Annotated in this window: 53 protein-coding genes, 1 tRNA gene and 2 riboswitches (2 of these 56 running past the window's edge); of the genes, 46 read left to right on the forward strand and 8 right to left on the reverse strand. The window is 65.3% G+C overall.

All coding sequences use genetic code 11. From position 1 onward, the window contains the following. The 21 genes from mraY to VSX77_RS12930 form a co-directional block, all read left to right on the forward strand. Positions 1–77 carry the 3' end of a phospho-N-acetylmuramoyl-pentapeptide-transferase gene (mraY, locus tag VSX77_RS12830; protein ID WP_338425001.1) on the forward strand. 994 nt of this gene lie to the left of the window's left edge, so 77 of the gene's 1,071 nt are visible here — the last part of the coding sequence; the start codon falls outside the window, past its left edge; it ends in the stop codon at positions 75–77. Next, positions 74–1,378 carry a UDP-N-acetylmuramoyl-L-alanine--D-glutamate ligase gene (gene murD / locus VSX77_RS12835; RefSeq protein ID WP_338425002.1) on the forward strand — a complete coding sequence of 435 codons (1,305 nt, stop codon included), beginning with the start codon at positions 74–76 and terminating at the stop codon, positions 1,376–1,378. Before mraY ends, murD begins: the two co-directional genes overlap by 4 nt. A gap of 133 nt (positions 1,379–1,511) precedes the next feature. Beyond that, the gene (locus tag VSX77_RS12840; protein ID WP_338425003.1) at positions 1,512–2,744 is read left to right on the forward strand and encodes an FtsW/RodA/SpoVE family cell cycle protein; all 1,233 of its coding nucleotides are present in this window, start codon (positions 1,512–1,514) and stop codon (positions 2,742–2,744) included. A gap of 10 nt (positions 2,745–2,754) precedes the next feature. Then, positions 2,755–3,936 carry an undecaprenyldiphospho-muramoylpentapeptide beta-N-acetylglucosaminyltransferase gene (murG, locus tag VSX77_RS12845; protein ID WP_338425004.1) on the forward strand — a complete coding sequence of 394 codons (1,182 nt, stop codon included), beginning with the start codon at positions 2,755–2,757 and terminating at the stop codon, positions 3,934–3,936. Next, complete coding sequence (gene murC, locus VSX77_RS12850; protein ID WP_338425005.1) at positions 3,936–5,369, forward strand: UDP-N-acetylmuramate--L-alanine ligase; 1,434 nt, start codon at positions 3,936–3,938, stop codon at positions 5,367–5,369. The genes murG and murC overlap by 1 nt, the downstream gene beginning before the upstream one ends. 121 nt (positions 5,370–5,490) lie before the next feature. Next, on the forward strand, positions 5,491–6,387 hold the full coding sequence (murB, locus tag VSX77_RS12855; RefSeq protein WP_338425006.1) for a UDP-N-acetylmuramate dehydrogenase: 897 nt from the start codon (positions 5,491–5,493) through the stop codon (positions 6,385–6,387). Beyond that, entirely contained in the window at positions 6,384–7,310 is a 927-nt protein-coding gene (locus VSX77_RS12860) for a D-alanine--D-alanine ligase (RefSeq protein WP_338425007.1), read from the forward strand. Before murB ends, VSX77_RS12860 begins: the two co-directional genes overlap by 4 nt. After that, positions 7,307–8,245: a cell division protein FtsQ/DivIB gene (locus tag VSX77_RS12865; protein WP_338425008.1), complete on the forward strand. Its 939-nt coding sequence runs from the start codon at positions 7,307–7,309 to the stop codon at positions 8,243–8,245. Before VSX77_RS12860 ends, VSX77_RS12865 begins: the two co-directional genes overlap by 4 nt. Positions 8,246–8,248: 3 nt before the next feature. Then, complete coding sequence (ftsA, locus tag VSX77_RS12870) at positions 8,249–9,505, forward strand: cell division protein FtsA (protein WP_338425009.1); 1,257 nt, start codon at positions 8,249–8,251, stop codon at positions 9,503–9,505. A gap of 152 nt (positions 9,506–9,657) precedes the next feature. After that, positions 9,658–11,097, forward strand: a complete 1,440-nt coding sequence (ftsZ, locus tag VSX77_RS12875) for a cell division protein FtsZ (RefSeq protein WP_338425010.1) — start codon at positions 9,658–9,660, stop codon at positions 11,095–11,097. Between the two features lie 59 nt (positions 11,098–11,156). Beyond that, positions 11,157–12,758, forward strand: a complete 1,602-nt coding sequence (locus VSX77_RS12880; RefSeq protein WP_338425011.1) for a tetratricopeptide repeat protein — start codon at positions 11,157–11,159, stop codon at positions 12,756–12,758. Further along, positions 12,755–13,927, forward strand: coding sequence for a deoxyguanosinetriphosphate triphosphohydrolase (locus VSX77_RS12885; RefSeq protein ID WP_338425012.1), 1,173 nt, complete (start codon positions 12,755–12,757; stop codon positions 13,925–13,927). Before VSX77_RS12880 ends, VSX77_RS12885 begins: the two co-directional genes overlap by 4 nt. After that, entirely contained in the window at positions 13,920–14,567 is a 648-nt protein-coding gene (locus VSX77_RS12890) for an NAD-dependent dehydratase (RefSeq protein WP_338425013.1), read from the forward strand. Before VSX77_RS12885 ends, VSX77_RS12890 begins: the two co-directional genes overlap by 8 nt. Positions 14,568–14,625: 58 nt before the next feature. After that, positions 14,626–14,727, forward strand: a riboswitch (glycine riboswitch). Continuing rightward, positions 14,728–14,834: riboswitch (glycine riboswitch) on the forward strand. Between the two features lie 53 nt (positions 14,835–14,887). Then, a complete protein-coding gene (gene gcvT, locus VSX77_RS12895; protein WP_338425014.1) occupies positions 14,888–16,012 on the forward strand; it encodes a glycine cleavage system aminomethyltransferase GcvT in 1,125 nt (374 codons plus the stop codon). A gap of 3 nt (positions 16,013–16,015) precedes the next feature. Further along, positions 16,016–16,387: a glycine cleavage system protein GcvH gene (gene gcvH / locus VSX77_RS12900; protein WP_338425015.1), complete on the forward strand. Its 372-nt coding sequence runs from the start codon at positions 16,016–16,018 to the stop codon at positions 16,385–16,387. Between the two features lie 41 nt (positions 16,388–16,428). Continuing rightward, positions 16,429–17,250: a hypothetical protein gene (locus VSX77_RS12905; protein ID WP_338425016.1), complete on the forward strand. Its 822-nt coding sequence runs from the start codon at positions 16,429–16,431 to the stop codon at positions 17,248–17,250. A gap of 3 nt (positions 17,251–17,253) precedes the next feature. Then, the gene (gcvPA, locus tag VSX77_RS12910) at positions 17,254–18,612 is read left to right on the forward strand and encodes an aminomethyl-transferring glycine dehydrogenase subunit GcvPA (protein WP_338425017.1); all 1,359 of its coding nucleotides are present in this window, start codon (positions 17,254–17,256) and stop codon (positions 18,610–18,612) included. A 32-nt stretch (positions 18,613–18,644) separates the two neighbouring features. After that, positions 18,645–20,168 (forward strand): aminomethyl-transferring glycine dehydrogenase subunit GcvPB, encoded by a 1,524-nt coding sequence (gcvPB, locus tag VSX77_RS12915; protein ID WP_338427269.1) that lies wholly within the window; start codon positions 18,645–18,647, stop codon positions 20,166–20,168. A gap of 99 nt (positions 20,169–20,267) precedes the next feature. Continuing rightward, positions 20,268–20,717: an ABA4-like family protein gene (locus VSX77_RS12920; protein ID WP_338425018.1), complete on the forward strand. Its 450-nt coding sequence runs from the start codon at positions 20,268–20,270 to the stop codon at positions 20,715–20,717. Between the two features lie 14 nt (positions 20,718–20,731). Then, on the forward strand, positions 20,732–21,376 hold the full coding sequence (locus tag VSX77_RS12925) for a DUF938 domain-containing protein (RefSeq protein WP_338427270.1): 645 nt from the start codon (positions 20,732–20,734) through the stop codon (positions 21,374–21,376). A 64-nt stretch (positions 21,377–21,440) separates the two neighbouring features. Next, positions 21,441–23,000 (forward strand): fatty acid--CoA ligase, encoded by a 1,560-nt coding sequence (locus VSX77_RS12930; RefSeq protein WP_338425019.1) that lies wholly within the window; start codon positions 21,441–21,443, stop codon positions 22,998–23,000. A 47-nt stretch (positions 23,001–23,047) separates the two neighbouring features. Here the strand turns inward: VSX77_RS12930 and VSX77_RS12935 are convergent, their stop codons facing one another. Then, positions 23,048–24,823 carry an ABC-F family ATP-binding cassette domain-containing protein gene (locus VSX77_RS12935; protein WP_338425021.1) on the reverse strand — a complete coding sequence of 592 codons (1,776 nt, stop codon included), beginning with the start codon at positions 24,821–24,823 and terminating at the stop codon, positions 23,048–23,050. 134 nt (positions 24,824–24,957) lie between these two features. On the opposite strand from VSX77_RS12935, the gene VSX77_RS12940 reads away from it, so the two are divergent. Beyond that, positions 24,958–25,704: an SIMPL domain-containing protein gene (locus VSX77_RS12940; RefSeq protein ID WP_338425022.1), complete on the forward strand. Its 747-nt coding sequence runs from the start codon at positions 24,958–24,960 to the stop codon at positions 25,702–25,704. A 130-nt stretch (positions 25,705–25,834) separates the two neighbouring features. On the opposite strand, the gene VSX77_RS12945 is transcribed toward VSX77_RS12940, so the two are convergent. Further along, entirely contained in the window at positions 25,835–26,515 is a 681-nt protein-coding gene (locus VSX77_RS12945; protein WP_338425024.1) for a prolyl hydroxylase family protein, read from the reverse strand. A gap of 102 nt (positions 26,516–26,617) precedes the next feature. On the opposite strand from VSX77_RS12945, the gene VSX77_RS12950 reads away from it, so the two are divergent. The 3 genes from VSX77_RS12950 (at position 26,618) to VSX77_RS12960 (ending at position 28,245) form a co-directional block, all read left to right on the forward strand. Continuing rightward, a tRNA-His gene (locus tag VSX77_RS12950) sits at positions 26,618–26,694 on the forward strand. Between the two features lie 98 nt (positions 26,695–26,792). After that, complete coding sequence (locus VSX77_RS12955) at positions 26,793–27,842, forward strand: Glu/Leu/Phe/Val family dehydrogenase (protein WP_338425025.1); 1,050 nt, start codon at positions 26,793–26,795, stop codon at positions 27,840–27,842. 49 nt (positions 27,843–27,891) lie between these two features. Next, complete coding sequence (locus VSX77_RS12960) at positions 27,892–28,245, forward strand: YbaN family protein (RefSeq protein ID WP_338425026.1); 354 nt, start codon at positions 27,892–27,894, stop codon at positions 28,243–28,245. Positions 28,246–28,278: 33 nt separating this feature from the next. On the opposite strand, the gene VSX77_RS12965 is transcribed toward VSX77_RS12960, so the two are convergent. Further along, positions 28,279–30,891 carry a TonB-dependent receptor plug domain-containing protein gene (locus VSX77_RS12965; RefSeq protein WP_338425027.1) on the reverse strand — a complete coding sequence of 871 codons (2,613 nt, stop codon included), beginning with the start codon at positions 30,889–30,891 and terminating at the stop codon, positions 28,279–28,281. Positions 30,892–31,153: 262 nt separating this feature from the next. On the opposite strand from VSX77_RS12965, the gene ccmC reads away from it, so the two are divergent. The 10 genes from ccmC (at position 31,154) to VSX77_RS13015 (ending at position 39,599) form a co-directional block, all read left to right on the forward strand. Next, positions 31,154–31,885, forward strand: a complete 732-nt coding sequence (gene ccmC, locus VSX77_RS12970; protein WP_338425028.1) for a heme ABC transporter permease CcmC — start codon at positions 31,154–31,156, stop codon at positions 31,883–31,885. A gap of 3 nt (positions 31,886–31,888) precedes the next feature. After that, entirely contained in the window at positions 31,889–32,044 is a 156-nt protein-coding gene (locus VSX77_RS12975) for a hypothetical protein (RefSeq protein ID WP_338425029.1), read from the forward strand. Then, a complete protein-coding gene (gene ccmE / locus VSX77_RS12980) occupies positions 32,041–32,478 on the forward strand; it encodes a cytochrome c maturation protein CcmE (protein WP_338425030.1) in 438 nt (145 codons plus the stop codon). Before VSX77_RS12975 ends, ccmE begins: the two co-directional genes overlap by 4 nt. 112 nt (positions 32,479–32,590) lie before the next feature. Then, positions 32,591–34,561, forward strand: a complete 1,971-nt coding sequence (locus VSX77_RS12985) for a heme lyase CcmF/NrfE family subunit (protein ID WP_338425031.1) — start codon at positions 32,591–32,593, stop codon at positions 34,559–34,561. After that, on the forward strand, positions 34,558–35,088 hold the full coding sequence (locus VSX77_RS12990) for a DsbE family thiol:disulfide interchange protein (protein ID WP_338425032.1): 531 nt from the start codon (positions 34,558–34,560) through the stop codon (positions 35,086–35,088). Before VSX77_RS12985 ends, VSX77_RS12990 begins: the two co-directional genes overlap by 4 nt. Continuing rightward, positions 35,085–35,516, forward strand: coding sequence for a cytochrome c-type biogenesis protein (locus tag VSX77_RS12995; protein WP_338425033.1), 432 nt, complete (start codon positions 35,085–35,087; stop codon positions 35,514–35,516). Before VSX77_RS12990 ends, VSX77_RS12995 begins: the two co-directional genes overlap by 4 nt. Then, positions 35,513–36,187 carry a tetratricopeptide repeat protein gene (locus VSX77_RS13000; RefSeq protein ID WP_338425034.1) on the forward strand — a complete coding sequence of 225 codons (675 nt, stop codon included), beginning with the start codon at positions 35,513–35,515 and terminating at the stop codon, positions 36,185–36,187. Before VSX77_RS12995 ends, VSX77_RS13000 begins: the two co-directional genes overlap by 4 nt. Positions 36,188–36,226: 39 nt before the next feature. Then, complete coding sequence (locus tag VSX77_RS13005) at positions 36,227–38,188, forward strand: potassium transporter Kup (protein WP_338425035.1); 1,962 nt, start codon at positions 36,227–36,229, stop codon at positions 38,186–38,188. Between the two features lie 98 nt (positions 38,189–38,286). Further along, positions 38,287–39,120, forward strand: a complete 834-nt coding sequence (locus VSX77_RS13010; protein ID WP_338425036.1) for a hypothetical protein — start codon at positions 38,287–38,289, stop codon at positions 39,118–39,120. Continuing rightward, a complete protein-coding gene (locus VSX77_RS13015; protein WP_338427271.1) occupies positions 39,120–39,599 on the forward strand; it encodes an AHH domain-containing protein in 480 nt (159 codons plus the stop codon). Before VSX77_RS13010 ends, VSX77_RS13015 begins: the two co-directional genes overlap by 1 nt. A gap of 189 nt (positions 39,600–39,788) precedes the next feature. On the opposite strand, the gene VSX77_RS13020 is transcribed toward VSX77_RS13015, so the two are convergent. Beyond that, a complete protein-coding gene (locus VSX77_RS13020; protein ID WP_338425037.1) occupies positions 39,789–40,760 on the reverse strand; it encodes an NAD(P)H-dependent flavin oxidoreductase in 972 nt (323 codons plus the stop codon). Between the two features lie 94 nt (positions 40,761–40,854). Then, on the reverse strand, positions 40,855–41,457 hold the full coding sequence (gene leuD / locus VSX77_RS13025; RefSeq protein ID WP_338425038.1) for a 3-isopropylmalate dehydratase small subunit: 603 nt from the start codon (positions 41,455–41,457) through the stop codon (positions 40,855–40,857). A 191-nt stretch (positions 41,458–41,648) separates the two neighbouring features. On the opposite strand from leuD, the gene VSX77_RS13030 reads away from it, so the two are divergent. Both VSX77_RS13030 and VSX77_RS13035 read left to right on the forward strand, forming a co-directional pair. Next, complete coding sequence (locus VSX77_RS13030; RefSeq protein WP_338425039.1) at positions 41,649–42,155, forward strand: MarR family winged helix-turn-helix transcriptional regulator; 507 nt, start codon at positions 41,649–41,651, stop codon at positions 42,153–42,155. A 67-nt stretch (positions 42,156–42,222) separates the two neighbouring features. Further along, positions 42,223–42,804: an NADPH-dependent FMN reductase gene (locus VSX77_RS13035; protein WP_338425040.1), complete on the forward strand. Its 582-nt coding sequence runs from the start codon at positions 42,223–42,225 to the stop codon at positions 42,802–42,804. 120 nt (positions 42,805–42,924) lie between these two features. On the opposite strand, the gene VSX77_RS13040 is transcribed toward VSX77_RS13035, so the two are convergent. Continuing rightward, positions 42,925–43,350, reverse strand: a complete 426-nt coding sequence (locus VSX77_RS13040) for a MarR family winged helix-turn-helix transcriptional regulator (RefSeq protein WP_338425041.1) — start codon at positions 43,348–43,350, stop codon at positions 42,925–42,927. Positions 43,351–43,510: 160 nt separating this feature from the next. On the opposite strand from VSX77_RS13040, the gene VSX77_RS13045 reads away from it, so the two are divergent. The 6 genes from VSX77_RS13045 (at position 43,511) to VSX77_RS13070 (ending at position 50,409) form a co-directional block, all read left to right on the forward strand. Beyond that, complete coding sequence (locus VSX77_RS13045) at positions 43,511–45,145, forward strand: long-chain-fatty-acid--CoA ligase (RefSeq protein WP_338425042.1); 1,635 nt, start codon at positions 43,511–43,513, stop codon at positions 45,143–45,145. Between the two features lie 117 nt (positions 45,146–45,262). Further along, complete coding sequence (locus tag VSX77_RS13050; RefSeq protein WP_338425043.1) at positions 45,263–46,396, forward strand: alpha/beta hydrolase; 1,134 nt, start codon at positions 45,263–45,265, stop codon at positions 46,394–46,396. A 1-nt stretch (position 46,397) separates the two neighbouring features. Further along, entirely contained in the window at positions 46,398–47,375 is a 978-nt protein-coding gene (locus tag VSX77_RS13055; protein ID WP_338425044.1) for a phosphotransferase family protein, read from the forward strand. Further along, entirely contained in the window at positions 47,372–48,670 is a 1,299-nt protein-coding gene (eno, locus tag VSX77_RS13060) for a phosphopyruvate hydratase (RefSeq protein ID WP_338425045.1), read from the forward strand. Before VSX77_RS13055 ends, eno begins: the two co-directional genes overlap by 4 nt. After that, positions 48,667–49,587 carry an NAD(P)-dependent oxidoreductase gene (locus VSX77_RS13065; protein ID WP_338425046.1) on the forward strand — a complete coding sequence of 307 codons (921 nt, stop codon included), beginning with the start codon at positions 48,667–48,669 and terminating at the stop codon, positions 49,585–49,587. The genes eno and VSX77_RS13065 overlap by 4 nt, the downstream gene beginning before the upstream one ends. 129 nt (positions 49,588–49,716) lie before the next feature. Continuing rightward, a complete protein-coding gene (locus tag VSX77_RS13070; protein ID WP_338425047.1) occupies positions 49,717–50,409 on the forward strand; it encodes an alpha/beta fold hydrolase in 693 nt (230 codons plus the stop codon). 107 nt (positions 50,410–50,516) lie between these two features. On the opposite strand, the gene VSX77_RS13075 is transcribed toward VSX77_RS13070, so the two are convergent. Further along, positions 50,517–51,674 carry a uroporphyrinogen decarboxylase family protein gene (locus tag VSX77_RS13075; protein ID WP_422397228.1) on the reverse strand — a complete coding sequence of 386 codons (1,158 nt, stop codon included), beginning with the start codon at positions 51,672–51,674 and terminating at the stop codon, positions 50,517–50,519. Here VSX77_RS13075 and VSX77_RS13080 point away from each other — a divergent pair. Beyond that, positions 51,655–53,220, forward strand: a complete 1,566-nt coding sequence (locus VSX77_RS13080) for a long-chain-fatty-acid--CoA ligase (protein ID WP_338425049.1) — start codon at positions 51,655–51,657, stop codon at positions 53,218–53,220. The two genes, VSX77_RS13075 and VSX77_RS13080, sit on opposite strands and share 20 nt — an antisense overlap. Positions 53,221–53,239: 19 nt before the next feature. Here VSX77_RS13080 and VSX77_RS13085 read toward each other — a convergent pair whose 3' ends face one another. Further along, positions 53,240–55,543 (reverse strand): LPS-assembly protein LptD, encoded by a 2,304-nt coding sequence (locus VSX77_RS13085; RefSeq protein ID WP_338425050.1) that lies wholly within the window; start codon positions 55,541–55,543, stop codon positions 53,240–53,242. A 132-nt stretch (positions 55,544–55,675) separates the two neighbouring features. On the opposite strand from VSX77_RS13085, the gene VSX77_RS13090 reads away from it, so the two are divergent. Next, positions 55,676–57,121 carry a leucyl aminopeptidase gene (locus VSX77_RS13090; protein WP_338425051.1) on the forward strand — a complete coding sequence of 482 codons (1,446 nt, stop codon included), beginning with the start codon at positions 55,676–55,678 and terminating at the stop codon, positions 57,119–57,121. Positions 57,122–57,253: 132 nt separating this feature from the next. Beyond that, positions 57,254–57,671: the 5' portion of a DNA polymerase III subunit chi gene (locus VSX77_RS13095; protein ID WP_338425052.1), read on the forward strand. It continues 32 nt past the right edge of the window; only the first 418 of its 450 coding nucleotides appear in the window; it begins with the start codon at positions 57,254–57,256; its stop codon lies off the right edge, out of view.

Below are 57,671 nucleotides of genomic sequence, written 5' to 3' on the forward strand. Positions count from 1 at the left end.
CCACCGTAGTCATTCGCTTCTGGATCGTCTCGATCGTCCTGGCACTTGCGGGACTCGCGACCTTGAAGCTGCGGTGATTATCTCGCGCGCCTTTGCCGGTCGCCGCTATGCGGTGCTGGGACTGGCGCGCTCGGGGCTTGCGGCCGTCGAGGCGCTGATCGCCAGCGGCGCGGGGGTCACCGCGTGGGACGACCGCGAGGATGCGCGCGATGCGGCGATGGCGCTGGGCGCCGACATCGGCAACCCGCTCGACATCGACCTGATCGGCTTTGCGGGGGTCGTCGTTTCGCCGGGGGTGCCGCTCAACCGCCACCCGATTGCGGCGCACGCGCGCGATGCCCACGTCCCCGTTATCGGCGACATCGAGCTGTTCGCGGAAGCGCGCAGCGAGTTGCCTTCGCACAAGGTCGTCGGCATCACCGGCACCAACGGCAAATCGACCGTCACCGCGCTGATCGCGCATATGCTCGAAAGCGCGGAGGTGCCCGCGCTGATGGGCGGCAATATCGGCCTGCCGATCCTGACGCGTGCGCCGCTTCCTTCAGGCGGGGTCTATGTGCTCGAATTGTCGAGCTACCAGATCGATCTCGCGCACAGCCTGGCGTGCGACGTGGCGGTGCTGACCAACATCAGCCCCGACCATCTCGATCGTTATGACGGCTTCGAGGGCTACGCCGCGTCGAAGGCGCGGTTGTTCAGCCTCCAGCACCGCGATCAGGTGGCGATCATCGCCACCGACGATGATCCGTCGAAGATGATCGCCAGCCGGGTGAACCATCGCCTCCACCGCGTCTCGGCAAAGGACATCGATCCCGCCGATCAGGCGCGCTGGCCCGCGCTGCAAGGTCCGCACAATGCGCAGAACGCCGTGTGCGCGATCGCGGTGTGCCGCGTGCTGGGGCTGGGCGACGAAGCAATCGAGCGCGGCCTCGCGACCTTTCGGTCGCTGCCGCACCGCATGGAATTGGTCGGCGAAGCCCGCGGCGCCCGCTGGTATAATGACAGCAAGGCGACCAACGCGGCTTCCGCTGCACCGGCGCTGGCGGCGTTTCCGCCGGCGCCGGACCAGCGTTTGCACTGGATCGCAGGCGGACAGGCGAAGGGCGACGGGCTGGCGGCGTGTCGGCCGTGGTTCAGCCATGTCAAACGCGCCTATCTGATCGGCGAGGCGATGGCGCCGTTCGCCGCCGAAATCGGCGATGCGATTGCAGTCGAACGGTCAGGGGATTTGGCAACGGCGGTGGAACAGGCGGCGGCGGCGGTGAAGCCCGGCGATGTGGTGCTGCTGTCGCCCGCCTGCGCGTCGTTCGACCAGTTCAAGGATTATGAGGCGCGCGGCGATGCATTCCGCGCCGCGGTCGAGGCGCTCGGGGAATGACGGTCGCCTCTTTCCGTTCGCGTCGAGCGAAGTCGAGACGCTCATCGGTCTCATATGCCCTCGGGGCATCTCGACTTCGCTCGATGCGAGCGGAGAAAAAAATGGTCGTGGCGATACGGTCAGGGCGGGGCTTATGAGCGGGGGGGACAATATGGAGACGGCCGAACGCCCGGTGATCGCCGCTGCTCGCACGACGAAACGCCGCGGACCGCGGTTCAGCCGCGCTGACCGCACGCCGCTCGGCCTGTGGTTCTGGGAAATCGACAGGGTGCTGTTACTGCTGGTATCGATGCTGATTGCGATCGGGCTGGTTGCGGTCGCGGCTGCATCGCCGGTCGCGGCGCAAAAACTGTCGACAAGCACCGCCTCGCTCGACCCGCTCTATTATTTCTATCGCCAGCTGATGTGGGTGATCGTCGGCGTTCCGGTGATGCTGGCCGTATCGATGCTCCCCAAGCCGCAAGCGCGGCGCTTTGCCATTTACGGCACTCTCCTGTTCCTTGTGCTGCTCTTTCTCGTGCCGCTGGTCGGCACGTCGGTGAACGGCGCGCAGCGCTGGATCGGCAGCGGGGTTTTCCGGTTGCAGCCGTCGGAGTTCCTGAAACCCTTTTTTGCGGTATCGCTCGCATGGATATTGTCGCTGCGCCTGCACGACCAGAGCCTGCCCGTCGTCCCGCTCGCCGCGGCGCTGACCGGCGTCATCGCGCTCTTGCTGATGGGACAGCCCGACCTTGGCCAGACGGTGATCTTTGCCGCGACCTGGTTCGTGCTCGTGCTCGTCGCCGGGCTCTCGATGCGGATCATGGGAATGCTCGCGGGCGCGGGCGTCGCCGGGCTGATCCTCGCCTATTTCTTCTATCCGGTGGCGCAGCAGCGCATCAATATCTGGCTGTTCGCCGAGGGCGACAGTTTCCAGGTCGACAAGGCGCATGCGACGCTGACCGCCGGCGGGCTGATCGGCACCGGTCCCGGCGCGGGGCTTGCCAAGTTCCAGCTGCCCGAAGCGCACACCGATTATATCTTCTCGGTGATCGGCGAAGAGTTCGGGATGATCGCCTGCATCGCGATTGCGATCCTCTATATGGCAATCATCGTCCGCGTGCTCGTCCGCCTGCTCGACGAGGAGGACAGCTTCCTGATCCTTGCCGTCGCCGGGCTGATCGCGCAATTCGGGGGACAGGCGGTGATCAACATGGCGGTGAATACGCAGATTTTCCCGTCGAAGGGGATGACCTTGCCCTTCATCAGCTATGGCGGCTCTTCGTTCATCGCCTTGTCGATCGGCATGGGTTTGCTCTTGTCGCTGACCCGCCGAAACCCCTATGCGGCGCGGGTGTCGATGACCCGCAACTGGAACAAGAAATGACGGCCCCCGCATGACCGCAACGCGCCACTTTCTCCTCGCCGCCGGCGGCACCGGCGGACATATGCTTCCTGCCTATGCGCTGGCGGCCGAACTCATCGCGCGCGGGCACCGCGTCGCGCTGGTCAGCGACGATCGCGGGCTCAAGATACCGGGCGCGCCCGCCGAGTTGGAAACGCACGTCCTGCCCGCCGGGCGCGCGTCGGGCGGGCCGCTTGGTTGGCTGAAAGGGGCGCTGGCGATCCGCAAGGGGCGCGCACAAGCGATCGAACTGATCAACGAATTCGACCCGGCGGTCGTCGTCGGTTTTGGCGGCTACCCTTCGCTGCCCAGCCTGCTCGCGGCAGGGGCGACGAAGCGGCCGCGCGTGCTGCACGAGCAGAATGCCGTGCTGGGCCGCGTCAACCGGCTGATGGCGCCGCGCGTCGATGCAGTGGCGGTCGCCTATCGTAACATCCAGCGCTACCCGGCGGGACACGAACTGAAGAAACATATCACCGGCAACCCGGTGCGCGACGAGATTGTGGCGATCCGCGACGATGGCTTTCCGCCTCTGCCCGAGGACGGCATCGTCCGCCTGCTCGTGGTCGGGGGCAGCCTGGGCGCGACCGTGCTCAGCGAGGTTGTCCCCGCGGCAATCGCCATGCTGCCGCGCGCGCTGCTCGACCGGTTGCAGGTCGTTCAGCAGTGCCGCGAGGCCGATCTGGAAACGGTGCGCGCCAAATATGCCGAACTTGGCGTTGCCGCCGAATGCGCTCCGTACATCAAGGATTTCCCCGAACGGCTGCGCTGGGCGCATATGGTGATCGCGCGCGCAGGCGCTTCGACCGTCGCCGAGCTGGCGTGCGCCGGGCGACCCGCAATCTTCGTGCCCTATCCAAGCGCGATGGACGATCACCAGACCTATAATGTCGTCGATCTGGTCGAGGCGGGCGGGGCGATTTCGTTCGCGCAGCCCGATTTTACCCCCGCCGAGGTTGCCAAGCATATTCAGCGCATGGCGCTGGAGCCCGGCGCGCTCGAAGAGGCCGCCGAACGCGCCGCGAGCTGCGGACTTCCCGACGCGACGCGCGACCTGGCCGATCTGGTCGAATCCTTTGCGGCGCCGCCGATGATGGACGTGATCCGCGTCGGCGCGTCGGCGCAGCGTGCGTCGGCGCGCGGCACCGCGGCCGCGCGGCGGGAGGCGAACTGATGCGCGGCGTTGCAACCGACATCGGCACCATCCACTTCATCGGCATCGGCGGCATCGGCATGTCGGGGATCGCCGAGGTGATGCACAACCTTGGCTATCAGGTGCAGGGCAGCGACATCGCCGACGGCTATGTCATCGAAGGTCTGCGCAAGCGCGGAATCAAGGTCGCAATCGGTCATGACGCCGCGAACGTCGACGGCGTCGCGGTGGTCGTCACCTCGACCGCGGTCAAGCGCGGCAATCCTGAGGTCGAGGCCGCGCTCGCACAGCGCATCCCGCTCGTCCGCCGCGCCGAAATGCTCGCCGAGCTGATGCGGCTCAAGTCGACCGTCGCCATCGCAGGGACGCATGGCAAGACGACCACGACCAGCCTGGTCGCGGCGCTGCTCGACGCGGGCGGGATCGACCCGACGGTGATCAACGGCGGCATCATCAACAATTACGGTTCGAACGCGCGCCTCGGCGCGTCGGACTGGATGGTGGTCGAGGCCGACGAGAGCGACGGCAGCTTCCTGCGGCTCGACGGGACGATCGCGGTCGTCACCAACATCGATCCCGAACATCTCGACCATTATGGCAGCTTCGATGCGATCAAGGACGCCTTCGTCGAGTTTATCGAGAACGTCCCCTTTTACGGCGCGGCGATGCTGTGCCTCGACCATCCCGAGGTGCAGGCGATCATCCCGCGCATTCGCGACCGCCGCATCGTCACCTATGGCTTTTCAGCCCAAGCGGACGTGCGCGGCACCAATGTGACGCCCGGCCCCGACGGCAACCGCTTCGACGTTGTGGTGCGCGACCGCGACGGGAACAGCCGGACTATCGAGGGCATCCATTTGCCGATGTCGGGGCGCCACAATGTCCAGAATGCGCTCGCTGCCGTCGCGGTCGCGCTGCATATGGGCGTCAGCGACGAAAAGATTGCGTCGGGGTTCAACGGTTTTGCCGGCGTCAAACGCCGCTTCACCAAGGTTGGCGAAATCGCGACGGGCGCGGGCGTCGTCACCGTGATCGACGATTATGCTCACCATCCGGTTGAAATCCGTGCCGTCCTGTCGGCAGCCCGCGAGGGCGCCGGCGCCGGGCGTGTGGTCGCGGTCGTCCAGCCGCACCGCTTCACGCGCCTTCGCGATCATATGGACGATTTCCAGCAGGCGTTTAACGACGCCGACATGGTGCTCGCGCTGCCCGTCTATGCGGCGGGTGAGGCGCCGATCGAGGGCGTGTCGTCCGACGCGCTCGTCGCGGGGTTGCGCGATCGCGGGCATCGGCAAGCGAATGTTGTGGCGGACGCCAAAGCGCTTGCTGCGAGCATCGCGGATGGCATCAAGACAGGCGATCTGGGCGCGGGCGATATGATCATCTGCCTTGGCGCGGGCGACATCACCAAGATGGCGGCTGGGCTGGCGAGCGCGGTGGAGGCGGCGAAGTGATCCTGCTTTCGCCCCGCATTATGCTCATCCTTCCGTTTGTGTCGAGCGAAGTCGAGACACGCCAGCACAGCGCCAGACGCTTCTCGACTTCGCTCGATGCAAACGGGAAGGGGAATATGGCGTGAGCGTTGCCACCCTCCCCATCGTTCGCGGCAAACTTACGCCCAACGCCCCGCTTGCCCCGCTCGTCTGGTTCAAGTCGGGCGGCGCCGCCGACTGGCTGTTCGAGCCCCAGGATGCTGGTGATCTCGCCGATTTCCTGCGCGATCTGGGCCCCGCCGTGCCGGTGATTGCGCTCGGCCTCGGGTCGAACCTGATCGTCCGCGACGGCGGCTTTCCGGGCGTCGTCGTCCGGCTTGGCAAGGCTTTCGCGAAAGTCGAAGCGATCGATGAAACCACCTTGCGCTGCGGCGGCGGCGCATCGGGCATTCTCGTGTCCTCGACCGCGCGCGACGCGGGCATCGCAGGGATGGAGTTCCTGCGCTCGATCCCCGGCACCGTCGGCGGTTTCGTGCGCATGAACGGCGGGGCCTATGGCGGCGAGGTCAAGGATATATTGGTCGATTGCGAGGTCGTTCTGCGCTCGGGCGAGCGCCGCACGCTCACGCTCGCCGACCTTGGCTACACCTATCGCCACAGCGAACTGCCCGAGGGCGCAGTCGTCGTCGCCGCAACTTTCCGCGGGCGCCCCGGCGAACCCACGGCGATTCAGGCCGAAATGGACCGCATCTCGGCCAGCCGCGAGGCCTCGCAGCCGCTGCGTTCGAAGACCGGCGGGTCGACCTTCAAGAACCCCGACGGGTACAAGGCCTGGCAGCTCGTCGACGAGGCCGGGTGCCGCGGACTCGCGGTCGGCGGCGCCCAGGTCAGCGAAAAGCACACCAATTTCCTGATCAACACCGGCGACGCGACGAGCGCAGACATTGAGGCACTCGGCGAGGAAGTTCGCCGCCGCGTCAAAGCGAAGAGCGGTATCGAATTGCAATGGGAAATACAGCGCGTGGGAGTGATGAAGTGACCCGCGGCCCCTGGCATGTCGCCGTCCTGATGGGCGGCTGGTCCGCCGAGCGCGAGGTGTCGCTGATGAGCGGCAATGGGGTCGCCGACGCGCTGGAAAGCCGCGGGCACAAGGTCACGCGCATCGATATGGGCCGCGACGTCGCGCTGCGGCTGGCGGAGGCCAAGCCCGATGTCGTTTTCAACGCCCTCCACGGCGTTCCCGGCGAGGACGGAACGGTGCAGGGGATGCTCGACCTGATGGGGCTGAAATACACCCACAGCGGGCTCGTCACCTCGGTGATCGCGATCGACAAGGAGTTGACGAAACAAGCATTGGTGCCGCATGGAATCCCTATGCCGACGGGGACGATGGTCGACAGCGAAAGCCTGTTCACAGTCGATCCTCTGCCGCGTCCCTATGTGCTGAAGCCCGTCAACGAAGGATCGTCGGTCGGCGTCGCGATCGTCAAGGACGACAGCAATTACGGCAATCCCATTTCGCGCGAAGCGGTTGGCCCCTGGCAGGAGTTCGATCGCCTGCTCGCCGAACCGTTCATCAAGGGGCGCGAGCTGACCGTCGCAGTGCTCGGCGACACGGCGCTGGCCGTCACCGAACTCCGCGTCAAGTCGGGCTTCTATGACTATGACGCCAAATATACCGACGGGCTGACCGAGCATGTTTGCCCCGCCGATGTGCCGGGCGACGTGGCGCAGCGGATGAAGGATCTGGCGCTTCAGGCGCACCGCCTGCTCGGCTGCAAAGGCGCTTCGCGCTCCGATTTCCGCTGGGACGACGAGCATGGCCTCGCAGGCATCTTCCTGCTCGAAGTCAATACGCAGCCGGGCATGACGCCGCTCAGCCTGGTGCCCGAACAGGGGCGCGCGGTCGGCATGGATTATGCCGAGCTTGTCGAACGCATCGTGGGGGAGGCGCTGGCATGAGCAGTACCAAGATCAAGCGCGCCAAGGCGCCGCCGCGGCGGCCCGCGCGCGGGCCGAAGAAACGGCGCAAGGTGCAAACCTCGCGCCTCAACGCGATCATCAACGCGCTGCCGATCAGTCCGCAGCGACTGCAAAAGATTGCCAACTGGACGGTCGCCATCAGCCTGTTCGCGGTGGCGGGTCTGGCGGCGCACGCAACGGGCGTGACTGCGAAGATCCACGAGGAATATGCGCAGGCGGTCGGTCGCGCGGGGTTTCAGGTCAAAAAGGTCGAGGTTGTCGGCGCCGACCGGATCGACCGGCTGAAAGTCTATGACATCGCGCTCGCGCAGAAGGACCGCTCGATGGCGGCGGTCGATCTGGAAGATGTGCGCGGCGACCTGATGCAATATGGCTGGATCAAGGATGCGCGCGTGTCGCGGCGCCTGCCCGACACGCTGGTGGTCGATATCGTAGAACGCACCCCCGCCGCGATCTGGCAGCACAATAATCGCCTGTCGTTGATCGACGAAAAGGGCGTGGTGCTCGAACCCGTCACTGTCGCGACGATGCCCGACTTGCCGCTGGTGATCGGGCCCAAGGCGAACCAGCGCTCGCAGGATTTGGCGCGTCTCTTATCCGAAGCAAGCAGCCTCAAGGAATTGCTCGCGGGCGCGACGTGGGTGGGCAACCGCCGCTGGGATTTGCGCTTCCGCAGCGGCGAGACGCTGTCGCTGCCCGAAGGCGAGGAGGCGGCGAAGGCGGCACTCGCCAAATTCGCGCATATGGACGGCGCCAACCGCCTGCTCGGCCGCGGCATCCTTCGCTTCGACATGCGCGATCCCGCGCGTTTCGTGCTGCGCCTGCCGCACGAGGGGCAGGTCGCGCCCGCGAAGCTCGACGACGCGCGCGCGGCGGTGGACGCGGTCGCCGTCAGCCAGTCGAACGAGGGATAAAAGATGGCGCCGCCGCGGATCGAAAAGATCATCACCGCACTCGATGTCGGGTCGTGGAAGGTCTGCGCGCTGATCGCGGGGCAGACCGCCGACGGCCAGCTGCATGTGCTTGGTACCGGCCAGCGCGAGAGCCGCGGCGTCCAGCGCGGCTATGTCGCCGACATGGAGCAGACCGAGCATGTCGTGCGCGAGGCGATCGAGCAGGCCGAACGCATCGCGGGCCTCAACATCGATGACGTCTGGGTCGCTTTTTCGGCGGGCAGCCTTTTGAGCGACGTCGCGCCGATCGAAAGCGAGCTGGGCGGGCATCGCATCGAACAGGAGGACATTGACGACCTGCTCGCTGCGGGCCGCGCGGGGATCGATCCCGAAGGCCGCATGATCCTCCATGCGCAGCCCGCGCTCTACACGCTCGACGGGCTGACCGGGGTCAAGAACCCGATCGGCCTCCACGCCGACCGGCTGGGCGTCGATATTCACATCATCATGGCCGACGGCGCGCCCGTGCGTAATCTTGAGTCGGCGGTGCGGCAGGCGCATCTCGACGTCAACGCGGTCGTTGCCTCACCGATCGCGGCGGGGCTCGCCTGCCTTTCGGACGAGGAGCGCGACCTGGGTGTTGCGCTCGTCGAGCTCGGCGCCGCGGTGACGACCGTCTCGCTCTATGCCGGCGGGATGCTCGTCGAAATGGCGTCGCTGCCCTTCGGCGCCAGCGACATTACCGACGACATCGCCTCGGCCTTTGGCATCCGGCGCAGCCAGGCGCAGCGGCTCCAGAGCTTTTATGGCTCAGCCTCCGCCAGTCCGCGCGACAATAACGAGATTATTGAGCTGGAACCCGGCGCCCCCGCGGGCGGCGATTCACCGCGGATCACGCGCGCGCAGCTTGTGTCGGTGATCCGCCAGCGGCTCGACGCGATGATGGGGGAGATCGGCCGGACGCTCAAAGACCTGCATTTCGTAGGTCCGATCGGGCGTCAGGTGGTGCTCGTCGGCGGCGGCGCCGACCTTAAAGGCATCGCCGACTATACGCAGAGCGCGCTGGGCCGCGCTGCGCGCGTCGGGCGGCCGCGCGGCTTGCACGGCCTGCCCGATGCGCACAGCGGCCCCGCTTTCGCGACGCTCGCGGGTCTGGTTCTCTATGCCGCGTCGGACCCTGTCGACCTGCGCGATCTGCCGATGATGGCGCAGGACGTGTACAAGCCGGCGGGCACATCGATCCTGCATCGGTTGATGGCGGCGCTGAAAAGCAGTTTTTGATGTATACGCGACGAAAAGGTTAATTTTTTGGATGATTCCGGCGTCACAATAGTGCAATGCGGTGACAGGAAACCGGGCGGACGGACTACCGCCCGACCGGGTCGCAAGGTTGGGGAAGCGGCACCTGTCCGCCGCTGCAGGGAGACATTTTGATGAGCATCAACATTGGCCCGCCGCAGGTCGACGAGCTGAAGCCGCGGATCGCGGTGATCGGCGTCGGTGGCGCGGGCGGCAATGCCATCGCCAATATGATCGCCGCGCGCGTCGAAGGCGTCGATTTCATCGTCGCCAACACCGACGCGCAGGCGCTGAACGCATCGCCCGCCGAACGGCGCATTCAGCTGGGGACGCAGATCACCCAGGGGCTGGGCGCGGGTTCGCGGCCCGAGGTCGGACGTGCGGCGGCCGAGGAAAGCATCGCGCAGGTCGAAGAGGCGCTGAACGGCGCGCATATGTGCTTCGTCGCGGCCGGCATGGGCGGCGGCACCGGCACCGGCGCGGCGCCCGTGATCGCCAAGGCGGCGCGCGACCGCGGCATCCTGACCGTCGGCGTTGTGACCAAGCCCTTCATGTTCGAAGGCGCGCGGCGGATGCGCTCGGCCGATGCGGGGATCGCGGAGCTTCAGGACCATGTCGACACGCTGATCGTCATTCCGAACCAGAATCTGTTCCTTGTCGCGAACCCGAACACGACTTTCAAAGAAGCCTTCACCATGGCGGATGAAGTGCTCCAGCAGGGCGTGCGCGGCATCACCGACCTGATGGTCATGCCCGGCCTCATCAACCTCGACTTTGCCGACGTGCGCAGCGTGATGCGCGAAATGGGCAAGGCGATGATGGGCACCGGCGAAGCCGAAGGCGACGGCCGCGCGCTGGAAGCGGCGCAGAAAGCGATCGCCAACCCGCTGCTCGACGGCGTGTCGATGGCGGGCGCGAAGGGCGTCATCATTTCGATCACCGGCGGCGAGGACATGCGCCTGATGGAAGTCGACGAGGCCGCGAACCATATCCGCGAGCTGGTCGATCCCGACGCGAACATCATTTGGGGCAGCGCGTTCAACGACAGCCTCGACGGCAAGATCCGCGTCTCGGTCGTCGCGACCGGCATCGACGGGACGGGCGAACAGTCGCAGGCCGCTCCGGCGACGCGCAGCTTCTCCTTCGCCCCGGCCCGCGCCGCGGCGCCCGCACCGGTGGCTGAGGACGTCGTCGAACCCGCGGTACAGGAAGAGCCTGTCGCCGAAGCGCCGCCGGTGGCGCAGGACGTTGACCCGACGCCCGGTTTCTCGCTGGGCGATGCGGCCGAACCTGTGGCGGCTGCTCCCGCCGAGGAAGAGCCGATGGAATTGTCGCAGGTCGCCGCGACCTATGACGACACCGCCGACGAACTTGTGCTCGATGCCCCGGCGGCGCCGACGCCTGCTCCTGGTCCAGTTCCGGCCGAACCGGCCGCGCGTCCGGTTAGCGGCGGTACATTGTTCGAGCGTATGTCGCGCCTGTCGCGCGGTGCGAATACACCGGGCGAGGGCGATGGCGGCACGGACGATGCGGTCGATATTCCGCGTTTCCTGGGGCGGCAGAACAACCAGTAACAGGGCTTTCGGACGGCCGACCGCCGGACATGGCAGGCCGGAAACGGGATGATTTGCCCATGCGGCAAGCGAAATTGACGGCGAAGCCCGCGCGCGCACGGCGTTACGTGGGCGCGTTCGCTGCGCTGTTGCTGGGGACGATCAGCGGTCCCGCGGTGCAGGCGATGCAGGCGGCGGCGCCCGACGCGGCAACGCGCGCGGCCATGGAGAAGCGCACCGCGGCGCGCACGCTCTTATCGTCGTCGCTCGCGCGCCTTGCGTCGAACGCCAACGATACTTCCGCGCTACTCGACGCCGGGCGCGCGTCGATCGAGCTCGAGGATTATCGCGCTGCGCTCAGCTTTCTTACCCGTGCCGAGCAGGCGAGCCCGCGCGACGGTGCGGTCAAGGCGGCGCTCGGTTCGGCGATGGTGCATATGGAGAACCCGACGCGCGCGCTCGATTATTTCGGCGAGGCGCAGTTGCTGGGCGCGCAGGAACGGTTTTTTCTGGCCGATCGGGGTCTCGCGCGCGATCTGCTGGGACAGCAGGATGCGGCACAGCGCGATTATCAGGTTGCGCTGACGATCACTCCCAACGACGAGCTGACGCGTCGGTACGCCCTGTCGCTGGGCATCAGCGGCCAGCCCGATCGGGCCATTCAGCTGCTGACGCCGCAACTGCGTGCACAGGATCGCAGCGCATGGCGCCTTCGCGCAATGATCCTCGCGATGAACGGCCGCGATCAGGAAGCAAGCGATATCGTCAACGCCACGATGCCTGCACCGATGGCCGCGAACATCCTGCCTTATCTGACGCAGATGGACCGGCTCAACCCCGCGCAAAAGGCGGCGGCGGCGCATTTCGGTCGTTTCCCGAGCAGTCAGCCCGCCGCGGCGCAGCGGCTCGTGCAGGTCGCTGCCGCAACACCAAAACCTGCGCCGACGCCTCCCCCGGTTCGGAGTGCGCCAACTCCCGCGCCCGCGGCCGCCAAGCCTGTCCCCAAGCCGACGCCGCCGCCCGCCGCATTGCCGCCCGCTCGCCCCCGCATTGAAACGCCCCCGCCCGCACCGACTCCGCCAGCTGCTGTGGTGAAAGAGCCGATCGGTCCGGGCTTTTCGATCGCCGACGTCAAGCCGGCGCCGACGGCCTCCGCTACGGCCGCAGCGCCCGCGGCTGCCTCGCCGCCGCTCGCTTCGCTTGCCGACATCGTCGGATCGATCGAGATTCCTGCCGAAGAGCTGGCACCTTCTGACGGTGCGATCGGCGCCGACACGCTTGCGAAACTGCTCGAAGACAAGCGCAAGGCCGAAGCCGCCGAAGCGGCGAAGCGTGCCAAGGACGAAGCTGCCGCGAAGGCAAAGGCCGAAGCCGATGCCAAGGCCAAGGAAGAGGCGGCGAAGAAAAAGGCGTATCCCGCGCGCATCTGGGTCCAGATCGCGACCGGCGCTAATATAAAGGCGCTTGCCTTCGATTATAACCGCTTCGCGAAGCGCAACGCCGCGCTGTTCAAGGGCAAGACGGGCGCGACGGCCGAATGGGGCCAGACCCGGCGGCTGCTGGTTGGTCCGTTCGCGAACCGCAAGGCGGCGCAGGACTGGCTTGCCGACTATAAGAAGGCCGAAGGCGACGGATTCCTCTTCAACAGCGAGGTCGGCGAGATCGTCGAACCGATCAAGTGAGCGTCGCGCGCTGCGCCAGCGACCCGGCGCAGAGCCGCGGGCGGCGCCATCTGGAATCGGGCCGCGTCGTACGCGGGCCGCGCGATGCGTTCCAGCGCGACCGCGACCGCATCATTCACTCGATCGCCTTCCGTCGCCTGCGCCACAAGACGCAGGTCTTTATCGCCCCCGACGGCGATCACTATCGCGTCCGCCTGACCCACAGTATCGAGGTGGCGCAGATCGGCCGCGGCATCGCCCGCGCGTTGGGGCTCAACGAGGATCTGACCGAAGCCTTGTGTCTGGCGCACGACATCGGCCATCCGCCGTTCGGCCATGCGGGCGAGGATGCGCTGAAGGCCGCGATGCGGGGGCATGGCGGCTTCGATCATAACGGGCATACGCTGCGCACGCTGGCGTGCCTCGAATGCCCCTATCCGATGTTCGACGGGCTCAATCTGTCGTGGGAAACGCTCGAGGGGCTGGCGAAGCACAATGGTCCGGTAAAGCATCCCGGCTGGGCGCTGGCGGCGATCGACGCCGATTTTACACTCGAACTGCTCAGCCATGCGAGCCTCGAGGCGCAGGTTGCGGCGGTCGCGGACGACATCGCCTATGACAATCACGACATCGACGATGGCCTGCGCGCCGGGCTGCTCGATCTCGACCAGCTGATGGAACAACCTTTCGTCGCCGCCAATTACCGCGCGGTCGAGGCGCGCTTTCCCGGTGCGCCGCGCGAGCGGTTGCTGCGCGAGCTCGTGCGCGATCAGATCGGCGTGATGGTCAACGACGTGATCGCGGCGACGACGGCCAATGTTGCCGACGCGGGCGTCGCCAGCGCCGACGACGTGCGCGCCGCGGGCCGCACGCTTGGCGGCTTTTCGCCGGGACTTGCCGCCGCCGAGCGCGATCTCAAGCGTTTTATGTACAAAAACCTCTATCACCATCCCGAACAGCTTGCCGCCGCCGAAGCCGCGAACAAGGTGGTGGGCGATCTTTTCGCCGCCTACGCCGCCGACCCGCGGCTGATGGGCGAGGATTGGGCTGCGCGCCTGCCCGGCGAAGAATGCGCGACACACCGGCACATCGGCGACTATATTGCCGGGATGACCGATCGCTTTGCCATCGACCGTTACGCCGAAATCTTTGGCCGCGACGCTGTCCCCGCGGCGCTCGCCCATGCCTGACGCGCTGATCGTCGGTGCGACCGGGATGGTGGGACGCGCAGTGATCGAACGCTTCGGCGCAGCGCCGCTGACGATCGTCGCGCGTCGGGCGGTCGACGGTCTGGCACCGCATCACAAGCAAGTGGTCGCGCCGTCCGAACGCTGGGCCGACCTTATCGCTGCCGAAAGACCCGCTGTCCTGATCTGCTGCCTTGGCACGACGATTCGCCAGGCGGGATCGCAGGCCGCCTTTCGCGCGGTCGACCATGACCTTGTGCTCGCCGCCGCTGAGGGGGCGAAGGCGGGCGCGGCGCGGCATATGATCGCGATCAGCTCGGTCGGCGCGTCGGCAAAGAGCGGCAATTTCTATCTGCGCACCAAGGGAGAGACCGAGCGCGACCTAATCGCGCTTGGGTTCGACCGGCTCGACCTCCTCCGCCCCGGACTGCTTCGCGGCGACCGGCCCGGCCCGCCGCGGCTGGGCGAGGGATTGGCGACGATCGCCGCGCCGCTCACCGACGCGCTGCTTCATGGGTCTTTCCGCCGCTATCGCTCGATTACAGGCGAACGCGTCGCTGCGGCGATGGTGGCGCTCGCCGCCGAAAACGGGTCGGGCGTGCATATCCACGAAAACGACGCGATCCGCGCGCTCACCGATTGACTCCGCACGGGGGCAGCGCCAAGGCTCGGGTGTCTGTCGGGTTCCGCCAAGGGATTCGACCGGCCGCGCGGGAGAGCGTGAGGGCAGGGCAACCGGCGCCTCACCACCGAAGGAGCAACCGCCCCGGAAACTCTCAGGTCAGCAGGACCGCGCAGGCTGGAACGGACACTCTGGAAAGCGTTCCGGCGGGTTGTCGGAACCACCGAAGGGGTAACTCCGTCGCTCGATGGAGGAAAACTCTCAGGTTCCCGTGACAGAGGGGGCATGGCGACTGCGCGGCACCGGGCTGCGCCGCGCCGTGTCAACGACGGGAGTGCGATATGCACGAGGACGACGAAATTCCGATCGAAACAGCGACGCTGCCGCTCGACGGCTGGCATCGTGCGCGCGGCGGGCGGATGGTTGAATTTGCAGGTTACTGGATGCCGATCCAGTATGAAGGCATCATGGCCGAACATCTGTGGACGCGCGAGAATGCCGGCCTGTTCGACGTCAGCCATATGGGGCAGCTCGCGCTGAGCGGCGAAGGCGCCGCCGCGGCGCTCGAAACGCTCGTCCCTGGCGACATTTCGGCGCTGAAACCCGGGCGTATGCGTTACTCGCTGCTGCTGAACGACGACGGCGGCATCCGCGATGATCTTATGGTCACCAATGAGGGCGACCAGATCGGCATCGTCGTCAATGGCGCGGTCAAGTGGGACGATATTGCCCATCTGCGCGAAAATCTGCCCGATCATATCACGCTCAATCACAAGGACGATCACGGCTTGCTGGCGTTGCAGGGGCCCAAGGCTGTGACGGCGCTTTCGCGCCTGGTGCCCGAGGCGGCAGGCCTCGTCTTCATGCAGGCGGCGACGGCGGTCTGGGGCGGCCATGCGATCGGCGTCAGCCGGTCGGGCTATACCGGCGAGGACGGGTTCGAGATTTCGCTGCCCAACGCGGCGCTGGAAAGCTTCGCCGACGCGCTGTGCGCAATGGAGGAGGTGAAGCCGATCGGCCTCGGTGCGCGCGACTCGCTGCGGCTCGAAGCGGGGCTGCCGCTTTACGGCCACGATCTCGACGAAACTATTGACCCGGTCGAGGGCGACCTCGGCTTTGCGATCAGCAAGCGCCGCCGCGAGGAAGGCGGCTTTCCCGGTGCGGCGCGTATCCTCGGTCATCTCGCCGATGGCAGCCCGCGCAAGCGCGTCGGGCTGCTCGTCGATGGCAAAATGCCGGTGCGTGAGGGCGCCAAATTGTTCGACGGCAATACCGAAATCGGCGTCGTGACGTCGGGCGGCTTCGCTCCCAGCGTCGGCGCGCCGATCGCCATGGGTTACGTCCCGACGGGGCTGTCCGAGCCGGGCACAGCGGTCGCCGCCGAGGTGCGCGGCAAGCGCGTCGCCTGCACCGTCACCGCCATGCCATTCATTCCGCACCGCTATGTGCGCAAACAGGGAGCCTGATCGATGCCGCGTTATTACACCGAAGAACATGAATGGATTGACGTCGACGGCGACGTCGCGACGGTGGGCATCACCGACTTTGCGCAGGGCCAGCTCGGCGACATCGTGTTCGTCGAAGTTCCCGACACCGGCGCCGAACTCAGCCAGGGCGGCGACGCCGCAGTGGTCGAATCGGTGAAGGCGGCAAGCGACGTCTATGCCCCCGTCGACGGGACGGTGACCGAAGGCAATGCGCAGCTCGAGGAAGACCCCGCGCTCGTCAATTCAGACCCCGAAGGCGAAGGTTGGTTCTTCCGAATGACGCTCGCCGACAAAGGACAACTCGACGCGCTGATGGACGCAAAGGCCTATAAGGCCTTCTGCGACGCGCTGTAAGCGGCCGCCCCTCTCGCGCACGGGAGGGGAAAGGGGACATGATGACCGCAGCCGATCCCGCGCTGGCCGATTGCCGCCTGATGGTGGCGACGCCCATTTATGAGGGCGCGCAGGGCACCTATGTCCGCGCGGCGCTCGACCTCGCGCTGCGTGCGCAGGCGATGGGGGTACCGGTGCGGTTCGAGTTCATCCTTTATCAGCCGTCGATCACGCGCGCGCGCAACATATTGGCGGCGATGTTCCTGGCGAGCGACTGCACGCACCTGCTGTTCGTCGATGCCGACATCGATTTTTCGCCCGACGATGTGTTTTCGCTCATCCGCGCGATGGATGCGCACGCCGAAGCCGGAGTGCTCGGCGGGGCCTATCCGCGCCGCATGATCAACTGGCGCAATGTCGCGCGCGCGGTCGAACAGGGGCTGGCCAAGGATAATCCGGCCGACCTAGCGCGCTATGCCGGCGACTATGCGCTGCATTTCCTGAACCCGCAGCAAAGCTTCAAGATGACCGATCTCGTCGAGCTGTCGCGGCTCGGCACCGCGATGATGCTGATCCGCCGTGACGTGCTTGAAGGGCTGCGCACCGCTTTGCCCGAGCTAGTCTTTCGGCCCGATCCCGCCGAGCAGCAGGCGCATGGCGTCGGCAAGGTCGAACCCGCCTTGTTCTGTCCGATGATCGAGCCTGAAAGCCAGGCACTGCTGTCCGACGACTATGCCTTTTGCCGCCGCGTGCGCGACGCAGGCTTTCGTATCTGGCTCGCCCCCTGGGTGCGCACGACCCACGCGGGATCGATGGTCTTCGCCGGCGCGCTTGCCGACACGGCGCAGCTTTATTCCGTTAATCCAGCCTCTTCCGTGGAGTAGTTCATGCGTTATCTCCCGCTTACCCCCGACGACCGCGCGGCGATGCTTGGCGTCATCGGCGCGTCGTCGATCGACAATCTGTTCGCCGATGTTCCGGCCGAAGCCCGGCTCGACGGTCCGATCGCCGGATTGCCGATGCACGCGAGCGAGCTCGCCGTCGAACGCCATATGGGGGCGCTTGCACGCCGCAACCGCGCCGCGGGCGATGGGCCTTTCTTCCTTGGCGCGGGCGCCTATCGTCATCATGTGCCCGCCAGCGTCGATCACCTGATCCAGCGCGGCGAGTTCCTGACCGCCTATACCCCCTATCAGCCCGAAATCGCGCAGGGCACGCTGCAGATGTTGTTCGAGTTCCAGTCGCAGGTCGCGCGGCTGTTCGGCACGGACGTCGCCAATGCGTCGATGTACGACGGCTCGACCGCCTGCTGGGAAGCGATCGTCATGGCGCGGCGGATCAGCCGGCGCGGCAAGGCGCTACTGTCGACGGGCCTCCATCCCCATTACCGCAGCGTTGCGCGCACGATGGCCAAATATACCGGTGACGTGCTCGTCGATGGCGACCCCAGCCTCCAACCCGGCACCGATTGGGCCGCGCTGGCAGAGAGCATCGACAAGGAAACGAGCTGCGTCGTCGTTCAGTATCCCGACATTCTGGGTCGGATCGACGACATGACGGCGCTGGCCGAAGCCTGTCAGAGCGCAGGCGCGTTGCTGATCGCCGTCGTCACCGAACCGGTCGCGCTGGGCCTCATCAAATCGCCCGGCGAGATGGGCGCTGACATTGTGGTGGGCGAGGGGCAGGCGATCGGCGTCGGGCTGCAATTCGGCGGGCCCTATGTCGGCCTGTTCGCTTGCAAGAGTAAATATGTCCGCCAGATGCCGGGCCGACTGTGCGGCGAGACGGTCGACGCCAATGGCAAGCGTGGCTTCGTGCTGACGCTGTCGACGCGCGAACAGCATATCCGCCGCGAGAAGGCGACGAGTAATATCTGCACTAACTCAGGACTTTGTGCGCTGGCCTTCAGCATCCATATGACCTTGCTGGGCGAGGCGGGGCTGCGTCAGCTTGCCGCGATCAACCATGGCCGGGCGAGGGCGGCCGCGGCCGAACTTGCAAAGGTTCCAGGCGTGTTGGTGCTGAACGACGCGTTTTTCAACGAGTTTACACTGCTGCTGCCGACAGCGGCGCGGCCGGTCGTTCACAAGCTTGCGGAGATGGACATTCTCGGTGGCGTGTCGCTCGGCCGTCTCTATCCCGACAATGCCGGTCTCGAAAACGGGCTTGTCGTCGCTGTGACCGAAACCGTGACCGAAGCGGACGTATCCGCCTTTGCCGCCGCCCTGAAGGAGGTGCTCGTATGACCGCGCTCAACCGCGCCGGCTGGCGTCCCGAAATGAACGCCGCGGGCGGCGCCGACGACAATGTCACCTTTACCGGCAATCGCGCGCTGATGCTCGAGGAGCCGCTGATCTTTGAGATTGGTTCGACCGAAACCACCGGCGTCGATTTCGATGAGCAGGCATCTGCGGCCGACCTTGGTTCGCTGATGCGCAGCGATCCCATCGGCCTGCCGGGGCTCAGCGAATCCGAAACCGTGCGGCACTATACGCGCCTGTCGCGCCAGAATTATGCGATCGACCTCGGCCTGTTCCCGCTTGGCAGCTGCACGATGAAGCACAACCCGCGGCTCAACGAGAAAGTCGCGCGGATGCCGGGCTTTGCCGACGTTCACCCGCTGCAACCGCAGGAAACGGTGCAGGGCGCCTATGCGGTGATCCACGAACTCGCCGAATGGCTGATCACGCTTACCGGCATGCACAGCGTCGCGATGTCGCCCAAGGCGGGCGCGCATGGCGAGCTTTGCGGGATACTCTGCATCAAGGCAGCGCTCGAAGCGCGCGGCGAGGATCGCCGTGTCATCCTCGTCCCCGAAAGCGCGCACGGTACGAATCCGGCGACCGCGGCCTTTGCGGGCTTCACGGTCGAGGATATTCCGGCGACCAAGGAAGGCCGCGTGGACCTCGAGGCGCTGAAAGCGCGGCTTGGCCCCGACGTCGCGGGGGTGATGATCACCAACCCCAACACCTGCGGCCTGTTCGAGCGCGACATGAAGGCGATTTCGGACGCGGTCCATGCCGTGGGCGGCTACGTCTATTGCGACGGCGCGAACTTCAACGCGATCGTCGGCCGCGTGCGCCCCGGCGACCTTGGCGTCGACGCGATGCACATCAACCTTCACAAGACCTTCTCGACCCCGCACGGCGGCGGCGGGCCGGGCTCGGGCCCGGTCGTGCTGTCGGAGGCACTTGCGCCCTATGCGCCGCTGCCTTTCGTGACGAAGGATGGCGACCGTTTCGGGCTGATCGAAGAGGAAAGCGCGGGCAAGGATCATCCCGCGACCTTCGGCCGCATGACCGCCTTCCACGGCCAGATGGGCATGTTCACCCGCGCGCTGACCTATATCCTGAGCCACGGTGCTGACGGGCTGAAGCAGGTCGCCGAGGATGCGGTGCTCAACGCCAATTATATCCTGCGCAGTCTGGAAGATGTGCTCGACGCGCCGTTTGCGGTGTCGGGTCCGTGCATGCACGAGGCTTTGTTCAGCGACAAGGGGCTGGCCGAGGGCTTTTCGACGCTCGACATCGCCAAGGGGCTGATCGACGAGGGCTATCACCCGATGACGGTATATTTCCCGCTCGTCGTCCACGGCGCCATGCTGATCGAGCCGACCGAGACCGAAAGCAAGGCGGCGCTCGACCAGTTCATTGGCGCGCTGCGCAGCATCGCGATGCGCGCGAAGAATGGCGATCCTGCGCTTAAATCGGCGCCGCATTTCGCCCCGCGCGCGCGGCTAGATGAGACAGCGGCGGCGCGGAAACCCGTGTTGAGCTGGAGCGAGGATGATGGCGCGAATTGACCGTCGCCCCCGCGCAGGCGGGGACCGCTATTGGCGTGGCGCAAGGCTGCCAGCGGCCCCCGCCTGCGCGGGGGCGACGGGCAGAGGAGATGAACGGGTATGAGCTGGGACAGCCTGTTTCTGCTGGCAAATTATTGGGCCTTCGCGGCGTGGATCGCGCTTGCCTTCCTGCCGCGCGGACCAAAGACGCTCGCGCTCATCCTCTATCTCGGCGTGACGCTGCTCTGCCTTGCCTATACCGTGCTGATCGTGGGCTTCCTGACGGGAGGCATCGATCCCGGCGGACCGGGTGGCGGCGATTTCACGACGCTGAAAGGCGTGATGATGCTGTTCGACAGCCCTGGCGGCGCGACGCTCGGCTGGATCCACTATCTCGCGTTCGACCTGTTCACCGGCATGTGGATCGCGCGCGACGCCGATCAAAAGGGGTTCAGCCGCATCGCACAATTCCCATTCCTGCTGCTGACCTTGCTCGTCGGGCCGGTGGGGCTTTTCGCGTGGCTGATCGTCCGCGAACGCCGCGCGCGCGCGCTGGCGAAGGCGAAGTGACGCCGCAGCCGTGGATGCCGGGCGACGAGGGCGCGGCGGACAAGCGCCACGCCCCGGCGACCCTGCGCAACCGCGACGCCATCGCCGCGGTGCTGGCCGACTGGTTGCCCGCGTCGGGCATGGTGCTGGAGGTCGCGAGCGGATCGGGCGAACATGCGGTCCATTTCGCCGCGGCGTTTCCGCGCCTCGACTGGCAGCCGAGCGACCCCGACGCCGCGGGGCTGACCTCGATCGCCGCGTGGCGCGCCGAGGCTGAACTTGCCAACCTCGCGCCGCCGCTGATGCTCGATGCGTCGGCACCCGACTGGCCGATCGACCGGGCCGATGCGATCCTGTGCATCAACATGGTGCATATCAGCCCTTGGGAGGCGACACTGGGCCTGTTCGCGGGAGCTGCGCTGCTTCTGGCGCCAAGCGCGCCGCTGATCCTTTACGGCCCGTACATCGAGCCCGATGTGCCGACGGCGGACAGCAACCTCGACTTCGACGCCAATCTGCGTGCGCGCGATCCGGCGTGGGGACTGCGCGACATCGATGCGGTCAAGGCGGTTGCGTCCGACGCCGGGCTGACCTTCGCCGAACGCCGCGCGATGCCCGCCAACAATCTGATGCTGCTGTTCCGCCGGACTGACGACCGGCGCGCAGATCGCTTTACCTGACGGGTAATGCCGCTAGCCTCCTAATCGAAAGCGCGCAAACGACGCGATTCGAGGGAGAGAGGCGATGGCCCGCGACGTTTCGGACCTGTTTACATTCGACGAGTTCCTGACCCATTGGGCTGCCGAGCGGCCCGACCGGGTGGCGCTGCGCGAGGAGGATCGCGTCTATAGCTACGCCGAGCTCGATGATCTGACTGCGCGCGCCGCCTCGGCGCTGCTGGCCGCGGGGCTGATGAAGGGGGACCGCATCGCGTGGATCGGCAAGAACAGCGACCTTTATTTTATCCTCTTTTACGGCGCCGCGCGCGCAGGGGTCGTGATGGCGCCGGTCGGCTGGCGGCTGTCGCCCGCCGAATGGGCGTTCATCGTCAACGACACGCGGGCAAAAATGGTGTTCGCGGGGCCGGGCTTCGAAGGACTGGCCGAGCAACTGGGGGGCAGGCTGGAGCATAGTCCCGCCGTCGTCGATGCCGCAAAAGCATGGGCGATGATCGAAGGGGCCCAGCGCACCGCCTTCGAGCGTTCGGGCGCCAACGACGCGGTGCTGCAACTCTACACCTCGGGTACCACGGGCAATCCCAAGGGCGCGGTGCTATCGAACCGCAACCTCTTCGCGCTGCGCAAACATTCGAGCACGCTCGACCTTCCCTACACCAAATGGGACGATGACGAGGCGGTGCTGGTCGCGATGCCCTGCGCGCATATCGGCGGCACCGGGCTCGGCATCATGGCGCTCGCGGCGGGCTTGCCCGGCATCGTGCTGGCCGAGTTCAACCCCGACGGTGTGTTCGACGCGGTCGAGCAGCATGGCGTCACGCGCTTCTTCATGGTCCCCGCGGCGCTCCAGATGCTGTTGATGCACCCGCGCTGCGCCAGCGTCGATTACAGCCGCCTCAAATATATCCTTTACGGCGCCGCGCCGATCCCGCTCGAGCTGCTGCGCCAGTGCATTCAGGTCTTCGGCGCGCAGTTCATCCAGGCTTATGGCATGACCGAAACGACGGGCACCATTTCGATGCTGCCGCCCGAGGATCATGATCCGGCGGGCAACAAAAGGATGCGCTCGGCGGGCAAGGCGCTTCCCGGCGTCGAAATTCGCGTCGTCGATGCCGAGGGCAATCCACTGCCGACGGGCGAGGCGGGAGAGGTCGTGACGCGCTCGTCGAACAATATGCTGGGATATTGGAACCTGCCCGATGCCACGGCGAATACGATGACCGACGATGGCTGGATCCGCACGGGCGACGCCGGCTATCTCGACGAGGACGGCTATCTGTTCATTCACGACCGGATGAAGGACATGATCATCACCGGCGGCGAAAATGTCTATCCGGCCGAGGTCGAAAGCGCGATTTTCGGCCATCCGGCGGTGCAGGAGGTCGCGGTGATCGGCATTCCCGACGCGAAATGGGGCGAGAGCGTGAAGGCGGTCGTCGTTGCCAAGCCGGGCACGAACGTCGATGAAGCCGACATCATCGCCTGGGCGCGCGAACGCATCGCGCCGTTCAAATGCCCACGCAGCATCGACGTGATCGATGCGCTGCCCCGCAACGCCAGCGGCAAGATTTTGCGCAAGGATCTGCGCGCGCCCTATTGGGAAGGTTATGAGCGGATGGTGAATTGAGGGGAGCGGCGGACCGCGCCCGGACGTGAACTTTTGCCGCTTCGTGCTTATCGAAGCGCCTCGACCTCTTCGGCAAGCGTCAGCCAACGGTCCTCGGCGGCCGCTTTTTCGGTGCGGAGCGCGTCGAGCTTGGCGGTCAGGGCGTTGAATCGGGCGTTGTCGCGCGTGAACAGCGCACCGTCGGACAATTCGGTCTCGATCTCCGTTATCTCGGCCTCAATCGCTTCGATCCGAACGGGGAGGAGGTCGTAGTCGCGCTGGTCTTTGTAACTCAGCTTTTTACGCACCGTCGGTTGGGGCGGGGCTGCGGCGGTTGCGGCTTTGGTTTTGATGCTGCCCGGCTTGACCCGCTTCGCTTCCCAATCGGCATAGCCACCCGCAACGATGTCGACCTTGCCCGATCCGTCGAGGCCGAGCGTGACGGTGACGGTACGGTCGAGAAAGTCGCGGTCGTGGCTGACGAGCAGCACGGTGCCGGCATAGTCGGCGATGACTTCCTGAAGCAGGTCGAGCGTTTCAAGGTCGAGGTCGTTGGTCGGCTCGTCGAGCACGAGCAGGTTCGATTCGCGGGCGAATTCGCGCGCGAGGAGCAGCCGCGAGCGCTCGCCGCCCGACAGCGCACCGACGCTGGCCTCGACGACGCCGGGGTCGAAGAGAAACTCTTTCAGATAGCCCTGAATATGCTTTTTCACGCCGCGCACTTCGACCCAGTCGCCGCCGTCGGCGAGCACGTCGCGCACCCGCTTTTCGGGCGACATCAGGCTGCGCTGCTGGTCGATGATGATGCCGTCGAGCGTCGGGGCGAGAGTGATCGTGCCTTCGTCGGGCTGGATTTCGCCGGTCAGAAGCTTCAGCAGCGTCGATTTCCCCGCGCCATTGGCGCCGACGATACCGATACGGTCGCCGCGTTGGACACGGAAATCGAAATTCTTGATGATCGTGCGGTCGCCGAAGCATTTGGTCACGCCCTCGGCGGCAATCACCGATTTCGAACGCACATCGTCGTTGGCAAGGCCGAGCTTTGCAACGCCGGGGCCGCCGATCATCGCGGCGCGGGTCACGCGCATTTCCTTAAGCTTTTCAAGCCGGCCCTGATTGCGCTTGCGGCGCGCGGTAACCCCGCGTTCAAGCCAGTGCGCCTCAAGCCGGAGTTTCGAATCGAGCTTCTGCGCCGCACGCGCTTCCTCGGCGGCGACCGAATCGCTCCATTCCTCGAAACCGCCAAAACCGATTTCCTTGCGCCGGATACTCCCGCGGTCGAGCCACAGCGTCTGGCGGGTCAGGCGCGTCAGGAAAGTTCGATCGTGGCTGATGACGACAAAGGCGCCCGTGTAGCGCGCGAGCCAGGATTCGAGCCAGTCGATCGCCGCGAGATCGAGATGGTTGGTCGGCTCGTCGAGCAGCAGCACGTCGGGATTCTGCGCGAGCGCGCGGGCGAGCGCGGCGCGGCGGCGCTCGCCGCCCGACGCGCTGGCGGCAGTGCGGCGCATGTCGATGCCCAGCTGGTCGGCGATCGCGGCGACCTCATGTTCGGGCGGGCCGTCGCTTCCGGCGACGGCGAAGTCCATCAAGGTGGCGAACGGACGAAAATCGGGTTCCTGTTCGAGCATAACCACATGCGTGCCGGGAACAATCGTCCGCTGGCCCTTGTCGGGATCGATGCGCCCGGCGAGCAGTTTGAGCAGCGTCGTCTTGCCCGCACCGTTGCGGCCGATCAGCGCCAGCCGGTCGCGCGGCCCGACATAGATGTCGAGATCCTGGAACAGCCAGCCGCTGCCCTGCACGAGGCCGAGGCCTTCATAGGAGAGAATGGGGGGAGCCATGATGAACGGCTCGCTACTGGCGCGTTCAGCATCATGCAAGCGCCGTCCGCACAAAGGCGGGAACGCGTCCATTCCGTCGGCGTTACGGGATAGGAATCGCAAATGACCGCAAGCCCGGTTCGCAGGAGAATGAAATGACGAAGCAAATGCTCGCCGCTATGGCATCCGGACTGGCCTTGATCGCGGCGGTGCCGGCCGTCGCGCAGCAAGGAGGTTCGATGGTGACGGCAACAACGACGCAGGGACCGATCCTGAGCTTCAGCGTCAATGAAGAAGTGCGCTCGCGTCCCGACCGGGCGACTGTCGGCGCCGGGGTCACGACCACGGCCCCAACCGCGGTCGAAGCGATGCGCGCCAATGCCGCGGCGATGGACAAGCTGATCGCCGCCGCGAAGGCGCGCGGAATCAAGGCCGAGGACATCCAGACGAGCGGCATCAACCTGTCGCCGCAATATGATTACAGCAATCAGACACCGGGCCAGCCGCCGCGCTTCCTGGGCTATCAGGTGACAAACACGGTGCGCGCGGCGACGGGTCAGATCGCCGACGTGGGCCCGTTGCTCGACGCGCTTGTCGCCGCGGGCGGCACCAATATCGAGGGACCGTGGTTCGGCATGAAGGATGCCGATGCGCAGCTCGTCGGCGCGCGCGGCGCAGCGATCAAGGCAGCCGAAGCCAAGGCAGCAGACTATGCGCGGCTCGCCGGCTATCGCGGCGCTGAGCTGGTGTCGATCAGCGAGGGCGGCTTTGCAGGGCCGCAGCCGCCGATGCCCTATGCGCGCGACATGGCTGTCGCGCAGGAAGCCAAATCGACGCCGGTCGAGCCGGGGCGGGTGTCGAACACGCTGACGCTGAATTTCCAGTATCGGCTGGTGCGGTAATTCCAACGGGGGGTCGGTGCAAACCGACCCCTATTTCCGTTCGTGTCGAGCGAAGTCGAGACACCGGGAGGGCACGCGCTCCTGACGGGTGTCTCGACTTCGCTCGACACGAACGGTTTTTAGGCGGCTCCTACCCCAACTCCCCCTCCGCCCACGGCCAGGGCCGTTCGCGGAACCATTTGGTGATGATATATTTGCGCCCCTTTCGCACCTTCATCCCATGGTGGAGCGTGTCGGGGTTGGTGGAGCCGTCGGGGCGGACGTTGTTCCACGCGAGCAGCTTGCCGACTTCGGGCTGGTGCACCTTGCCGGTGGCAAGGAAGCGCGTCGCGCCTCCCGCGGCGGGCTCGTTGAGGTAGATCATCAAGGTCCAGCTTCGCTGGCCGGGCACCGCACAATAGATGTCCCAGTCGGCGCCGTGCGGGTCGAAATAGTCGGTGTGCGCCTTGAACTCCTCGCCGACATCATAGCGCTGGCCCTGAAGCGGCTCGCCATATTCGAGCGGGATACCGGTCAGTTCGTGCAGCCGGTTGTTTATGGCGACCACGAGGGGCAGGCGGTGGTCGAGATCGCAGGTCGAACTGGTGCGAAACGCCTCGTCGCCATTGGGATCAGCGATCGTCGACGGGCGCGCATCGCCGTCGATCAAGTCGACGATCGCGGCGCAGGTCTCGGCGTCGAGAAAGCGCGGGAGCATGAACTGTTCCAGCTTCGACGTCGGCGCGCGGCGGATGCCGGGAACCGCGGCAAGCCGCGCGGCGGTGCGGTCGGCGCCCGATGACGCCATATCGACATGATCCTTCCCAGCCATGGCGCGCTTTTACTGTCGTCTGCCGACGCGAACAATGCTTGACGAAAGGGGAGGTCGCGCCTATCGCCGCGCGCTGTCGCAGGCGGTTTCGCGCGGCATGTGGCGATCATAGCTCAGTTGGTTAGAGCGCCGGTTTGTGGTACCGGAGGTCGCGGGTTCGAGCCCCGTTGATCGCCCCATTTTTCGCTTTCGCTGCTGACGGACGCTTTTGAGGTGACTCGTCGCTCCTGTTTCATTATTACATCTTCACGTAATTTTTTAACGTGAGGAACCTGCCATGTCCGCTGTCTGGGATTTCGCCGATTTCGACGATCACGAACATGTTCACATGTTCCGCGATCGCGCCAGCGGGCTGACGGCGGTCATCGCCGTCCATTCGACGCACCTCGGCCCCGGCGCGGGCGGCGTGCGATATTGGCATTATCCGCAGCGCGCTGCGGCGATCACCGACGCGCTGCGCCTGTCGCGTGGCATGAGCTATAAAAATGCCATGGCCGGCCTGCCGATGGGCGGCGGCAAGGGCGTGATCCTGGCCGACGAAGGGCAGGCGAAAACGCCTGAATTGCTTGCGGCGTTCGGCCGCGCGGTCGAATCGCTGGGCGGCGCCTATGTCACGGCCGAAGATGTCGGGATCACCGACGCCGACATGGTCGAGATTTCGCGGCAGACGAAGCATGTCAGCGGCTTGCCCGTCGCGAGCGGCGAAGCCGGCGGCGATCCGGGGCCGTTCACTGCGCTTGGCGTTTATTTCGGAATCAAGGCAGCGATTCGCGAAGGGCTCGGCACCGACAGCGCGAAGGATGTACGTGTCGCGATTCAGGGCGTCGGCAGCGTCGGCGGCGGGGTCGCGCGGCTGCTGGCGGCGGAGGGGGCGAAGCTCACCCTGGCCGACGTCAATCTGGCGCGTGCGAAGGCGCTGGCCGAAGAACTGGGCGCCGAGCTCGCCGATTCGGCAGCAATCATGGAAGTCGAGGCCGATGTGCTCAGCCCCAATGCGCTGGGCGCGATCCTGACCGAGCAGAGCATCGCCAAGTTGCGCGTGCCGATCGTCGCGGGCGGCGCGAACAACCAGCTTGCGACCGCGCTCGACGGCCAGCGCATCCACGATCGCGGCATTGTCTATGCCCCCGATTATGTCATCAACGCGGGTGGGATCATCAACGTCGCGCTCGAATATCTGGGGCAGGGCAGCCAGGACGAGGTCGAAAGCCGCATCCACCTGATTCCCGGCCGCCTCGCCGAAATCTGGGCCGAGAGCAAGGCGAGCGGCACGCCCGCGTCGGTCGTCGCGGACCGGATGGCGCAGAAGCTGATCGGACGCGGGTGAGCGGTTCGAGGGCTGGCGCGGGTTTCGATTTCCGCTAAGCCAACCCTTGATGAAACGGCATTTCTATCTGGTCGCGGGCTGGTTGTCGCTCGGCCTGGGTGCGATCGGCGCGGTGCTGCCGTTGCTGCCCACGGTGCCGTTCGTCATCCTCGCCGCCTTCTGCTTTGCGCGCTCGTCGCCGCGGCTCGAAGCGTGGCTGGTCGGGCATCCGACCTTTGGCCCGCATATCGTCGCGTGGCGCGACCGCGGCGCAATCAGCCGCAAGGGCAAGATGGCGGCGACGCTGGCTTTTGCGGTAAGTATCGCGCTCGCGCTCGCCTTTGCTCCCTGGCCATGGATGATGGCGCCGATCGTTGCTGCGGCGGTTGGCGGCAGCTGGATATGGACAAGGCCGGAAGCATAGCCTCCGGCCTTGACGTCAATCGGCGATAGCGGGTCAGAAATCGACTGCGATGCGCCCATAGACAAAGCGGCCGCTGAAGCCGAAGGGCGACTGCGACGAATAGGGCAGGAAGCTGTTGTTGATCCCGTAATTGACGCCATCGACGACGCCGAACGGCAGGCGGTCGGGATATTCGTCGAGCAGATTGTTCGCCCCGACGGCGAATTCGAGGCGATCGAGCGCCTTGAAGCGTAGTTCGAGGTCGACGACCCATTTCGGCGACAGCGTGATGTCGCCCGGCGCGTCGCCCTTTGCCACGCGAATATCGTCGCGGATCGCCGGGTTGGCTGCGGACACCGCTTGGCCGTTCGCGGCGACCGTGGTCACGCTGTCGGGCAGGAAAACGCTGCCGTAGCGGTTCGCATTCAAGGTCAGGCCGAAGGCGCCGATATCCCAGTTGAGCCCGGCGTTGAACTTGTTCGACGGTTGACCATCGGTCAGGCGAAAGCTCTCTTGCCGCGCAAACAGCCGCTGCGCGGTAAAGGCGGTGAAGGCGCGGCGATCGGTGATTTTCGTGTCGTTAATGTTGTATCCCACGTTGATCCGCAGCGTGCCCAAGCCGAAATCAGGGACGCGGTAGCTGCCGACGATGTCGAGCCCCTGCGTAAGCGTATCGATACCGTTGATGAAGAAGCGCGCCGAAGTGCCCGGAACGCCTGCCGCCTGCAGGATGGCGACAACGTCTGCGCCCTGAAGATTCTCAGTGAGCGTGATGCGGTCCTTGATCTTGATGCGGTAATAATCGACCGTCAGGCTGAGACCGTCGACCATGTTGAAGGCGATGCCGCCGCCCAGATTGAGCGATTTTTCAGGCTCGAGCGGTTGGGCGCCGAGCGCGACTGCAATCGGTGATCCGACGGGGAAAGTGCCGATCTCGATCAGCGTGCCGCCGACATTGTTGGTCGAGGTCGTCGAGAAGAATTGCTGCGCCATTCCAGGCGCCCGGAAACCGGTCGAGGCCGAACCGCGCAACGCGAGACCCTCGACCGGTTCGAAACGCGCGGCAATCTTGCCGTTGATCGTATCGCCGAAGTCGGAGAAATGCTCGTAACGCCCGGCGACCTGAACGTTGAAAATGTCGCTGATGTCGGCATCGAGTTCGAGATAGCCCGCGAAGCTGTCTCGCGACTCGTCGACCGCGGTGGTGGGCGAGAAGCCTGGGAAGACCTGCGACCCTGGCGCGGCGCCGTTCGAGAACGTGTAGGGACCGGCAATATAGCTTGCGACCTCCCCCGGAACGATCTTGTAATTTTCATTTCGCCACTCGCCGCCGAGCGCGAGCGTCGTGTCGCCAAGGCCAAAGTCGATATCCCGCGCGGCATCGAAATTGACCGAGGTCTGGCCGGATCGCAGCCCGCCGGCGTCGAACTTGCGCGGGCTGTTGAGCCCGCCGAGCGACGTGTTGAAGCTGTCTTCGACGCCATAGTTCAGGCGGTTGGTGCCGTAATTGACCGACAGGTCGAGATTCCAGCCCGCGGTTTCGCCCCGGATACCACCCGCGACGGCGATGTCGTAAATCTCGCTGGTGATGATCGGCAGAAAGCCGTCGGGATAAAAGGGCTGTCCGCCGTTGGCGAAATCGGCGTTGCGGGCGTCGTTCGACCGGCGATAAAAGCCTGCGCCATTCGCGTCGCGAACACCGTAACTGCCGAAGCTGTAAAGTTCCCAGGCGGTGCCCAGATCGATTCCGGCGTTGTAGAAAAAGTTCATATCTTTCGACTCGCCGTCGCCGAAGCGATGCCAGAAGCGGTTGATCGTAACCTCGCGCGGATCGCCGGTACCGGCATAATTGCGGCGCGGATCGGGCCCCGAACGGTTGGTCGGCGAGCGGTCCTTATATTCGGCGGTCAGGTTCAGATAGCCGGTGTCGCCGAACGGCAGGCCCACATTGGTTGCGAAGGTGTAGGTGTCGCCGTCGCGGCGCTTGCGCTCGGCGGACGAATAGGTGATGGCGGGATCGCCGGTCGGGCCGGTAGTCGGCGACACGCTTTCGACGTTGAACACGTCCTCCATCGTCGTGATATATTTGCCGTAGCTGATCTGCGCGCGGCCGCCTTCGCGCTTTTTGAGCTGAATATTGATGACCCCGGCAATGGCGTCGGAGCCATATTGCGACGAAGCGCCGTCGCGCAGTACCTCGATACGATCGATCGCCAGCGGCGGGATGGTGTTCATGTCGACGCCCGCCGAGCCGCGGCCGACCGAGCCATTGAGGTTGAGCAGCGACGAAAGATGGCGGCGCTTTCCGTTGACGAGCACGAGCACCTGATCGGGCGCGAGGCCGCGGAGGGTTGCCGGGCGCAGCGAGTCGGTCCCGTCGGTCAGCGACGGCTGCGGAAAGTTGAACGAAGGCACAAGGTTGTTGAGCAGCCGATTGGTTTCGGTCGTGCCGCTGTTCTGGAGCGAATCGCTGGAAATAACGTCGATCGGCACGGTACTGTCGGCGATCGTGCGATCGGTCCGACGCGTGCCGGTCACGATGATGACGCTGTCGTCGACGGCTTCGGCGGCGGGATCGCTATCCTGGGCGAAAGCGGGGAGCGCGCTGCCGCTGGCGACCAGCGCAACAGTCAGAGCAAGGCGCGATGCGCGATGTGCAAATCTCATGATCTTTTCCCTGTTTTGGAATGCGAGGATGCATCCAGCAGGGGCAGAATTGAGGCGACGAGAGATGATCGCCAGCGAAAACCATATGTTTGCGGCGTTTATGTTACGTTTTGAGGCTGATTGTGGTAACGATGTCACAGGTGCATCAGGGTGGTCGACATAATATTATATCAACCTGCACGTATCGATAGCGTTGTTGCACGGCTGACGCCGCCGTAATTGGCTGGACCGTGTGCGTCGGCTCGCTTAAGGCTGCGCGCGCATGCACGCTTATGCCAATCCGACCCGTTTTCTGGCGATTGCCAAGCCGCTGACGCCGTGGCTGCTTGGTCTCGGGGTCTTACTCGTGCTTGGCGGCGGCTGGGCCGGGCTAACGATGGTCCCCGGCGATTATAAGCAGGGGGAGACGGCGCGCATCCTCTATGTCCACGTGCCCGCAGCGTGGCTGGGAATGGGCGGATGGACTTCATTGGCAATCGCGGGATTGGTGCAGCTCGTGTGGCGGCATCCGCTGTCGGGCATCGCTGCACGCGCGATTGCAGTGCCGGGCATGCTGTTCACCGCGCTGTGCCTTGCCACCGGGTCGATCTGGGGCAAGCCGACCTGGGGCACCTGGTGGGAATGGGACGGGCGAATGACTTCGATGCTCGTCCTCCTGTTTCTTTATGCGGGCTTTATTGCGCTGACGAACGGCGACGATGCGCAGCGGCAGGGCGGATCACTGTCGCGCGGTGCGGCAATCTATGCGCTGGTGGGCGCCATCAACATCCCGATCATCAACCGCAGCGTGGTGTGGTGGAACAGCTTGCATCAGGGGCCGAGCATCACGCTGGGCGGATCGAGCATCGACGGCGCGTTGCTGTGGCCGTTGGGGTTGACCTTGCTGGGCTTTTCGCTGCTATTCGGAGCCATCATATTGATGCGCATGCGGCGGATCATCGCCGATAACCGCGTCGCGGCGCGGCTGCGCCGGCTGGCCGACGAGGAGGATTGAGGCGTGACGGGGGTGATCAGCGGCGGCGGGCAATGGGCCTATGTGGTTGCAGCCTATGGCCTGACGATCGTGCTGACCGGCGCGGTGCTGTGGTCGAGCTGGCGCGCGATGGCGCGCGCCGAAAAGCGCAGCGACGCGCTGCGAAAGGATCGCAAGTGAAGGCGAAGCATCAGCGGTTGGTCCTGGCGATCGTCGCGCTGTGCGGCGTGGCGGGTGCGGGCGTGCTCGCGGCGAGCGCGCTTCGCGACGAGGCCGCCTATTTTCGCACGCCGGCCGAAATTGCGGGCGGCAAGGCCGCGGTTGGCGAAGCGATGCGGCTGGGCGGCATGGTCGCCAAGGGCAGCATCGCGCGGCAGGCCGATGGCCTCACGATCCGCTTCGTCGCAACCGACGGCAAGGCGTCGGTTCCGGTCGAATATAAGGGAATCGTCCCCGATCTGTTCGGCGAGGAGAGCGGCATGGTCGCCGACGGCCGAATGCGCGCCGACGGGACATTCGTCGCTGATCGTATTCTGGCGAAGCATGACGAGCGATATATGCCGCCGCAGATGGGCGAGATGCCCAAGGATATGAAGGCGGCGGTGAAGGGATGATGACGTCTTACCGTCGCCCCCGCGAAGGCGGGGGCCGCTATCAGCATAGTGCAAAGTTGCAGGCGGTCCCCGCCTGCGCGGGGACGACGGTTTATTCTTGGGCGGTGCTTCGATGATCGCCGAACTCGGCCTGGCCGTTCTTTGGATCGCCGCTGCGCTTGCCTGCCTGTCGCTTGTCGCGGGAACCTTGTTCCTGCGCGGCGGGCCGAAGGATCTGGCGGCGCTGGTGCGGCCTGCGAGTGTCGCGCAAGGCGTCCTTACCACTGCGGCTTTCGCTCTGCTGATCGCGCTGTTCGTGCGCTCCGACATGTCGGTCGAGCTTGTCGCGCGCAACAGCAACAGCCTGAAACCAATGATTTTCAAGGTCGCTGGGACATGGGGCAACCACGAGGGGTCAATGCTCCTGTGGCTGATGATTCTGTCGCTGTCGGGCGCACTGATCGCGCTGTTCGAAAAACGGCTGCGCGAGGATACGCTGGTCGCGACCTTGGCGGCGCAGGCAGCGCTGAGCCTCGGTTTTTTTGCCTTCCTGCTCTTTTCGTCGAACCCGTTCAAGCGGTTGCCGATCGCTCCGCCCGACGGCCAGGGGCTCAATCCACTGCTTCAGGACATCGGTCTCGCCTTCCACCCGCCGACGCTTTACGTCGGTTATGTCGGACTGTCGGTCGCATTCAGCTTTGCGGTCGGCGCGCTGATCACGCGCGAGATCGGCCCGGCCTTTGCGCGCGCGATGCGGCCGTGGGTACTCGGCAGCTGGATTTTCCTGACCCTGGGCATCACCGCAGGCAGCTATTGGGCCTATTATGAGCTCGGCTGGGGCGGCTGGTGGTTCTGGGATCCGGTCGAGAACGTGTCGCTGGTGCCGTGGCTGGCGGGCGCCGCGTTGCTCCATTCGGTCGCAGTGACAGCGACGCGCAATGCGCTGCGCGCCTGGACGGTGATGCTCGCGGTGATCGGTTTTTCGATGTCGATGGTCGGCACCTTCATCGTCCGGTCGGGGCTGCTGACGAGCGTCCACAGCTTTGCCGTCGATCCCGAGCGCGGGACCTTCCTGCTGGTGCTGATGGCGATCTATATCGGCGGGGCGCTCACCCTCTTCGCGCTGCGCGCCGGGGCGGTTGCCGAGGGCAAGAAATTCGCGCTGCTTAGCCGCGAAGGCGCACTCGTGATCAACAATCTGCTGCTGACGACGATCCTCGCACTCGTGCTGCTCGGCACGCTTTATCCGATCGTCGCCGAGGCGATGGGCGAGAAGATTTCGGTCGGACCGCCTTATTACAACCGCGTCGCCGGGCCGCTGGCGCTGATCCTCTGCCTTGTGATGGTCGCGGGGCCCCTGCTCAGCTGGCGCAAGGATGACGGCAAGCGGCTGTGGTCGCGGCTCCCACTCGCAATCTTTGCTGGGGCGGCGGTGTTGTTCGCGCTCATCCTGTTCGGCGGCACCGTGGGGATATTGCCGCTGCTCGGCATGACTGTCGCTGGCATTGTCGCGGTCGCGAGCCTTGCGCCGCTGTGGAAGCGCAACCTTCGCCGTGTGCCGTTGCCGACATGGGGGATGGTCGTTGCTCATTTCGGCGTTGCGGTATGCCTCGCGGGCATGGGCGCGGAGAGTGCTTTCATCAAGGAAAGGCTGGTCGCGGCCGCGCCCGGCGAAACGATCCGCATCGCCGATTTTTCGGTAAGGTTCGCCGGCGTAAAGCCTGTCGCGGGGCCGAACTACACGGCCATTGAGGGCACGCTGGTCGCGACGACGGCATCGGGCCGCAGCTTTACGATGAAGCCCGAGGCGCGCACTTTTCCGGGGTTGATGGGCACCGCGCCGACCGAGACCAACGAGGCGGCGCTGCTGACGCGCCCGGGCGGGCAGCTTTATGCGGTGCTGGGGCAGCCGGTGACGAACGACGACGGGCGCGCCGACCGCTATCAGATTCGCCTGTGGTGGAAACCGTTGGTGTGGTGGATATGGCTTGGCGGCGGGCTGATAGCGCTCGGCGCTGCCCTGTCGCTGCTCGGCCGTGCGCAACTGCTCGCGATATGGCGCGCGCGTCGGCACCGCAAATCACAGGAGCGTTTCGCGCCATGAAGAACCGCTGGGTCTTGTTTGTGCCGCTGGCGATCATGGGATTGCTGTTCGGCGCCTTCATCTATCGCCTGGTGACGCCCGCCGAGACGTTGATCCAGTCGCAGTGGATCGACAAGCCGATGCCTTTGTTCGACCTGCCGCCCGCGACCGCGGGCGTGCCTGGACTGAAAAGCAGCGAGCTTGCCGACGGGCGCCCGCGGCTGGTCAACGTCTTTGCGAGCTGGTGCATCCCATGCCGCGCCGAGGCGCCGCAGCTTGAAGCGCTCAAGGCCGCGGGCGTGCCGATCGACGGCATCGCGATCCGCGACCGGCCCGAAGATGTCGCGCAGTTCCTCCGCGAATATGGCAATCCCTTCGACCGCATCGGCGCCGATATGCAGAGCAGCGTCCAGATCGCGCTGGGATCGTCGGGAGTGCCCGAAACCTTTCTGATCGACGGCAAGGGCATCATCCGCGAGCAGATTCAGGGGGTCATCCTGGCCGAACAGGTGCCGGAAATCGTCGCGAAGATCGAGGCGATGAAATGAGCTTGCGCCTGGCCCTCCTTTGCCTGCTCGGCGCGCTGGTATCGCCGGTGGCCGCGCAGGACCGGCTGCCGCCAGCACCCTATGCCTATCAGCAGCTGAACGACCCGGCGAAAGAAGCGCGCGCCAAGGCGTTGATGGAGGAATTGCGCTGCCTTGTCTGTCAGGGCCAGTCGATTGCCGACAGCGACGCTCCGCTCGCAGGCGACATGCGGCACGAGGTGCGAAGCAAGATCGCGGCGGGCGAAAGCCCTGACGAGATCAAGGCGTGGCTCGTCGCACGCTATGGCAATTGGGTGACCTATGACCCGCCGTTCGACGCGGCGACCGCGCTGTTGTGGCTGGGGCCGCTGCTGTTTCTGGCGATCGGCGGCTGGCTGGCATTCGGACGGTTCCGGCGCGGCGAAGGCGATGCGGAGGACAAGGCGTGACCTGGCTATGGGTCATTCTCGCCGCTGCGCTGACGATCGGCGGCATTTTCTGGCTTGGCCGCTTGCCCTCCGCCGCGCGTCCGCTGGCGGGAGCCGCAGTGATGCTGGGATTGACGGGCTACGCCCTGCAAGGCAGCCCGGCGCTGCCGGGCAAGCCTGTCGCGGTCGCGGAGGAACCCGAGGGATTCGGTGAGGCGCTGACCGACCAGCGGCAAGGAATGGCTGACCGCTTCGGTCCGGCGGCGCAGTGGCTCGGCATGTCCGACGGTTTCGCGCGGACGGGCAAGACCGAACTGGCGGCCAAGACGCTCGAAAAGGGGTTGGAAAAATACCCCGACAATGTCGACCTGTGGGTCGGTCTTGGCAATGCGCTGGCCGCGCATGGCGGCGGCATGATGTCGCCCGCAGCCGCGCTCGCCTTCGACGAGGCGGCGCGGCGCGATTCCTCGCACCCGGCGCCGCCGTTTTTTGCGGGCCTCGCGCTGGCGCAGGGCGGCGACCTGAAGGGCGCAGAGGCGGTGTGGAGCGAATTGCTCGCACGCAGCCCCGCCGACGCGCCGTGGCGCGCGGACCTCGAAATGCGGCTCGCGCAGCTTCGGCAGGCGCTGGGGCCGCCTTCGCTGCCGCCGCCCGGACCAGTCGATGAGGGCGCCGTGAGCGTGCCGAATTGAAACCTGTTCCAAAATCGCAGGCTCGTCTAAAGGCGCGCGATGACTTCTGAGTCGAAACGGGCGGCCGAAGGCGTTGCAAGCGCCATCGAAGCTGCCGCGGAAACCGGCCCTCATGGCCCCGGGCATCATAGCGATGGCAAGCTGAAGCTGGCCGTCGGTGCGGTCGGCGTCGTGTTCGGCGACATCGGCACCAGCCCGCTTTATGCCTTTCGCGAAACCTTTGCCGGCCACCATCCGATCGAGCCTGACCGGTTGCACATCTACGGCGTGCTCAGCCTAGTTTTCTGGTCAATGATGCTGGTCGTCACCTTCAAATATGTGCTGACGATCATGAAGGCCGACAACAAGGGCGAGGGGGGGAGTCTAGCGCTGCTCGCGCTCATCAGCCGGTCGTCGGAGGGCAAGCGCTGGACCTGGCCGATCGTCCTTCTGGGCGTGTTCGCGACCGCGCTTTTCTATGGCGACAGCATGATTACCCCGGCGATGTCGGTGCTGTCGGCGACCGAAGGCCTGTCCTATGTCGACAAAGGGTTTGAGCCTTATATCGTGCCGATCGCGCTCGCGATCCTGATCGGCCTGTTCGCGATCCAGGCACGCGGAACGGCCAGGGTGGGCGCGCTGTTCGGCCCGATCATGCTGCTCTATTTTCTAATGCTCGCGGGGCTTGGCATTCTGCATATCGGCAATAACCCTTGGATCATCGTCGAAACCGTGAACCCGGTGAATGCGCTCCGATTCTTCTATATCGACGGATTCACGGCCTTCATCGCGCTCGGCGCGGTCGTGCTCGCGGTGACGGGGGCAGAGGCGCTTTACGCCGACATGGGGCATTTCGGGCGCGGTCCGATCGGGCTGTCGTGGCTTAGCTTCGTGCTGCCGGCGCTGATGCTCAATTACATGGGGCAGGGCGCGATGGTCCTCGCGGCCGAAGCCGGCCCGCGCGCCGAGCTGATTTCCGATCCCTTTTTCCAGATGATGCCGCAGTTTCTGGAGCTGCCCGTCGTCATCCTGGCGCTGCTCGCGACGATCATCGCAAGCCAGGCGGTGATTTCCGGCGCCTTTTCGCTGACGCAGCAGGCGATCCAGCTGGGTTTCATGCCGCGCCTGCGCGTCGAGCACACGAGCGCATCGGCGGCGGGGCAGATTTACATCCCCATCGTCAATTGGGGCCTGATGGTCATGGTGATCCTGCTGGTCCTCGGCTTTGGTTCGTCTAGCAATCTCGCTGCGGCCTATGGCATTGCAGTGACCGGGGCGATGTTCATCGACACCTGTTTGATGAGCGTAGTGCTCTTCACGCTCTGGAAATGGCCTGCATGGAAGGCGCTGCCAGTGCTCGCGGTCTTCTTCATCGTCGACATCGCTTACTTCGGCGCCAATTTGATAAAGGTGCCTGACGGCGGCTGGGTGCCGCTGGCGATCGGGCTTACCATCTTCACGCTGCTCACGACCTGGTCGCGCGGGCGCAAGCTGATGCAGCAGGAAATGGCCGAAGGCGCGATGCCGATCCCGGTGTTCGTCAAATCGGCGGCAAACAGCGCGACGCGCGTGCCGGGCACCGCGGTGTTCATGACGTCGACCAGCGACGGCGTGCCGCACGCGCTCCTCCATAATTTGAAGCACAACAAGGTGCTGCACCAGCGCATCATCCTGCTGACGATCAAGATCGCCGACGTACCCTTCGTGCCCGAAACCAAGCTCTGCCAGCTTGAGGATCTGGGGCAGGGCTTCCACCGGCTTGTCCTTAACTATGGCTTCATGCAGCCGATCGACGTGCCTGAAGCGCTGGGCCGCGTGACCAGCTGCGGCGGCGAGTTCAAGATGCTGGAAACCAGCTTCTTCCTGTCGCGTCAGACCCTGATCGCCGCGAAGAAACCGGGAATGCCGATCTGGCGCGAAAAACTCTTCGCGTGGATGCTGCGCAATTCGGAAAGCGCGATGGAATATTTCCGCCTGCCGACCAATCGCGTTGTCGAACTGGGCAGCCAGGTCGCGATCTGACCGACCGCATTAACATTCGGACATGCGGCGAATAAGCGTTTGAACATTTCTGCCAGTCTTGCGATGCAAGGCGCGAACCTACGAAGGCCGCGCAACCTATGGATCTCGGGGACCACGACGATCTGATCCCGCCGGTGCCGCCGGAGGCCTTCGCTCTGATAGTCAGGGTGTCGGCATCGCGCACCATCGGTGACGCAACGGAAGCATCGCTGCGCCGCATGGGCTTTCAGCCCGTCGCGGTCGAGGGGCGCGAGGGCGACGGGACGTGCATTGCGTCGCCCCGTTTTCGGTTGCGCTTCGGCGGCGCCTCGATGCTGGCGGGCCCGGCGGCCGATGTCGCGCTCGACGCCGCCGACCCCGATGACCCTGCTACCAGCCTGCTAGCCGCGAGCCTCCCCGCGGGATGGCGGGAAGCGGGAACCTGCTGGTTGTTTCTTGCTGAGCGCGACGAAGAGGACGGCGCGGGATCGGGTGGGCAGCCCGAACGGATGCGCGAGTTTTTCAAGATGATGGTGCTGCTGATCGATCTGTTCGATGCCAGCCATATCTTCTGGTCGCCCGCGCGGCTCTGGTCCGATGCGACGCAGTTTCGCGCTTCGGTCGCGGAAATGCTGGAAAGCGGGATGCCGCCGGTACTCCACCTCATAGCCTTTCGACGGTGGGAAGCCGGTGGTACAGCGAGCGTGCGGACGCGCGGGCTGGCTTTTTTTGCGGGGCAGGAGCTGGAGGCGCGTATTCCGGGCGGCTGGACGGTGGCGGACATGGTGCGGCGTCTATCGCGGCTCGCGCTCGACATGATGCTCAACGGCCCAGTTCGCTATCCACGAACAATGCGCGGCCTGGAGGCGGGCGAGTGGATCGGCCTGCTGCCGCCGACCGTCGGCACGGGGCCGCAGACGACCGTTGTCGTCGAATTCGGCCGCGACGCTTGATGCCGGGCGGCGGGTGGCAGGGGGCGCCACCGCCGCGAACAGGCTTTCAACGCCACCATTTGATTCCGATTGCCTTCACTGGCCGTCCGCAGATGGCGTCGATGTTCGACGCATTGCGCGCCGAAGGCTTTGCGCTTCGGCATTTCGACGAAAATGGCGTCATCCTGCCATCGTGCGAGCCGGCCGCACTGCAATCGGGCCATGCGCTGCACCGCGGCCCGCACCACGGATACAGCGACGTGGTTGCAGCGCGCGTCGAGCGCATCCGCGTGCATTTCGTGCAGCAATCTCCAATCGACCTCCGCGCTGCGCGTCGCACCGCGATGATGCGACTGCGGTTACTGCAGGATACGATGCGGCGCGCGCTGACCGATGGGCATGGCGCCGGATTCTGGCTCAATCGCCGCGATCCGATGCGGCTTTTTGTAGATCGCCCCTATCTGGATGACGCCATCGACCGGTTGTTCGGCGTGGGGTGATGGCGGGTTCGATTGAAACCAGCTGTCGCCGCCTCCCCCAGTTCGTTCGCATCGAGCGAAGTCGAGATGCCCATCGGGCTGGGCGTGACGTCGATGGGTGTCTCGACTTCGCTCGACACAAACGGAAAGAGGGGACGGTGCGTTTGCCACCCCATATCGGGCGTTTCTGCAAAGTCCGTTGACGCAAGCCTAAAGTCTTACTTTCGCCTCCAGCTCGCGGCGCGCTGCCAGATATTGTTCCTCCAGTTCGGCGGCATATTCGGCTACCGGGCGCACCGCGGTGACGGGGCCGATGCCCTGACCCGATCCCCAGATGTCCTTCCACGCCTTGGCCTTGGTGTTGCCGCCCGACCCGAAATTCATCGTTTTCAAATCGCCTTCGGGCAGATTGTCGGGGTCCATCCCCGCGGCGACAATCGACTGGCGGAGATAGTTGCCGTGGACGCCGGTGAAAAGGTTGGAATAGACGATGTCGGCGGCGCGACCCTCGACGATCCCGTTCTTGTAAGCCTCGTCGGCATTGGCTTCGGTGGTCGCAATGAAGGCGCTGCCAATATAGGCAAGGTCGGCGCCGCACGCCTGCGCGGCGAGGATCGAGCGGCCGTGGCCGATCGCTCCTGAGAGCGCGACCGGGCCGTCGAACCATTCGCGGATTTCCTGTACCAGAGCGAAAGGTGACTGGCGTCCCGCATGGCCGCCTGCTCCGGCAGCAACGGGAATCAACCCGTCGGCGCCCTTTTCGACCGCTTTCCGCGCGAAGCGGTCGTCGATGACGTCGTGCAGCGTGATCCCGCCCCAACTGTGCACAGCTTGGTTAAGCTCCTCGCGCGCGCCGAGCGAGGTGATCGTGATCGGCACCTTCCACTTGGCGCAGGTTGCAATGTCCTGTTCCAGTCGGTCATTCGACTTATGGACGATCTGATTGACCGCATAGGGCGCGGAGAGACGGTCGGGATTGTCGCGATCCCACGCCGCCAGCTCCTCGGTGATCCGATGCAGCCACTCGTCGAGCAACGCCTGCGGACGCGCGTTCAATGCGGGAAAGCTGCCGACGATGCCAGCCTTGCACTGCGCGATCACCAGGTCCGGACCCGAAACGATGAAAAGCGGCGAGCCGATCACGGGCAGGCGCAGGCGGTCGAAAATGGGGGGAAGGGCCATGTATCACTCTCCGGTAGCGGTTTGAAACTGACCTTAACGTAAACGGAAAGCGGTGCAAGAGGGATCGATTGAAGCGGCCGTGGAGCGCGCTGGATTAATGGGGTGAGGCGGACAGGTGCGCGGCTTCGAACCGCGCGATGGCGGCGGCGTGGCGCAGCGTGCGCTCGATGTCGTCCAGCCCCTCCATCAGGATGCGGCGATCGCCGGGGTCGATGGCGAAATCGATCGACCGCCCCGCCGCGAGCCGAATCTGCTGCGCTTCCAGATCGACCTCTACCGGGCCATATGGCGCGCTTTCGACCGCGTCCCTTATCGCGCCGCACAGCTCGTCGGCCAGGTGGATCAGCAGCAGCCCGTTCTTGCGCGCGTTGCCTGCAAAGATGTCACCGAAACTCGGCGCGATGATGCAGCGGATGCCGAAGTCGGTGAGCGCCCACACCGCATGTTCGCGCGACGATCCGCACCCGAAATTGCGCTCGGCAATCAATATGCTTGCGTCACGAAAGGGTGGCCGGTTCAGGATGAAATCCGCGCGCTCGCGGCCGTCCGCGTCATAGCGCAGCTCGCGAAATAGATGCTGGCCCAGCCCCGATCGCGTCAACGCCTTCATATAGTGCGCGGGAATGATCATGTCGGTGTCGACATTGGCCAGTGCCAGCGGCGCCGCCACCGCCTCTATCCTGGTGAATTTCTGCACACTACCTCCATTAACTTAGCATACTAAGTAAATGAGGTAGCGTGTTTTGTCTAACCTTATCCTCGACGTTGGGCCGCACCGTGGCGCCGTCCGGCAACGAAGATGGTTGCCCGGTGAATCTTCGTGTCCTAAGGTTCGGGCTCGTGCCGGGTAAAATCCAGCGAGCGGGGCAGGCGACGGGGAGCAGCAATTTGGCCAAAAACAGGCAGGCGTACCGGCATCCGGCCGAATATTACACCGACCCCGAGAACAGCATCGGCTATCTGGCGCGCGTCGTCTTTCGCTCCTTTTCGCGTTTGCTGGAACGGCGCACGTTGACGCACGAGGTTTCGGCGGGCCAGTGGCGGTTCCTGCGCCAGCTGTGGCGCGAGGACGGAATCACCCAGCGCGAACTCAGCGAGCGGGTGGGGATGCGCGAACCGACGACCGTCGTCGCGCTGAAAGGGCTGGAAAAGGCAGGGCTGATCACGCGCAAGAAGACCGCCGACGACCGGCGCAAGACCTTCATTCACCTGACGCCCCATGCGAAGAAGCTCGAACTCATCCTCGCGCCGATGAATGCCGAGATTCACGAGATCGCGACCAGTGGCATGACCGATGAAGAGGTCGAAATGCTGCAATCGCTGATGCGCCGCGTAATCGACAATCTGGCCGAGGAAACGCGCAAGCTTGCGGTGCTGTCGGAGATCAAGGCCTGATCGCTTGCCCCTTGCCCTCTCGGTCCACAATAGGTTAGTATTCTAACTATATTGTCCAGGAGGGAAAATGACCAGCATCGCCGTTATCGCCGGAAGTACGCGCGAAGGATCCTATAACCGCGCGCTCGGTGAACTCGCCGCCGCCAGCCTCGAGGCGCAGGGCGCGCGCGTGACGCGCATCGACCTCGGCACTTTCGACCTGCCGCTCTATTCGGCGGCGATCGAGGCGAACGCCTTCCCGGCGGACGCTGAGCGATTGAAGGCGTTGTTCGTTCAGCAGGACGGCCTGCTGTTCGTGTCACCCGAATATAATGGCTCGCTGTCGCCGCTGCTCAAGAATGCGATCGACTGGGCGTCGCGGCCGACGGGCGACGAGGGGCTTGTGGCGCTCACCGCCTATCGCGGCAAGGCCGCGGCGATCATGTCGGCGTCGATCAGCCCGTTCGGCGGGCTGCGCGGGTTGATGCACCTGCGCCAGATCCTCTCGACGGTGCAGATGCTCGTGATTCCCGAACAGGTGGTGGTGCCGAACGCGCACGCCGCCTTTGCCGAGGATGGCACCCTGAAGGACGCGCTTGCCGCATCGCTTGTGGAACAAACGGCGGCGCGGCTGATTGCGGTCGCGAAGGCGGTATCGGCTAGAGCGTAATCTTATCAGATCGTCATCCCGGCGGAGGCCGGGATCTCACCCTACCGGTTTACCGCACCGGCGAGATCCCGGCCTTCGCCGGGATGACAAAGGGGAGGGGGGCGGCGGAGGCTCACCGGATCAACGCTTGGGCCCGCGCTCGATATTGTCGCCCCAATCCGCCTCAAGCGCGTCGAACAGCGCATCGAACCGGTCCTGGCCGATCCGCGCCGCAATCTGCGCCGTCAGCGCATCCATCGCGCGCTGCGCATCTTTGCGCATCCGCGCGCCGGTTTCGGTAAGCGAGACGATCATGTGCCGCCGGTCATTGGGATCGACGTCGAGCCGGACGATACCAAGCTTGACCATCTGGTTGATCGTGCTGTGGATCGCCTGCCGCGACACGCCCAGATTGCGGGCGATGTCCGACGGGCGGACGATGCCGCTGACGATGTTGGTCATCACCATCGATTGCGGCCGGTTGACGTCAGGCCAGCCGCGCTCGTGCAGCCGCGCCTGCAATCCTTCGTCGAGCCAGCAGAATCGCTGGAAAAGTGCGATAATCAATTGGTTGTTGCGCATAGAATGTGGATTGCGACCCCATAGCCGGCGGAGCGCCAGCGTGCGCACGCTAGAAGGGCGATGCGCGCGAGGCAAGCGGGGCAAGGCATTGCCAAGATAAAATACTTAGTATACTATCTTTTCGACCAGACAGGAGAGGGACCGCATGGACGGGTTGATGCAGAATGTGCCGCTGACCGTCGACCGGATCATCGACCATGCGGCGACGTGGCACGGCGCGCGCGAGATCGTGTCGCGCGATGCCGAGGGCCGCGTCAGTCGATCGACTTATGCCGATGTCCACGCTGATGCGAAGCGTGTCTCCAACGCGCTGGCGGCGGAGGGAATCAAGCCTGGCGACCGTGTCGCGACGATGGCATGGAACGGCGCGCGCCACCTTGCGGCCTGGTATGGCGCGGCGGGGATGGGGGCGGTGCTCCACACCCTCAATCCGCGGCTGTTCCTTGAACAGATCGCCTATATCGCCAACCATGCGGGCGACCGGTTGCTGATCGCCGACCCCGCGACCGCTGATCTGGTCGAGCAATTGCTGCCGCAGGTGCCGTCGATCGAAAAGGTGATCTTCTTCTGCGATGCCGCGTCGATGCCGAAAACGAGTTTTGCAGCGACCGCTTTCGACGACTGGATCGCGGGGCAGCCGGCCAAATATGTTTGGGGCGAGTTCGACGAAAATGCCGCGTGCGGCCTCTGCTATACCAGCGGGACGACGGGCAATCCCAAGGGCGTGCTCTATTCGCACCGCTCCAACTATATCCACGCGCTGATGACCCTGCAGCGCGACGCGCTCGCGCTGTCGGCGCGCGACACGGTGCTGCTGGTCGTGCCGATGTATCACGCAAACGCATGGGGCGTCGTCTATTCGGCGCCGGCGGTGGGTGCAAAACTGGTGCTGCCGGGGCAGCGGATGGACGGCGAATCCATCTATCATCTGATCGAGAAAGAGGGCGTCACTTACTCGGCCGCCGTACCGACGGTGTGGCAGATGCTACTGCAATATATGCAGGAAAATGGGAAGCGCTTCACGACATTGGAGCGCGTGACGATCGGCGGATCGGCGTGCCCGGAGTCGATCATCCGCACCTTCCGCGACGATTATGGCGTCGACGTCATCCAGGGATGGGGCATGACCGAAACCTCGCCGCTCGGTACCGTGTCGGTGCCCAATGCGTCGGTCGCGGCGAAATCCGAACCCGAGCAGATGGCCTATAAGCTGAAGCAGGGGCGGCTGCTTTGCGGGCTGGAGATGAAGCTGGTCGACGACGCCGGAAACCGCGTGCCGCACGATGGCAAGACGCCGGGGCGCCTGATGGTGAAGGGTCCGACGATCGCCGCTGCCTATTATGGCGGCGAGGGCGGCGAGGTGCTCGACGTCGAAGGCTTTTTCGACACCGGCGACGTCAGCACGATCGACGGCGAAGGCTATATGCAGATCACCGACCGCGCGAAGGATGTCGTGAAGTCGGGCGGCGAGTGGATCAGTTCGATCGAGATCGAGAATATCGCGATGGGGCATGACGCGGTCGCCAATGCCGCGGTCGTCGGCGTTGCGCATCCCAAATGGGACGAACGGCCGATCCTGCTGTGCCAGCTCAAACCCGGCGCGAGCGCCTCGGCCGACGATCTTCGCGCCTATCTCGATGGCAAGATTGCACGCTGGTGGATGCCCGACGGCGTGTTGTTCGTCGACGACATTCCGCTGGGGCCGACGGGCAAGATCGACAAGAAAGCTATCCGCGCTGGTCTGGAGGGGTATCAGCTGCCTTTCGAGGTCAGCCGCTAATATGAGTCGTCATTTCATCATCCCGGGCTTGATCCGGGATCCATTTAGCCCGCGCCGAGAGGATGGATCCCGGATCAAGTCCGGGATGACTATGGTTTTACATAATAGGGAGAGACGATGATGGTGGACCCGAACGGGATCGAGGGACTGGACGCTGAGTTCATCGGGCGGGTGTCGCCGACCGCGCCGCGTATCCAGGCGGGCGGGCATCCGTGCCAGGGCATTTATTGGACCGAGGCGGGCAAACGGCCGAAGATCGCGATCATCGCGACGCATTACAATGTCGATTTCGCCGAACATTATATCGCCCCATGGTTCGCGCGGCAGGGCTTCGGTTTTCTCGGCTGGAACACGCGCTATCGCGGGTTCGAGGATCAGTTCCTGCTAGAACATGCGGTGCTCGACATCGGCGTCGGCATGAAATGGCTGAAAGAGGAAGCGGGGGTCGAGGCGATCGTCATCCTCGGCAATTCGGGCGGCGGCTCGCTGATGGGCGCCTATCAGGCTGAAGCGATCGCACCGACCCTGACCGACCGGTTGCCATCGGTGGGGCAGGATGCGCTGGCTGAGCTTATCGAGGGCGACCTCTATATCAGCTTCAACGCGCATCAGGGGCGCCCCGAAGTGCTCACCGACTGGATGGACGCGTCGGTGATCGACGAGAATGATCCGACCCTGACCGATCCCGAACTCGACCCGTTCAACTCCGACAACGGTCCGCCTTATTCGGATGCGTTCATCGCCAAATATCGCGCCGCACAACGCGCGCGCAACCAGCGGATCACCGACTGGGCGAAGGCCGAGCTGGAGCGGCTCAATGCCGCGGGCATCCCCGACCGCATCTTTCCGATGTTCCGTTGCTGGGGCGATCTTCGCTGCGTCGATCCGGCGATCGACCCGTCGGACCGCAAGCCCAACTGGTGCTATCGCGGCGACCCGGCGCTCGCGAACCGCACGCCCAGCATCGGGCGCGCCAATACGCTGAAAACCTGGCTCAACATGTGGAGCCTCGAAACCTCGCCCTGCCAGGGACAGCCGCACCTTGCCAAGCACGACACGCCCGCGCTGGTCGTACAGGGCACCGCCGACACCGGCGTGTTCCCCAGCGATGCCCGCAAGATCTTCGACTTTCTCGGCAGCAGCGACAAACGGCTCGAACTGATCCCCGGCGCGCATTATTTCGAGGATTCGGTTGAAGAGCGCCGCAATGCGGCCGACCTTGTCGGCGCGTGGATCCGGGAGAAACTGTGACGTGACGGCGGACGCCGACATCATCGACGACCTGCGCGCCGCCGGGCTGGTGGGGGAGGGCGATGTTGCGCTCGAACCACTAACAGGCGGCGTATCGTGCGACGTGTGGAAGGTCGAGGCGCCGACGGGGCCGATCGTCGTCAAACGTCCGCTCGAACAATTGCGCGTTGCCGCCGAATGGCACGCGCCGGTCGAGCGCGGGCGGAGCGAAGTGCGCTGGCTCAAACGCGCGCGCAGCGTCGATCCGGCGATCGCGCCGGAAGTGCTCACCGAACTGCCGGGCTATGGCTTTGCGATGCGCTTCCTGCCGGGCGCGCCGGTATGGAAGGACGAGCTCGTCGCGGGGCGCGTCGATGCCGCTTTTGCCGCTGCGGTGGGGCGCAGCCTTGCCGCAGTCCATTCGGCCACCGCGAACAATGCTGTCGATCGTGAAGCCTTCGCGACCGACGCGATGTTTCGTGCGCTGCGGATCGACCCCTTCCTGCTATATGTGGCGCAGAAGAACGCCGAGATGGCGCCGGTGCTCTACGCGCTCGCCGACGATCTCGCCGCGCGCAAGCTCGCGCTTGTCCACGGCGACGTCAGCCCCAAGAATATCCTCGTAGGCACGGACGGCCCCGTGTTTCTCGACGCCGAATGCGCGGTCTATGGCGATCCGGCGTTCGACCTGTCCTTTTGCTCAACGCATCTGCTGCTCAAAGCGGTGTGGCTGGACGACGCACGCCTCAGCGAAGCCGCGACTGCGCTCGTCGCGGCCTATCGCGCGGGCATCGACTGGGAAGGGGCCGATGATCTGCTGCTTCGCGCCGGGCAACTCACCGCTGCGCTGCTCCTTGCGCGCGTCGAGGGCAAGTCGCCCGCACCCTATCTCACCAACCCCGACCACAAGCGCATCGTGCGCGACCAGGCGCGCGCGCTGCTGCTCGCGCCGCTGCCCATCGACGCGCTCGTCGCCCATTGGAAAAGGACATCATCATGACGTCGCGTATCGCCTCGATCACCGGCCGCCAGCTATGGGATTCGCGCGGGCGTCCGACGGTCGAGGCCGAAGTCACGCTCGAATCGGGCGCGGTCGGCCGCGCCATCGCCCCTGCGGGCGCTTCGCGCGGCGCGCATGAGGCGATCGACCTGCGCGACGGCGGTGCCGCCTTCGGCGGCTTCGGCGTGAATGGCGCGGTCGCGGGCATCGGCGCCGAGATCGCGGGGGCGATCACCGGTATGGACGCGCGCGATCAGGCGGCCGTGGACAAGGCCTTATGCGATCTTGACGGCACGCCGAACAAGGCGCGGCTCGGCGCGAACGCTGTCGTGGCGGTGTCGATGGCGGTGCTTCACGCCGCGGCAGCCGACGCGCGCGCGCCGCTGTGGCGCTATCTGGCGGACGGGCGAAAGGTGCGCGTTCCGCTCCCCGAAATCCAGATTTTCGGCGGCGGCGCGCACGCCGGGCGGCGCACCGATGTGCAGGATTTCATGGTGATGTGCCCGAAGGCGGGCAGCTTCCGCCGCGCGCTCGAAATCACCGACGATGTCTATCGGGCCGCGGGCAGGCTGATGGAAGCCAAAGGCCCGTTGTCGGGCGTCGCCGACGAGGGTGGCTGGTGGCCCAATTTTGCGTCGAACGAGGATGCGCTCGACACGCTGACCAAGGCGATCGAAATGAGCGGGCACCGCGCGGGCGAGGAGGTGTTCATCTCTCTCGACATCGCGGCGAACGAACTGGGCGACGCGAGCGGCTACACGCTTGCGCTCGACGATGGGCGGTTGTCGGGCGACGATATGGCGGCGCGCATCGTCGAATGGGCCGGGCGCTACCCGATCCTGTCGATCGAGGACCCCGCGGGGCAGGACGACTGGACGACGATGGCGGCGGTGACCGCGGCGATCGGCGAGCGAGTGCAGATCATCGGCGACGATGTGCTCGTCACCGATGCCGACCGCGTGGCGCGCGCGGCCGGGGCGGCGGTGTGCAACGCCGCGCTCATCAAGGTCAACCAGGTAGGGACGGTGACCGAGGCCAAGGCTGCGCTCGATGCTGCGGTGGCGCGCGGCTGGGGTGCGATCGTTTCGGCACGTTCGGGCGAGAGCGAGGACGTCACCATCGCACATCTGGCGACCGGCTGGAACGCCGGGCAGCTGAAGGTCGGCAGCTTCACCCGCTCCGAACGCATGGCGAAGTGGAACGAAATGCTGCGGATCGAAGAAGCGATGGGCGCGGACGCAGAGTTTGCAGGCTTTTCGGCCTTCGCCGGATCGATCGGGCGAGTGACGGCATGATCGTCCTCCACGCGCGCCCGAGCCCCGGCTTTCGCGAGGCCGTCGATAAGATCTTCGGCCCCGGCACCGTCGTGCATGTCGATGAGGCGGCGCCGCTCGACGGCGTTGCGTCCGACATCACCGCGTTGCTCCACGTGCTGACCCCGGTCACGCCCGAATTCATCGCCTCGGCGCCAAAGCTCAAGCTGATCCAGAAGCTCGGCGTCGGGGTCAACACCATCGCGCTCGACGCCGCGCGCGATCATGGCGTCGCGGTGTGCAACATGCCCGGTACCAACAGTCAGGCGGTCGCCGAAATGGCGCTATCGCTAATGATGGCGGTGCTGCGCCGCACCTGTTTCTTCGACGCCCGCACGCGCGCGGGCGAGGGGTGGACCGCCGATCCGTCCGAACTCGACAGCGTCGGTGAAATCGCCGGGCGCACCGTTGGTCTCGTCGGCTTCGGCCATTCGGCGCAGCGGCTCGCGCCGGTGCTGGCGGCGCTGGGTGCGAAGATCGTCTATACCGCGCGCAGTCCGTGCGACGTGCCCTATCATTTTCTGCCGCTCGATCAGCTGCTGGCGGACAGCGACATCGTATCGCTGCACATACCGCTCACCGAAGAAACGCGCGCCAGCATCGATCCGTTCGCGATGAAAAAAGGCGCGGTGCTGGTGAACACCGCACGCGGCGAATTGGTCAATGAGGCACGGCTGGTCGAAGCATTGACGAGCGGCTATCTGCGCGGCGCCGGGCTCGACGTCTTTGCCGAAGAGCCGTTGCCACGCGGCAATCCGTTGCTCAGCTTGCCGAACGCGGTGCTCGCGCCGCATATCGCTTGGCTGACCCCCGAAACGCTCGTGCGCAGCCTGACGGTGGCGCATGAGAATTGCCGTCGGCTTGCGGCCGGCGATACGCTGTTGCACCAGGTCGTATGAACACCCCGTCATTGCGAGGAGCGTGGCGACGAAGCAATCTCCAGCTATCGGCGTGCCTTGCCGCAAGCTGGAGATTGCTTCTCCCGGCTTTCGCCGGGGTCGCAATGACGAAGTTTAAGGATTGAATGAATGTCCCTCCCCATCGTCCTTGTTACCGGCCAGCTGCTCACCGATGCGGTGTGGCAACCTTTGCTCGACGCGTGGCCTGACCGCGACGTCATTGTCGCCGACAATCGGAGCGACGACACGATCGAAGGCTTTGCGCAGCGCCTGCTGGGCAATGCGCCGCCGAAATTCGCCCTGGTCGCTCATGCGATGGGCGGCTTTGTCGCGTTCGAGGTGATGCGCCGCGCGCCCGAACGCGTGGTGAAACTCGCGCTCATCTCGACGCTCGCCTCGGCAGATGGCCCGGCGCAGACTGCGCGGCGACAGGGCTATATCGACCTTGTGGAAAGCGGCAATTTCGATCAGGTCGTCGAGGAGCGCATCCCGATCCTTTTTCCCGAGGAAAAGCGGAACGACGCGCGCCTGCTCGGCATCGCCCGCCAGATGGCGGCCGACACCGGCGCCGACACCTTCCTTGCGCAACAGCGCGCGATCATGGCGCGCATCGACAGCCGCCCGCGCTTGCACGAGATCGCAGTGCCGACCTTGCTGATCTGGGGCGAAAAGGACGGCATCACCAGCCGCGCGCATCATGAGGAGATTTTAGGCGCGATGCCGGATGCGCGGTTGGAGGTGATTCCGGGGACGGGCCATCTGCCGACGATCGAGGCGCCCGAAGTGGTGGTGCCGTTGCTGACCGCTTTCTTGGACGAATAGCCTGCGTATTGGGAGCGGAGCGAAGCAATCTCCAGCTATCGACTTCGCGCAAGGTTGATAGCTGGAGATTGCTTCGTCGCTGCGCCCCTCGCAATGACGAGGTCGGCTTATGCGAGCTCCGCCCGCACCAACGCCGTCCCGTCAACCATTGCCTTCAGCTTCGCCTGACTATGCGCGCGGCTGTGGTATTTCATCCCGCAATCGGGCGCGATCCACAGCCGCTCGGCATCGACGTGGCGCAGCGCCGCGCGGATGCGGTCCGCGACGACCTCCGGCGTTTCGATCTCGGGCACCGACAGGTCGAGCACACCATACATGATCGTCTTGGTCGGCAATTCTTCGAGGATCGCAGGGTCGAGCCCCGGCTGCGCCGCTTCGATCGAGATCACGTCGACGTTCGACGCTTCGAGTTCGGCGAGGAAGTCATAGGCCTTGGGCTTCGGCCCCGTCGCCCCTGCGCCATGATGCACCATCGCATAGCCGAAACAGATGTGTAGCGACGTCGTCCCGCCCACCCTGTCGAGCGCGCGATTGATCGCCTCGATGGCATAAGCATTCGCCTCGGCGGCGCGCGCCTGCAGATAGGGTTCATCGAGCTGGACGACATCGACGCCCGCCGCGAACAAATCTTTCACCTCGGCATTGACCGCATCGGCATACTCCATCGCGAGCGACCGGGCGTCGGGATAATAGCCATTCTCGGCCTGCTGCGTCATCGTGAAGGGGCCGGGCAGGGTAAGCTTTATCGGCTTGGTCGAATGCCGCCGCAGAAACGCCGCATCCTGCGCTTCGATCGCCGCCACCCGGCGGATCGGGCCGGAGACCAGCGGCACCGGATTGGCGTTGCCCGTGCGGTCGATTGCGGTGCCGTGCTTTTCGCGGTCGATGCCCGACAGGGCCGTGGCTAGGCGGTTCGAATAGCTTTCGCGGCGCATTTCGCCATCGCCGACGATGTCGATGCCCAGCTCCTCCTGGTCGCGGATCGCCATGAGCGTGGCGGCTTCCTGCGCGTCGGCAAGCCAGGGTTCGGGAATGCGCCATAGCGTTTCGGCGCGCACGCGCGGCGGCAGGCTGGCCTTCAGCCGCTCGCGGTCGATCAGCCAGTCGGGCTGGGGGTAGCTTCCGACGATCGTCGTCGGCAATATGGGGCGGTCGAACAAGGCCAATCCTCTCATTTTCGGGCTGGTCAAACATTTGCTTAGTATTCTATCTAATTCAAGTCGAAACGACGGTTGGGAGAGCAAAATGATCGATCTGGGGGCCATCCGGACGCTGGCGGATATTCCGGCGGCGCAGGCGCGCGCGCGGGGGCAGGCGACGGCGGTGAAATTCGGCGACCGCGAAACAAGCTTTGCGGAGCTTGACGCGGCGTCGAACCGAATTGCCAACGCACTGGTCGCGGTGGGGGTGGCGCCGGGCGATCGCGTGTCCGCGCTGACCAAGAATCACGACAGCTGGTTTCCGCTCTTTTTCGGCACCGCGCGCGCCCGCGCCTGCTTCGCGCCCATCAACAACCGCCTTGCGCCTGCTGAGATCGGCTTCATTCTCGGCGATGCGGAGCCTAAGCTGTTGTTCGTGGGGGAGGATTTCTTCGACTGCGCGCTCGCAGCCGTGGCAAATTTGGCTGCACCGCCGCGACTGGTCGCACTCTACGGCGCGCATCCGGCGTTCGAACCGCTCGAGAGCTGGCTGGGCAGCGCGTCCGACGCCGCGTTAGCCGACCCTCCGCAGCTCACCGACGATGTGCTCCAGCTTTACACCAGCGGCACCACCGGACTGCCCAAAGGCGTAGTCCTGACCAACGCCAATTACCGCACCTTCCTGGAGGCCGCGACCGAGGTCGACGGTTTCGCCTATGGCGAGGATGAGACGGTGATGATCGTCATGCCGCTGTTCCACGTCGCGGGCACGAACGTCAGCTTTTCGGGGCTGGCGCAGGGCGGACGCCTCGTGGTCGTCAAGGATTTCACGCCTGCGGACGCCGTTCGGATGCTCCGCGAAGAGGATGTTGCGCACGCCTTTCTCGCGCCTGCGATGATCCAGATGATGCTGCTTGATCCCGCAGCGGGGACGGGCGGCTATCCTGAGCTCAAGTCGATCGCTTACGGCGCCTCGCCCATCGCCGAAGATGTGCTGCGCCGCGCGCGCGCCACTTTCGGCTGCGATTTCGTGCAATTTTATGGGATGACCGAATCGGCCGGCGGCGGCTCCTACCTCTCGCCGTCCGCACATGACCTGCCCGGCAAGCTTACGTCATGCGGCCAGCCCTGGCCGGGGGTCCAAATGGCGATCCTCGACGGCGACGGTCGCGAACTGGGCGATGGCGAGATAGGCGAAATCGCGATCCGCGGCGGCATCGTGATGAAGGGCTATTGGAACCACACCGCGGCGACCGAGGAAACGCTCGCGGGCGGCTGGCTCCATACCGGCGATGTCGGCTATCGCGACGCCGACGGCTTTTATTATGTCCACGACCGGATCAAGGACATGATCGTGTCGGGCGGCGAGAACGTCTATCCGGCGGAGGTCGAAGGCGCGATCATGGGCTGCCCCGGCGTGGCCGACGTGGCGGTGATCGGCGTGCCCGACGACAAATGGGGCGAGGGCGTCAAGGCGCTCGTCGTCCCCGCCGCGGGCGCAGCGCCCGACCCCGCCGCGGTCATCGCGTGGGCACGCGAGCGTATCGCGGCGTATAAGGTGCCCAAGAGTATCGAATTTATCGACGCGCTGCCGCGTAACCCGTCGGGCAAAGTGCTTCGCCGCGAACTGCGCGCACCCTATTGGGAAGGCCGCAACCGGGCGGTGGGGTGAGCAGAGGTCGCTTCCGGACCTAGAACCCCAGATTACGGAATGCCACGCGGAACGAGAAGCTATTGCCGCGCCGCGCATCGCCCGTGTCGGCATAGTCGCGGCGCCAGGTGAGCGCGATCGACAGGCATTCGTCGTCGTAGGCGACGCCGAGGCGGTGGCGGATCGGCTCGAAGCCGTCGGCCTGGGCCAGCGGATCGTCGCTCCGCTTGGTGAGGTCAACGATCGCCGACCCGAAGACCGACCAGTTGCGCGCCACCGCGACGCGTCCGCCAGCGCGGACTTCCTCCCGGTCCTGCAAATCCTCGCCCAGCAGCAATATGTCGCGGTTGAGCCGCGAATAGCCGACCACGGCATAGGTCGACCGATTGCCGATCGTCGCGTCAAACTCGTTGCGCCGCACCGCCAGATTATCCTTGTCGAGCCGGTAACGGTGGGTCAGACGCAGAAAATCCCTGTAAGCGATCGTCGTCCGTCCGACGATGTCCGACGTCCGGCTGGTCAAGCCCGTGCCGTCGGGAAACAGGCTGGGCTTGTCGCTCAGCCGATAGCTTTGTCCGACGACGCTGCTGATGTTGAACCCCGGGCGGCTGTAATTCCATTCGACGCCATAGGTGACGCGCGCGCCGTCCTCGAACCGATCATGCCCGTTGAAGCGGTTGATCGCGAAAAGATTGCTGTCCTCCAGGTCAAAGGCGCGCGAATCTTCGTTCGGAATGTCGAGATTCTTGATCGGCGGCGTCGCGACGATCTGGACGCGCGGGGTCAGCGTCTGCGTCCCGCCCGCGAACTCGCCGATGAAGGGCCAGCGCATGTCGGCGGCAACCGCCGCGATGCCGCGCGCCTGCCAGCCCTCCTCGCCGCGATAGCCGGCGATCTCGGTCAGCAGATTTTCGTCACTGTGATAGAGATCGCCGCGCACGAGTGCGGTCAGCGTCACTTCCTGTCCCAGTCCCGTCAGCCCGCGCAAATTCCACTGCGCCCCGGCAAAGGCGCGCTGCGTGTCCTGTCCCGCGGTGCGACCGATCGCGAGCGTGTTCAATTGCAACTCGAACTGTCCGCCGAAAATCGGGTCATCGAGCCGCTGGCGATAATCGATGATCGGCAGCGCGACCGGCTGTTGCCCCTGCACATCGTTGACGCGCAGCGTCTGCGTCGCCCAACCCGCGATCGACAGATACGACCTGCCACCGATCCGTTCGAGTTCAAAGGTGGAGCGCAGCCGGTCGTCGCGGCTGATGTCATAGCGGCGCATGAAGGTGCGGTCGGTCGCGATCCGCCCCGAATAGCTGAGACTCCAGCGCGGATCGAACTGGAACCGGCCCGCGCTTTCCAGATAGCCACGAAAGCGTTTCTGGCGGTCGGGATCTTCGCCGACCAGCGGAACGAGCGAGCCATAGGTCGCATAACCGTTGATGCGGAACGACCCGATGTCGGTCAGCGCGCGAAACTCGCCCTCGAGCATCGGCGCCGCGTCGGTGTAAAGGTGCGGCGTGATCGTCACGTCGCGATCGGACGCGAGGCGTATATAATAAGGGACGGCAATCTCGAACCCGTTGCTGCGGTCGAGGCGGATTTCGGGGACCAGGATGCCGCTGCTCGCCTCATTGTTGATCGAGTGGCTAAGCCCCGGCAGCGGGATCAGCGGCAGGCCGAAAATCTCGACGCGGGCGCCCTTGTAGCGCACCTTGTTCTTCGCGCGGTCGTACATCACGCGGACAGCGCGGATCTGCCAGCTCGGATTTTTGGGACATCCCGCCTCGTCCTCGACGGGGCAGGGGGTGTAGGCGGCATTTTCCAGTTCGATATTGCCATTTTCGAACCGCGTGCCCCTGACCGCGGCGAGGCGCGATCCATTGTCGAGCACGACCAGCAGATTGTCGATCACGCCGTCGCGCAGGCTGTCGGTCAGCTCGATGCGGTCGCCATAGGCGGTGTCGCCCTCAGGATTTTTGATCGAAACATTGCCCTCGGCAAAGACCTGCCCCGTCGTCCGGTTCCACGTCACCTTGTCCGCGCGCATTTCGATTGCGTCGCGGTTCATCTGGACATTGCCCTCGGCAACGACAACCTCGGTGTCACCATCGTAATTGAGGTTATCAGCGGCGAAACCGATCTGCTGCTCGTCGGCGGTTTTTGGAGCATCGGCGGGCGCGGCCGGAATGTCGGGGGTTTGCAGGTCGGGCTCGACCGCGCTGCTCGGTGCGGCGACCCGAGTCGGATCGCCCTGTGCAAGCACCGGGGTCGCCGCCAACGCCAGGCCGCTGGCCGTTGCCAGCCAGAACGGCCGCGCGCGCGCCGCGTGTTGGAACAAAGTCCAGCTCATTTAATCCCTTTGTCCCGAACCCTGTATCGACGTTTACCGGCTTGAACCCACCGCTTTGTTTTTGCAACTCGCAGGCGAAACCCCTATCGGTCCGGCACGTTCCAATCAATCTTCGCATAAGAAAGTTAAGGCATGGACATTCAGTTTGTCGCGCAAATCGATGCGTCTGCCGACGTCGTCGCTTTCCCGGTCCGCAAGGGCGAGGCGGGCGATCTCGGCGCGCTGCTCGGCGCGGCTGCGGCGCAGGCGCGTTTCGACGGCGCGGCGGGCACCATTGCGGAGACCGCGGCCATCGACGGCGAGCAGGCCAAGCGCCTGCTGCTCGTCGGCATCGGCGAGGGCAGCGAGCATGACCTCGAACGCGGCGGCGCGGCGCTGACCGCGAAATTGCAGACGAGCGGCGCAGCGCAGGTTCATGTCGATTTCGCGAGCACGGGACCCTGCGACGCCGACGATGTGCTCGCCTTTGCGATGGGCGCCCGCCTGCGGGGCTGGCGCCTCGACACCTATCGTACGCGGCTCGCCGACAAGGCCAAGCCAAGCCTCAAGACGGTGACGATTGCCTCGCCGCACGGCGACCTGTCGACGCGCTGGGCCGCGAACGAAGCGATTGCGGAGGGCGTCGCCTTCACCCAGACGCTCGTCGCCGAGCCGCCGAATATCCTCTATCCCGAAAGCTTCGTCGAACGCTGCCAGCATCTCGCCGACCTCGGCGTTGAACTTGAAGTGCTCGACGAACGCCAGATGAAGGCCCTCGGCATGGGCGCGCTGCTCGGCGTCGCGCAGGGCTCGACGCGCCCGCCGCGCCTGCTTGCGATGCGCTGGAACGGCGGCAATGCGGGCGACGCGCCGGTCGTATTTATCGGCAAGGGCGTGACCTTCGACACCGGTGGCATCAGCCTGAAGCCTGGCCCCGGCATGGACATGATGAAATGGGACATGGGCGGCGCGGGCGCGGTCGCGGGCGCGATGAAGGCGATCGCGGGGCGCAAGGCGAAGGCGAATGTCGTCGGCGTTGTCGGCCTCGTCGAAAATATGCCCGACGGCAACGCGATGCGCCCCGGCGACATCGTCACCACCATGTCGGGCCAGACGGTCGAGGTGCTCAACACCGACGCCGAGGGCCGCCTCGTCCTTTGCGATGCGATCAGCTGGGCGCAAAAGGCCTATGATCCCAAGGTGATCGTCGATCTTGCTACGCTCACCGGCGCAATGGTCATCTCGCTCGGCCACGAATATGCGGGCATGTTCGCGAATGACGAGACGCTCGCCGCCGACCTGCTCGCCGCGGGCGAGGCCTCGAACAACAAGCTGTGGCGCTTCCCGCTGTCAGCAGCGTACGACAAGCTGATCGACAGCCCCATCGCCGACATGAAAAATATCGGCCCGCGCGAAGGCGGATCGATCACCGCGGCGCAGTTCCTGAAACGCTATGTCGACGAAGGCGTCGCCTGGGCGCACCTCGACATCGCGGGCATGGCGTGGGCGGACAAGGATGGTCCGGTCTATGGAAAAGGCGCGACGGGCTATGGCGTGCGCCTGCTCGACCGCTACATCGCGGCGAAGCACGAGGGGTGATGCTCTGATGCCCGTCATTGCGAGGAGCATAGCGACGCGGCAATCCCCAGCTATCGGTCTTGCGCAAGGTTGTAGGCTGGAGATTGCTCCCCGGATCAAGTCCGGGGTCGCAATGACGATGGCGGGATAAGGATGCCCCGCGTCGACTTCTACCGCCTTACCCGCGACCCCGTCGAACGGGTGCTCCCGGCGCTCGCAGCGCGCGTCCTTGGCAATGGCGACCGCCTGCTGGTGGTCGCCGCCGCGGCGATGCAGCGGCAGGACATCGACGCGGCGCTATGGGCCGCGAATCCGGCAAGCTTTCTGCCCCACGGTCATGCCGGAACCCCCGACGAGGCGATCGAGCCGATCCTGCTGTCGGGCACGCTCGATTCTCCGTCGCCCAATGGGGCGACCCACCTCGCGCTGGCTGACGGCGAGTGGCGCGACGACGCGCTGACGTTTGATCGCACCTTTTTCCTCTTCGACAACAGCCGGATCGACGACGCGCGCGCCACTTGGCGAAGCCTTGCCGCACGCGAGGATGTCGACAATCGCTTCTGGAAACAGG

Source organism: Sphingopyxis sp. TUF1 (assembly GCF_036687315.1).
GTDB classification, from domain to species: Bacteria; Pseudomonadota; Alphaproteobacteria; order Sphingomonadales; family Sphingomonadaceae; genus Sphingopyxis; species Sphingopyxis kveilinensis.

Coding starts and splice junctions, on each gene's coding strand:
- VSX77_RS12840 (WP_338425003.1), top strand. CDS start 1,512: ATGAGCGGGGGGGACAATATGGAGACGGCCGAACGCCCGGTGATCGCC.
- murG (WP_338425004.1), top strand. CDS start 2,755: ATGACCGCAACGCGCCACTTTCTCCTCGCCGCCGGCGGCACCGGCGGA.
- murC (WP_338425005.1), top strand. CDS start 3,936: ATGCGCGGCGTTGCAACCGACATCGGCACCATCCACTTCATCGGCATC.
- VSX77_RS12865 (WP_338425008.1), top strand. CDS start 7,307: ATGAGCAGTACCAAGATCAAGCGCGCCAAGGCGCCGCCGCGGCGGCCC.
- ftsA (WP_338425009.1), top strand. CDS start 8,249: ATGGCGCCGCCGCGGATCGAAAAGATCATCACCGCACTCGATGTCGGG.
- ftsZ (WP_338425010.1), top strand. CDS start 9,658: ATGAGCATCAACATTGGCCCGCCGCAGGTCGACGAGCTGAAGCCGCGG.
- VSX77_RS12880 (WP_338425011.1), top strand. CDS start 11,157: ATGCGGCAAGCGAAATTGACGGCGAAGCCCGCGCGCGCACGGCGTTAC.
- VSX77_RS12890 (WP_338425013.1), top strand. CDS start 13,920: ATGCCTGACGCGCTGATCGTCGGTGCGACCGGGATGGTGGGACGCGCA.
- gcvT (WP_338425014.1), top strand. CDS start 14,888: ATGCACGAGGACGACGAAATTCCGATCGAAACAGCGACGCTGCCGCTC.
- gcvH (WP_338425015.1), top strand. CDS start 16,016: ATGCCGCGTTATTACACCGAAGAACATGAATGGATTGACGTCGACGGC.
- VSX77_RS12905 (WP_338425016.1), top strand. CDS start 16,429: ATGACCGCAGCCGATCCCGCGCTGGCCGATTGCCGCCTGATGGTGGCG.
- gcvPA (WP_338425017.1), top strand. CDS start 17,254: ATGCGTTATCTCCCGCTTACCCCCGACGACCGCGCGGCGATGCTTGGC.
- gcvPB (WP_338427269.1), top strand. CDS start 18,645: ATGAACGCCGCGGGCGGCGCCGACGACAATGTCACCTTTACCGGCAAT.
- VSX77_RS12920 (WP_338425018.1), top strand. CDS start 20,268: ATGAGCTGGGACAGCCTGTTTCTGCTGGCAAATTATTGGGCCTTCGCG.
- VSX77_RS12925 (WP_338427270.1), top strand. CDS start 20,732: ATGCCGGGCGACGAGGGCGCGGCGGACAAGCGCCACGCCCCGGCGACC.
- VSX77_RS12930 (WP_338425019.1), top strand. CDS start 21,441: ATGGCCCGCGACGTTTCGGACCTGTTTACATTCGACGAGTTCCTGACC.
- VSX77_RS12935 (WP_338425021.1), bottom strand. CDS start 24,823: ATGGCTCCCCCCATTCTCTCCTATGAAGGCCTCGGCCTCGTGCAGGGC.
- VSX77_RS12940 (WP_338425022.1), top strand. CDS start 24,958: ATGACGAAGCAAATGCTCGCCGCTATGGCATCCGGACTGGCCTTGATC.
- VSX77_RS12945 (WP_338425024.1), bottom strand. CDS start 26,515: ATGGCTGGGAAGGATCATGTCGATATGGCGTCATCGGGCGCCGACCGC.
- VSX77_RS12955 (WP_338425025.1), top strand. CDS start 26,793: ATGTCCGCTGTCTGGGATTTCGCCGATTTCGACGATCACGAACATGTT.
- VSX77_RS12960 (WP_338425026.1), top strand. CDS start 27,892: ATGAAACGGCATTTCTATCTGGTCGCGGGCTGGTTGTCGCTCGGCCTG.
- VSX77_RS12965 (WP_338425027.1), bottom strand. CDS start 30,891: ATGAGATTTGCACATCGCGCATCGCGCCTTGCTCTGACTGTTGCGCTG.
- ccmC (WP_338425028.1), top strand. CDS start 31,154: ATGCACGCTTATGCCAATCCGACCCGTTTTCTGGCGATTGCCAAGCCG.
- VSX77_RS12985 (WP_338425031.1), top strand. CDS start 32,591: ATGATCGCCGAACTCGGCCTGGCCGTTCTTTGGATCGCCGCTGCGCTT.
- VSX77_RS12990 (WP_338425032.1), top strand. CDS start 34,558: ATGAAGAACCGCTGGGTCTTGTTTGTGCCGCTGGCGATCATGGGATTG.
- VSX77_RS12995 (WP_338425033.1), top strand. CDS start 35,085: ATGAGCTTGCGCCTGGCCCTCCTTTGCCTGCTCGGCGCGCTGGTATCG.
- VSX77_RS13005 (WP_338425035.1), top strand. CDS start 36,227: ATGACTTCTGAGTCGAAACGGGCGGCCGAAGGCGTTGCAAGCGCCATC.
- VSX77_RS13010 (WP_338425036.1), top strand. CDS start 38,287: ATGGATCTCGGGGACCACGACGATCTGATCCCGCCGGTGCCGCCGGAG.
- VSX77_RS13015 (WP_338427271.1), top strand. CDS start 39,120: ATGCCGGGCGGCGGGTGGCAGGGGGCGCCACCGCCGCGAACAGGCTTT.
- VSX77_RS13020 (WP_338425037.1), bottom strand. CDS start 40,760: ATGGCCCTTCCCCCCATTTTCGACCGCCTGCGCCTGCCCGTGATCGGC.
- VSX77_RS13035 (WP_338425040.1), top strand. CDS start 42,223: ATGACCAGCATCGCCGTTATCGCCGGAAGTACGCGCGAAGGATCCTAT.
- VSX77_RS13045 (WP_338425042.1), top strand. CDS start 43,511: ATGGACGGGTTGATGCAGAATGTGCCGCTGACCGTCGACCGGATCATC.
- VSX77_RS13050 (WP_338425043.1), top strand. CDS start 45,263: ATGATGGTGGACCCGAACGGGATCGAGGGACTGGACGCTGAGTTCATC.
- eno (WP_338425045.1), top strand. CDS start 47,372: ATGACGTCGCGTATCGCCTCGATCACCGGCCGCCAGCTATGGGATTCG.
- VSX77_RS13065 (WP_338425046.1), top strand. CDS start 48,667: ATGATCGTCCTCCACGCGCGCCCGAGCCCCGGCTTTCGCGAGGCCGTC.
- VSX77_RS13070 (WP_338425047.1), top strand. CDS start 49,717: ATGTCCCTCCCCATCGTCCTTGTTACCGGCCAGCTGCTCACCGATGCG.
- VSX77_RS13080 (WP_338425049.1), top strand. CDS start 51,655: ATGATCGATCTGGGGGCCATCCGGACGCTGGCGGATATTCCGGCGGCG.
- VSX77_RS13075 (WP_422397228.1), bottom strand. CDS start 51,674: ATGGCCCCCAGATCGATCATTTTGCTCTCCCAACCGTCGTTTCGACTT.
- VSX77_RS13085 (WP_338425050.1), bottom strand. CDS start 55,543: ATGAGCTGGACTTTGTTCCAACACGCGGCGCGCGCGCGGCCGTTCTGG.
- VSX77_RS13090 (WP_338425051.1), top strand. CDS start 55,676: ATGGACATTCAGTTTGTCGCGCAAATCGATGCGTCTGCCGACGTCGTC.